This is a genomic window from Salipaludibacillus aurantiacus, from assembly GCF_900111295.1.
GTDB classification, from domain to species: domain Bacteria; phylum Bacillota; class Bacilli; order Bacillales; family Salisediminibacteriaceae; genus Salipaludibacillus; species Salipaludibacillus aurantiacus.
This window is the reverse complement of record NZ_FOGT01000008.1, coordinates 57,672-115,342: the sequence shown is the minus strand read 5'-3', so window position 1 is coordinate 115,342 and position 57,671 is coordinate 57,672. Positions and strand designations below refer to the sequence as shown.

The 57,671-nt window shown below is 43.9% G+C and carries 59 protein-coding genes and 1 riboswitch (1 of these 60 only partly in view); of the genes, 22 read left to right on the top strand and 37 right to left on the bottom strand.

What is annotated here, in order from left to right:
* The 10 genes from BMW59_RS11455 to BMW59_RS11410 form a co-directional block, all read left to right on the top strand.
* Window positions 1-4, top strand: the 3' end of a protein-coding gene (locus BMW59_RS11455; RefSeq protein WP_093051981.1) for a glucose-6-phosphate isomerase family protein. It extends 551 nt beyond the left edge of the window; only the last 4 of its 555 coding nucleotides appear in the window; its start codon lies beyond the left edge, outside the window; its stop codon occupies window positions 2-4.
* Window positions 5-66: 62 nt separating this feature from the next.
* Window positions 67-801 carry a GntR family transcriptional regulator gene (locus tag BMW59_RS11450; RefSeq protein ID WP_093051978.1) on the top strand — a complete coding sequence of 245 codons (735 nt, stop codon included), beginning with the start codon at window positions 67-69 and terminating at the stop codon, window positions 799-801.
* A gap of 278 nt (window positions 802-1,079) precedes the next feature.
* On the top strand, window positions 1,080-2,366 hold the full coding sequence (locus tag BMW59_RS11445; RefSeq protein WP_093051975.1) for an ABC transporter substrate-binding protein: 1,287 nt from the start codon (window positions 1,080-1,082) through the stop codon (window positions 2,364-2,366).
* A gap of 89 nt (window positions 2,367-2,455) precedes the next feature.
* Window positions 2,456-3,319, top strand: a complete 864-nt coding sequence (locus tag BMW59_RS11440; protein ID WP_177174323.1) for a carbohydrate ABC transporter permease — start codon at window positions 2,456-2,458, stop codon at window positions 3,317-3,319.
* 18 nt (window positions 3,320-3,337) lie between these two features.
* Window positions 3,338-4,174 carry a carbohydrate ABC transporter permease gene (locus BMW59_RS11435; protein WP_093051970.1) on the top strand — a complete coding sequence of 279 codons (837 nt, stop codon included), beginning with the start codon at window positions 3,338-3,340 and terminating at the stop codon, window positions 4,172-4,174.
* Between the two features lie 30 nt (window positions 4,175-4,204).
* Window positions 4,205-5,188, top strand: a complete 984-nt coding sequence (locus BMW59_RS11430) for an aldo/keto reductase family protein (protein ID WP_093051967.1) — start codon at window positions 4,205-4,207, stop codon at window positions 5,186-5,188.
* A gap of 23 nt (window positions 5,189-5,211) precedes the next feature.
* Window positions 5,212-7,488 (top strand): alpha-amylase family glycosyl hydrolase, encoded by a 2,277-nt coding sequence (locus BMW59_RS11425; protein WP_093051964.1) that lies wholly within the window; start codon window positions 5,212-5,214, stop codon window positions 7,486-7,488.
* Between the two features lie 154 nt (window positions 7,489-7,642).
* Window positions 7,643-9,187 (top strand): response regulator transcription factor, encoded by a 1,545-nt coding sequence (locus BMW59_RS11420; protein WP_093051960.1) that lies wholly within the window; start codon window positions 7,643-7,645, stop codon window positions 9,185-9,187.
* A complete protein-coding gene (locus tag BMW59_RS11415) occupies window positions 9,174-11,066 on the top strand; it encodes a sensor histidine kinase (protein ID WP_177174322.1) in 1,893 nt (630 codons plus the stop codon). The genes BMW59_RS11420 and BMW59_RS11415 overlap by 14 nt, the downstream gene beginning before the upstream one ends.
* 91 nt (window positions 11,067-11,157) lie before the next feature.
* A complete protein-coding gene (locus BMW59_RS11410) occupies window positions 11,158-13,236 on the top strand; it encodes a hypothetical protein (RefSeq protein WP_093051955.1) in 2,079 nt (692 codons plus the stop codon).
* A 411-nt stretch (window positions 13,237-13,647) separates the two neighbouring features.
* Here the strand turns inward: BMW59_RS11410 and BMW59_RS11405 are convergent, their stop codons facing one another.
* From BMW59_RS11405 to BMW59_RS11360, 10 genes are all read right to left on the bottom strand, one after another.
* Window positions 13,648-14,466: a creatininase family protein gene (locus BMW59_RS11405; RefSeq protein ID WP_177174321.1), complete on the bottom strand. Its 819-nt coding sequence runs from the start codon at window positions 14,464-14,466 to the stop codon at window positions 13,648-13,650.
* A 182-nt stretch (window positions 14,467-14,648) separates the two neighbouring features.
* Window positions 14,649-16,154, bottom strand: coding sequence for a M81 family metallopeptidase (locus BMW59_RS11400; RefSeq protein ID WP_093051949.1), 1,506 nt, complete (start codon window positions 16,152-16,154; stop codon window positions 14,649-14,651).
* Window positions 16,155-16,193: 39 nt separating this feature from the next.
* Window positions 16,194-17,681, bottom strand: coding sequence for a tripartite tricarboxylate transporter permease (locus BMW59_RS11395; RefSeq protein ID WP_093051946.1), 1,488 nt, complete (start codon window positions 17,679-17,681; stop codon window positions 16,194-16,196).
* A gap of 24 nt (window positions 17,682-17,705) precedes the next feature.
* Window positions 17,706-18,176, bottom strand: coding sequence for a tripartite tricarboxylate transporter TctB family protein (locus BMW59_RS11390; RefSeq protein WP_093051943.1), 471 nt, complete (start codon window positions 18,174-18,176; stop codon window positions 17,706-17,708).
* 30 nt (window positions 18,177-18,206) lie between these two features.
* The gene (locus tag BMW59_RS11385) at window positions 18,207-19,280 is read right to left on the bottom strand and encodes a tripartite tricarboxylate transporter substrate binding protein (RefSeq protein WP_143051226.1); all 1,074 of its coding nucleotides are present in this window, start codon (window positions 19,278-19,280) and stop codon (window positions 18,207-18,209) included.
* A gap of 102 nt (window positions 19,281-19,382) precedes the next feature.
* Complete coding sequence (locus BMW59_RS11380) at window positions 19,383-20,798, bottom strand: aminotransferase family protein (RefSeq protein WP_245733084.1); 1,416 nt, start codon at window positions 20,796-20,798, stop codon at window positions 19,383-19,385.
* Window positions 20,758-21,945 carry a thiolase family protein gene (locus BMW59_RS11375; RefSeq protein WP_093051934.1) on the bottom strand — a complete coding sequence of 396 codons (1,188 nt, stop codon included), beginning with the start codon at window positions 21,943-21,945 and terminating at the stop codon, window positions 20,758-20,760. Before BMW59_RS11375 ends, BMW59_RS11380 begins: the two co-directional genes overlap by 41 nt.
* 24 nt (window positions 21,946-21,969) lie before the next feature.
* Window positions 21,970-22,620 carry a 3-oxoacid CoA-transferase subunit B gene (locus BMW59_RS11370; RefSeq protein WP_093051932.1) on the bottom strand — a complete coding sequence of 217 codons (651 nt, stop codon included), beginning with the start codon at window positions 22,618-22,620 and terminating at the stop codon, window positions 21,970-21,972.
* The gene (locus BMW59_RS11365) at window positions 22,610-23,278 is read right to left on the bottom strand and encodes a CoA transferase subunit A (protein WP_093051930.1); all 669 of its coding nucleotides are present in this window, start codon (window positions 23,276-23,278) and stop codon (window positions 22,610-22,612) included. Before BMW59_RS11365 ends, BMW59_RS11370 begins: the two co-directional genes overlap by 11 nt.
* A gap of 151 nt (window positions 23,279-23,429) precedes the next feature.
* Window positions 23,430-23,753 (bottom strand): DUF3870 domain-containing protein, encoded by a 324-nt coding sequence (locus BMW59_RS11360; protein WP_093051927.1) that lies wholly within the window; start codon window positions 23,751-23,753, stop codon window positions 23,430-23,432.
* Between the two features lie 409 nt (window positions 23,754-24,162).
* Between BMW59_RS11360 and BMW59_RS11355 the strand changes: the two genes are divergently transcribed.
* On the top strand, window positions 24,163-25,017 hold the full coding sequence (locus BMW59_RS11355) for a GAF domain-containing protein (RefSeq protein ID WP_093051924.1): 855 nt from the start codon (window positions 24,163-24,165) through the stop codon (window positions 25,015-25,017).
* A gap of 118 nt (window positions 25,018-25,135) precedes the next feature.
* Here the strand turns inward: BMW59_RS11355 and BMW59_RS11350 are convergent, their stop codons facing one another.
* From BMW59_RS11350 to BMW59_RS11340, 3 genes are all read right to left on the bottom strand, one after another.
* Window positions 25,136-25,354, bottom strand: coding sequence for a YdbC family protein (locus tag BMW59_RS11350; RefSeq protein ID WP_093052196.1), 219 nt, complete (start codon window positions 25,352-25,354; stop codon window positions 25,136-25,138).
* A gap of 117 nt (window positions 25,355-25,471) precedes the next feature.
* Window positions 25,472-26,800 (bottom strand): TrkH family potassium uptake protein, encoded by a 1,329-nt coding sequence (locus BMW59_RS11345; RefSeq protein WP_093051921.1) that lies wholly within the window; start codon window positions 26,798-26,800, stop codon window positions 25,472-25,474.
* A gap of 2 nt (window positions 26,801-26,802) precedes the next feature.
* The gene (locus BMW59_RS11340) at window positions 26,803-27,468 is read right to left on the bottom strand and encodes a potassium channel family protein (RefSeq protein WP_093051918.1); all 666 of its coding nucleotides are present in this window, start codon (window positions 27,466-27,468) and stop codon (window positions 26,803-26,805) included.
* A 64-nt stretch (window positions 27,469-27,532) separates the two neighbouring features.
* A riboswitch (cyclic di-AMP (ydaO/yuaA leader) is annotated at window positions 27,533-27,684 on the bottom strand.
* Window positions 27,685-27,873: 189 nt separating this feature from the next.
* Between BMW59_RS11340 and BMW59_RS11335 the strand changes: the two genes are divergently transcribed.
* The gene (locus BMW59_RS11335; RefSeq protein WP_093051915.1) at window positions 27,874-28,371 is read left to right on the top strand and encodes a hypothetical protein; all 498 of its coding nucleotides are present in this window, start codon (window positions 27,874-27,876) and stop codon (window positions 28,369-28,371) included.
* Window positions 28,372-28,733: 362 nt separating this feature from the next.
* On the opposite strand, the gene BMW59_RS11330 is transcribed toward BMW59_RS11335, so the two are convergent.
* The 3 genes from BMW59_RS11330 to BMW59_RS11320 form a co-directional block, all read right to left on the bottom strand.
* On the bottom strand, window positions 28,734-29,429 hold the full coding sequence (locus BMW59_RS11330; RefSeq protein ID WP_093051912.1) for an OmpA family protein: 696 nt from the start codon (window positions 29,427-29,429) through the stop codon (window positions 28,734-28,736).
* Entirely contained in the window at window positions 29,422-31,248 is a 1,827-nt protein-coding gene (locus BMW59_RS11325) for a MotA/TolQ/ExbB proton channel family protein (RefSeq protein ID WP_093051909.1), read from the bottom strand. The genes BMW59_RS11330 and BMW59_RS11325 overlap by 8 nt, the downstream gene beginning before the upstream one ends.
* A 158-nt stretch (window positions 31,249-31,406) precedes the next feature.
* Window positions 31,407-31,766, bottom strand: a complete 360-nt coding sequence (locus BMW59_RS11320; protein WP_093051907.1) for a DUF4363 family protein — start codon at window positions 31,764-31,766, stop codon at window positions 31,407-31,409.
* Window positions 31,767-31,874: 108 nt separating this feature from the next.
* Between BMW59_RS11320 and BMW59_RS11315 the strand changes: the two genes are divergently transcribed.
* The gene (locus BMW59_RS11315) at window positions 31,875-32,738 is read left to right on the top strand and encodes a DUF421 domain-containing protein (RefSeq protein ID WP_093051905.1); all 864 of its coding nucleotides are present in this window, start codon (window positions 31,875-31,877) and stop codon (window positions 32,736-32,738) included.
* A gap of 151 nt (window positions 32,739-32,889) precedes the next feature.
* On the opposite strand, the gene BMW59_RS11310 is transcribed toward BMW59_RS11315, so the two are convergent.
* The 14 genes from BMW59_RS11310 to BMW59_RS11245 form a co-directional block, all read right to left on the bottom strand.
* On the bottom strand, window positions 32,890-34,029 hold the full coding sequence (locus BMW59_RS11310) for a baeRF3 domain-containing protein (RefSeq protein ID WP_093051903.1): 1,140 nt from the start codon (window positions 34,027-34,029) through the stop codon (window positions 32,890-32,892).
* Between the two features lie 356 nt (window positions 34,030-34,385).
* Window positions 34,386-34,946 (bottom strand): maltose acetyltransferase domain-containing protein, encoded by a 561-nt coding sequence (locus BMW59_RS11305; RefSeq protein WP_093051900.1) that lies wholly within the window; start codon window positions 34,944-34,946, stop codon window positions 34,386-34,388.
* A gap of 84 nt (window positions 34,947-35,030) precedes the next feature.
* Window positions 35,031-35,792, bottom strand: coding sequence for a hypothetical protein (locus tag BMW59_RS11300; protein ID WP_093051897.1), 762 nt, complete (start codon window positions 35,790-35,792; stop codon window positions 35,031-35,033).
* A 57-nt stretch (window positions 35,793-35,849) separates the two neighbouring features.
* Window positions 35,850-36,161 (bottom strand): hypothetical protein, encoded by a 312-nt coding sequence (locus BMW59_RS11295; protein WP_093051894.1) that lies wholly within the window; start codon window positions 36,159-36,161, stop codon window positions 35,850-35,852.
* Between the two features lie 211 nt (window positions 36,162-36,372).
* On the bottom strand, window positions 36,373-36,840 hold the full coding sequence (locus BMW59_RS11290) for a nucleoside deaminase (protein ID WP_093051891.1): 468 nt from the start codon (window positions 36,838-36,840) through the stop codon (window positions 36,373-36,375).
* Window positions 36,841-37,004: 164 nt separating this feature from the next.
* A complete protein-coding gene (locus BMW59_RS11285) occupies window positions 37,005-37,352 on the bottom strand; it encodes a four-helix bundle copper-binding protein (RefSeq protein WP_093051888.1) in 348 nt (115 codons plus the stop codon).
* Between the two features lie 196 nt (window positions 37,353-37,548).
* On the bottom strand, window positions 37,549-38,475 hold the full coding sequence (locus BMW59_RS11280) for a ferritin family protein (protein WP_093052193.1): 927 nt from the start codon (window positions 38,473-38,475) through the stop codon (window positions 37,549-37,551).
* Between the two features lie 195 nt (window positions 38,476-38,670).
* Window positions 38,671-39,240 (bottom strand): manganese catalase family protein, encoded by a 570-nt coding sequence (locus BMW59_RS11275; RefSeq protein ID WP_093051885.1) that lies wholly within the window; start codon window positions 39,238-39,240, stop codon window positions 38,671-38,673.
* Window positions 39,241-39,261: 21 nt separating this feature from the next.
* The gene (locus BMW59_RS11270) at window positions 39,262-39,528 is read right to left on the bottom strand and encodes a spore coat protein CotJB (RefSeq protein ID WP_093051882.1); all 267 of its coding nucleotides are present in this window, start codon (window positions 39,526-39,528) and stop codon (window positions 39,262-39,264) included.
* A complete protein-coding gene (locus tag BMW59_RS11265; protein WP_093051879.1) occupies window positions 39,525-39,758 on the bottom strand; it encodes a spore coat associated protein CotJA in 234 nt (77 codons plus the stop codon). Before BMW59_RS11265 ends, BMW59_RS11270 begins: the two co-directional genes overlap by 4 nt.
* Before the next feature lie 125 nt (window positions 39,759-39,883).
* Window positions 39,884-41,071, bottom strand: a complete 1,188-nt coding sequence (locus tag BMW59_RS11260) for a cation:proton antiporter (protein ID WP_093051876.1) — start codon at window positions 41,069-41,071, stop codon at window positions 39,884-39,886.
* Window positions 41,072-41,222: 151 nt separating this feature from the next.
* Window positions 41,223-42,038 carry a MerR family transcriptional regulator gene (locus BMW59_RS11255; RefSeq protein WP_093051873.1) on the bottom strand — a complete coding sequence of 272 codons (816 nt, stop codon included), beginning with the start codon at window positions 42,036-42,038 and terminating at the stop codon, window positions 41,223-41,225.
* A gap of 166 nt (window positions 42,039-42,204) precedes the next feature.
* Window positions 42,205-43,173: an SDR family oxidoreductase gene (locus BMW59_RS11250; protein ID WP_093051870.1), complete on the bottom strand. Its 969-nt coding sequence runs from the start codon at window positions 43,171-43,173 to the stop codon at window positions 42,205-42,207.
* 21 nt (window positions 43,174-43,194) lie between these two features.
* The gene (locus tag BMW59_RS11245; protein WP_093051867.1) at window positions 43,195-43,779 is read right to left on the bottom strand and encodes a TetR/AcrR family transcriptional regulator; all 585 of its coding nucleotides are present in this window, start codon (window positions 43,777-43,779) and stop codon (window positions 43,195-43,197) included.
* A gap of 184 nt (window positions 43,780-43,963) precedes the next feature.
* Here BMW59_RS11245 and BMW59_RS11240 point away from each other — a divergent pair, with 184 nt between their 5' ends.
* Window positions 43,964-44,716 (top strand): VCBS repeat-containing protein, encoded by a 753-nt coding sequence (locus BMW59_RS11240; protein WP_218141987.1) that lies wholly within the window; start codon window positions 43,964-43,966, stop codon window positions 44,714-44,716.
* A gap of 142 nt (window positions 44,717-44,858) precedes the next feature.
* Complete coding sequence (locus BMW59_RS11235) at window positions 44,859-45,779, top strand: cation diffusion facilitator family transporter (protein ID WP_093051861.1); 921 nt, start codon at window positions 44,859-44,861, stop codon at window positions 45,777-45,779.
* A 45-nt stretch (window positions 45,780-45,824) separates the two neighbouring features.
* On the opposite strand, the gene BMW59_RS11230 is transcribed toward BMW59_RS11235, so the two are convergent.
* On the bottom strand, window positions 45,825-46,019 hold the full coding sequence (locus BMW59_RS11230; RefSeq protein ID WP_093051858.1) for a hypothetical protein: 195 nt from the start codon (window positions 46,017-46,019) through the stop codon (window positions 45,825-45,827).
* A 209-nt stretch (window positions 46,020-46,228) separates the two neighbouring features.
* Between BMW59_RS11230 and BMW59_RS11225 the strand changes: the two genes are divergently transcribed.
* Window positions 46,229-46,723: a L,D-transpeptidase family protein gene (locus BMW59_RS11225; protein ID WP_093051855.1), complete on the top strand. Its 495-nt coding sequence runs from the start codon at window positions 46,229-46,231 to the stop codon at window positions 46,721-46,723.
* A 78-nt stretch (window positions 46,724-46,801) separates the two neighbouring features.
* On the opposite strand, the gene hpt is transcribed toward BMW59_RS11225, so the two are convergent.
* Window positions 46,802-47,305, bottom strand: coding sequence for a hypoxanthine phosphoribosyltransferase (gene hpt, locus BMW59_RS11220; RefSeq protein WP_425441271.1), 504 nt, complete (start codon window positions 47,303-47,305; stop codon window positions 46,802-46,804).
* A 259-nt stretch (window positions 47,306-47,564) separates the two neighbouring features.
* Here hpt and BMW59_RS11215 point away from each other — a divergent pair, with 259 nt between their 5' ends.
* On the top strand, window positions 47,565-47,954 hold the full coding sequence (locus BMW59_RS11215) for an alpha-helical endospore appendage domain-containing protein (protein ID WP_177174319.1): 390 nt from the start codon (window positions 47,565-47,567) through the stop codon (window positions 47,952-47,954).
* A gap of 4 nt (window positions 47,955-47,958) precedes the next feature.
* The gene (locus tag BMW59_RS11210) at window positions 47,959-48,498 is read left to right on the top strand and encodes a hypothetical protein (RefSeq protein WP_093051852.1); all 540 of its coding nucleotides are present in this window, start codon (window positions 47,959-47,961) and stop codon (window positions 48,496-48,498) included.
* 147 nt (window positions 48,499-48,645) lie between these two features.
* On the opposite strand, the gene BMW59_RS11205 is transcribed toward BMW59_RS11210, so the two are convergent.
* Window positions 48,646-48,948: an alpha-helical endospore appendage domain-containing protein gene (locus BMW59_RS11205; RefSeq protein ID WP_093051849.1), complete on the bottom strand. Its 303-nt coding sequence runs from the start codon at window positions 48,946-48,948 to the stop codon at window positions 48,646-48,648.
* Between the two features lie 172 nt (window positions 48,949-49,120).
* Between BMW59_RS11205 and BMW59_RS11200 the strand changes: the two genes are divergently transcribed.
* Complete coding sequence (locus tag BMW59_RS11200; RefSeq protein WP_093051846.1) at window positions 49,121-50,254, top strand: YheC/YheD family endospore coat-associated protein; 1,134 nt, start codon at window positions 49,121-49,123, stop codon at window positions 50,252-50,254.
* 19 nt (window positions 50,255-50,273) lie between these two features.
* Here the strand turns inward: BMW59_RS11200 and BMW59_RS11195 are convergent, their stop codons facing one another.
* The 4 genes from BMW59_RS11195 to BMW59_RS11180 form a co-directional block, all read right to left on the bottom strand.
* Window positions 50,274-51,359: a YheC/YheD family protein gene (locus BMW59_RS11195; RefSeq protein WP_093051844.1), complete on the bottom strand. Its 1,086-nt coding sequence runs from the start codon at window positions 51,357-51,359 to the stop codon at window positions 50,274-50,276.
* Window positions 51,360-51,452: 93 nt separating this feature from the next.
* Window positions 51,453-52,190 (bottom strand): YheC/YheD family protein, encoded by a 738-nt coding sequence (locus tag BMW59_RS11190; protein WP_342740114.1) that lies wholly within the window; start codon window positions 52,188-52,190, stop codon window positions 51,453-51,455.
* A 12-nt stretch (window positions 52,191-52,202) separates the two neighbouring features.
* Entirely contained in the window at window positions 52,203-54,035 is a 1,833-nt protein-coding gene (locus BMW59_RS11185) for a YheC/YheD family endospore coat-associated protein (RefSeq protein WP_093051839.1), read from the bottom strand.
* 199 nt (window positions 54,036-54,234) lie between these two features.
* Window positions 54,235-55,566, bottom strand: coding sequence for a YheC/YheD family endospore coat-associated protein (locus BMW59_RS11180; RefSeq protein WP_093051836.1), 1,332 nt, complete (start codon window positions 55,564-55,566; stop codon window positions 54,235-54,237).
* A 276-nt stretch (window positions 55,567-55,842) separates the two neighbouring features.
* Between BMW59_RS11180 and BMW59_RS21760 the strand changes: the two genes are divergently transcribed.
* From BMW59_RS21760 to BMW59_RS21755, 3 genes are all read left to right on the top strand, one after another.
* Window positions 55,843-56,001 (top strand): hypothetical protein, encoded by a 159-nt coding sequence (locus tag BMW59_RS21760; protein ID WP_177174317.1) that lies wholly within the window; start codon window positions 55,843-55,845, stop codon window positions 55,999-56,001.
* Window positions 56,002-56,237: 236 nt separating this feature from the next.
* Entirely contained in the window at window positions 56,238-56,993 is a 756-nt protein-coding gene (locus tag BMW59_RS11175) for a tryptophan-rich sensory protein (protein WP_093051833.1), read from the top strand.
* 371 nt (window positions 56,994-57,364) lie between these two features.
* Window positions 57,365-57,592: a hypothetical protein gene (locus tag BMW59_RS21755; protein WP_177174316.1), complete on the top strand. Its 228-nt coding sequence runs from the start codon at window positions 57,365-57,367 to the stop codon at window positions 57,590-57,592.
* Window positions 57,593-57,671 lie beyond the last annotated feature (79 nt).

Here is a 57,671-nt window from a genome sequence, read left to right as displayed (position 1 = left end):
ATAGCTTTCCTCTTTTTCACCTCAATGTCATAATGATATGTACAAGTACTGAGGAGTGATGATCACATGTCATTGTTAAACCATAATAAAGGGGCCGTGCCGTTATACCAGCAGCTGAAGGAGATCATCAAAGACAAAATTGAGAACGGCGTTTATGAAGTCGGCGAGAAAATCGAAACAGAAAAGGAACTGCAGGAAATTTATGAGTTAAGCCGGATTACCGTCCGCCAGGCGTTGAACGAACTGGTGAATGAAGGCTACCTTCACAGGCAGCGCGGGAAAGGGACCGTCGTTCTGGGACAGAAACTGTTCCATGAACAGGTGCTGCAAGTCAAAAGTTTCACTGAAGAAATGAATGAACGGGGCTATAAAACTGGAACATCGTATATCGATGTGTCTCAAGTGAAAGCCAGTGCGGAAGTGGCACGGAACCTGGCTCTTGACGAAGGCGATGATGTGATTCAGCTCATCAGGGTGCGTACAGCGAACGGCATTCCTATCGTCGTTTTTGACACTTACCTGTCTATGAAAACCGGTATCAAAATGGCAGACCTGGAAACGATCAGTTCCCTCTATGATTTTTTGACCGCTAAAGGCATTAACATTCATTACGTAGATGAATGCTTTGAGGTGGTGACAGCGGATAAACGGCTCGCTTCATTTCTGGATGTGAAATCAGGCTTTCCGCTCATGCTGAGGACACGGCAGACCTACAGCACTGATCACTTCCCTATTGAATATACGAAAGCTTATTATCATTCAAAACTGTATCGGTTTAACTTAAGAACGGAAGGGAAATGACGCGGTATTCGCACGGTCATTTCCCTATATGACCAAACCATTATTTGTCATATCATTATATCTAATTCTCACAATTTATATAATGGATAAATGAGGCAGTATAACGTTTCCCAAGTGGTTAACTGATATAGATAGTAAATCACTAAAGTTTATAGACATTTTTACCTTATAATAAGTCAGCCTTAAAATATTATAGGTTAAACCATAAAATAGTGCATGTTAAATTATCTTTATTTTCTGTATATTTTAGAAGAACACCATTACAAAGGAGGATTCAAATGAAGAACATTGTTATTGCAGGTCTTATGTTATTTCTGTTATTAATTGTAACCGCTTGCAGTCAAGGGGATGAGGGTGAAACGGAAGCTTCTCAGGAAGAAGAGTACGAGTTAACGTTCCATACGCATTATGTGGGTAATGAAGGACGTGCAGAGACCATTCAGGCCATCGTGGACGAGTTCAATGAAGAACATGAAGGCAGAGCAAGAGTGGTAATCGACGGAACGCCGGATCCGCAGACACTCTACGATAGAAACCGGACAAGCCTGGCGACGGATACTGTGCCTGACATCTTCTACTTCCAGCACAACCCGGTCGACGCTGACAGATATTACGGGTCTGACAAACTGATTGACCTTACCCCGCATTTAGATGATGGCTGGGGAGACAGTTTCTCAGAAGAGGGACTCGAACACGGAAGATATGAAGACAAGATTATGGCAGTTCCATTTGAATCCATGATGGTGCCGATTTACTACAATACTGAATTGTTTGCTGAGGCAGGCATCGATGAATTTCCTAAAACGTGGGACGACTTTTTTGAAGCCAGTGAGAAACTGATGGACAACGGGATCATTCCAATCGCCACAGGGACTGGTGAAAACGCATGGTCTACCCAGCTGATGTATTCCTATATTGTCTCAAGTATTGCAGGGGCAGACTTCTGGGAGCTTGACCTTGATGACGAAGCTTTTCTGGAAGGGGCAAGGGTTCTGGAAAAATTGTTTGAGTATTCACCTTCAGACGCGGTTGGCCTTCCTTATTCGTCTTATGCCAGCTACTTTGTTAATGAAAATGCCGCTATGATCGTTAACGGGCCGTGGATGATCAGTCAATTTTATGAACAGGGCGGAGATGAATTTGCTGACAAGGTAGGCGCGGGAACAATGCCGGCTTATGACGGAGGCGAAGGTGAACAAGGCGCAGTTATTGCCGGAGTAAACTTCGTATTAACAGGCAAACAGCATACAGACCCTGCCAAAGAAGAATATGCTGTCGCCTTCATGAAGTACCTGACTGACCCGGATAACGCCAAGAGACTGTTCCTCGACAGCGGGGCGTTAATGGAAGCAGCAAGCTTTGAAATTAATGAAGATGACGACGCAGACCGCATTTCAATGGATATTCTCAGCCACTTGCAGGAAGCACCTTACGAATTTAAACACTTAATCAATGCGAAGAGTACGGAAGTCGCTAATGAATTTCCGTCAGCAGTCTCCGCTCTTGCTCTTGGTGAAGTGACACCGGAAGAGTTTGTTGAGCAGTTAGCTAATGTCGATGAATAATCTTTAACATCATAATGTTATATCATTCTATCATAATGGTTCAATCGCGAGATTGAACCATTATGATGAACTTAGTGGAGTTGATAAGGATGAAAAATAAAAAGAAACTAGGTGTTTTTCTTTTTATTCTGCCTGCCGTCATTGTCTTTTTTATTTACTTTGTCTATCCGATCGGATTTTTGCTGTATACGAGTTTTATGGCTTGGGATGGTGTAGGGTCCATGTCGTTTACAGGGCTCAGCAACTATGAACGGCTGATTGACGATCACGTCTTCCATAAATCATTAATGAATACCCTGATTTGGGGTGCTGCAGCCGTGTTTATCCATATTCCCCTGGCCCTTTTGCTTGCGATCATTTTATCATATAAAGTTCCTGGCTGGAAATTTTTCAGGACAGTGTTCTTTTTCCCGAACCTCATTTCCACCCTGGCATTGTCAATGATGTGGCTGTTTATATACAACGGGCAATTCGGCCTGCTGAACGCCGCGTTGGAGCTTATAGGGTTAGAGGGCCTTCAGCGAAACTGGCTCGGGGAAATCAGTACGGCCTTTCCCGCATTGATTGCGCATTGGCTCTTTTACGTAGGAATCTTTATGGTCATCTTTATGGCCTTTATTGCAACGATCGATAAGTCGATTTACGAAGCGGCGGAAATTGACGGCGCAAATATTTTTCAAAGAGAATTGTTCATTACCCTCCCTTTATTAAAACCAGGGATTGCAGCGGGTGTTTTACTGGCCATTACGAACACACTGAAAAACTTCGAAGCCCCGTTTGTTATGACTAACGGCGGTCCTGTAAATGAAACGATGGTAATGGCTCTCCACATTTACAGACAAATGGTTAATTTCAACTATGGCTATGCCAATACTCTCGCAATCATGCTTATACTTGCCGGCGGGATGATGATCCTTGTCGTCCAACTCGTATTCCGGGAGAAAAATGCTTAAAGAAGGAGGTTCCATAGAATGAGTGCATCAAAGAAATCTGCTAAGTTAGGCTACATTCCTGTTTATCTGATTCTATTATTCTTTTTAATCGTAACGACCTTTCCATTCATCTGGATTTTAATATCTTCATTGAAAGGCAATGCGGAGTTAATGCGATCCCCCTTCTCACTCCCGGAAACCTGGCAATTCGCAAATTATGTGGAAGCTTTCAGTGTGGGCAACCTGGGAAGATTGTTCTGGAATTCCTTATTTGTAAGTACGGTCAGTACAGCGGTCTGTATTCTTTTTGCCACAATGGCCGCCTATGCGGTTCGAAAGGGCGGTAAATGGTCAAAAATTATTTATTTTACTATCATTATTGGAATCTTTTTACCTACCAATTCATTATTAGTTCCTTATTATTTGATTGCTGCCCAGTTCAATCTGATTAACACGCCGTGGGCGCTGATTACGACCTATATGGCCATGGGCCTCCCATTGACGCTGTTAATCATCTACGGATTTGTCAGAGGGGTGCCGCAGGAAATCTTTGAATCGGCAGAGATCGACGGCTGTAATATGTTCCAGACTTACTACCGGATTCTTCTCCCTCTCGTACGGCCGGGGATTGCAACAGCGGCTATCTTCCAGTTTTTGTTCGCCTGGAACGAGTTTATCTTCGCCCTGCTGTTAACGACAGATCAGAGCGTCCGGACGCTGCAAGTGGGGATCAGCCTGTTCAAGTCCGTTTACCAGAACGACTTTACAACGATGTTTGCTGCGATTTTCAGCAGCTTAATTCCAATCATTATCATTTATATTTTCCTTCAAAAACACATTATTGACGGACTGACAAGCGGCTCAGTCAAAGGATAACAGCACATTACCAGGTCAGGAGTGAAACATATGAAATACAGGCGTTTAGGAAACAGCGGACTGCAGGTGAGTGAAATCAGCCTGGGCACGTGGCTGACTTTTGATGGCACGTCCACGGATTATGATAAAAATGATGCCATTACTACGATCAAATTTGCTTATGAAAACGGGATCAACTATTTTGATACGGCTAATTTCTACGGTCTCGGCAATGCGGAGAAAGTACTGGGGGAAGCACTTGCGGAATTTGACCGCACCTCCTATGTCATCGGTTCAAAAGTTTATTTTCCGATGGGCAGCAAACCGAACCAGCGCGGCCTGTCAAGAAAACACATTATGGATCAGTGCGACCAGAGCCTGAAGCGGCTGAATGTGGATTATATCGACATTTACCAGTGCCACCGGTATGATCCGAGTACCCCTGTGGAAGAAACATTAACAGCGATGAACGATCTCGTAGCCCAGGGGAAAATTTTATACTACGGCATCAGCGAATGGAGTTCGGGCCAGATTAAAGAAGGACTGGACACAGTTAAACAGCTCGGATTAAGAAAGATGGTTTCAAATCAGCCGATCTATAACATGCTCGTCAGGCAAATTGAGAAAGATATCATTCCCGCTTCAAAAGAAGGCGGACTCGGGCAGCTTGTCTTCTCTCCTTTAGCACAGGGCGTGTTAACCGGAGCTTATACATCACCTGATAAACTGCCGGAAAACAGCCGCCTCCATAAAACAGACAATGACTCGGCATCTTTGTATTTTAAAGACGAGATTTTTGAAGCGATCAGTAAACTGAAAATCATCGCTGAGCGGGAAAGGTGTTCTCTTACACAGCTCGCCCTCTCCTGGATTTTACTTGAAAAGAATGTTTCCTCAGTCATTATGGGAGCTGAGAATACAGAACAGGTGGCCGAGAACATTAAAGCGTCAGACATGGTATGGAGAGAGGACCTCATCAAAGAAGTAAACGGAATTTTAGACCAAATTGACTTTACCTGGCCGTTGTTCGATTAAGCCGGATCAAGGAGGCAGTAAACGTGAGACAGGCAACGATCACAGAAAAAGAGAAAGACCTTTATTTTGAAACTGGAAAACTGTTAATAACGGTGGATAAGCAGAGCGGTCTGCTGAAAAGTATAGAAGTGAAAAACCGCAGTAAAATTGACCATATATCGGCCGACGGCTTTATTGACATTGTGCTGAACGGGCAGGAAAAGCGGCCGCTTCCAAGAAGGATGCCTTATTATGTTGAGACGGAATTAATCTGCCGAGAGCTTAAGCTGGATGGGTATGAAAGCTGTGGGACAGTAGCACATCCTGCCCTGAAATTATACTGTTCTCAAGGCAAATGGGAAGTGATCTGGAAACTTAAAGCAGATGATGAGCTGGAGACTGTTGAAATTGGCTTTGACCTTGTCAACCGGACCGGCCAGGAACAGACTGTCCGTAAAGCAGTGTTTCATCAGACGATTCAAACACCTGCCAGTGACCCAGGACAGACTGATGTTTTTCTTCCAGGTGTACAAGGATCCCTCCCCTATTACGGACTAAATGACCATGCCGGAAAGATGTGGAACTTTGGAGAGTATTCAATCGGTGCCGCCGGTTTAATTAACAGGGAGTCAGACGATGTCTGGCTTGGCTGGGGACTTTCTTTCGAAGAACGCGCCGACCAGCATGTTATTAACCATGGCACCCATATAGATTTTGTTCAGGACTTTCAGTTTGCCGGCTATGTCCCTGACGGCGGTTCGCTCAGTTTTAAAGGTGTCTATTATATGCATGCTGACTATGAAAAGCTGGCTTCAGAAAGAATGCAGACTTGGTTTAAAAGGCATGGCGTGACGCCCCCCGATGACCGTCCGGACTGGCTCGATACGCTTGTTATATTTGAGACGCATATCGGATCGGCTGTTTTTAAGGACAACTATTCTTACACCCCTTATGAAGAGGTGTCTGAGCTGACTGCTGATTTGGACCGGATCTCGGCTATGGGATTTAATGCGATTCAGATTATGCCTAAACAGCCCTACCCCTGCTATGCCGTACATGATTATTTCGATTTAAGCATCTCTTACGGGAATAAAGACGAGCTTATGACACTTGTCAAAGAAGCACACCGTCTCGGCATCAAAGTCATCCTTGATGTCCTCCTGCACGGGGTAATGGACCAGCAAATTATAGAAAAGGCCGAATTTGAAGCCAGGACGAGCGGTGACACGCACCGCCCTGAGCTGAACCAGACGGTCATTGATTTCGCCCCTTACTGGAAAGCCGGCTCCCCTCCTGTCCATGACCTGGTCCAAAAGCATCCGGACTGGTTTGTGAAAGATGAAACAGGAGCCATTACCGGTATTTACACGAATGCGTTTGATGCGGCAAACGACGAGTGGCAAGATTATTTTTTAAGTGCCCTGACGTTTATGATTAAAGAACTGGATATAGACGGATTCCGCTATGATGCGCCCCATTGGAATTCCATCCCGAACTGGGACAGGCAGATCCCTTATAAAGCAGGCCAGTCTGCTGTCGGACCGATCAGCTTTTTCGAAAAAGCCCGCACGGAGCTCCGTAAGCTTAAAGAAGATTTATTATTTTACACAGAACCGAGCACCCCGCTTTACCGCAAAAATATGGATCTAAACTATAATTATGATGAACACTGGATTATTCAGGCGTTAATGTACGACTCCTCGACGATCACCATCGGCAGGGAGAAACCGAGTGATAAAATCACAGCGGAGGAAATGAGTGAATGGTTCGATGTCCGCCAGCGCTGGCTTCCCGAAAATTACCGGACAGCCCACCACGTGGATTCCCATGATTCTTTCTGGTGGTATCCGCCGGGTAAGAAATGGCGGAGGGAACAGTTTGGTATTGAAGAGACCGTTCTCCTCACCTATTTGTATTTATTTATCGAAGGACCGTTCATGATGTACGTGGGCGGTGAACACGGAATTGAAAACGAATTAACTAAGGGAATTGAGCTTAAAAAGACCCATCCTCCCTTCATTTCCGGAACGTGCGATTTTAAGGGAGGGACAAGCAGCAACCCGAACATCTTCCTTCCCGTCAGAAAAACCCGTGATCATGTCACGGCCTGCATCGCTAACTGTTCCAGCGAGACACAGACAGTCACCATCTCTTGGAAAGACAGCGGTTTGATTGAGAAGCAGTATCCGGACGGGTTTCACCTTAAAGATCTCATCACAGGCAGCCTTATATCCGATAACCTTTTCAATCTCACCGCTCTGGATGAAAAAGAATGGCATCTCGACCCTTTCCAAGTGATCTGGCTTGACTTCCAATTATAAATCGACAAAAAATGACACGTTCCCTTTAAAATAAGTTAAAATAGAATCAACTTGTATACGTTTACATGACTCTGTTGATGCTATTTTTGGAGGGGGCTGTGATTAGTATTAAGAGACTGCAGTCCTTGTTTCCGCCTAAAAGGGGGCGTATAGGATGGACAGGAAATTAAGCATTTTAATTGTTGATGATGAAGCGGTTATTCGCCGCGGAATGAAAAAAGCCGTGGAAAGTCTGGATGACCACTACGAGGTCGTCGGGCTTGCAAATGACGGCGAAACGGCTCTCGAACTGATTCACGAGCAGAAAGTGGTCCCGGATGTCGTTATTACGGATATTTACATGAACTTCGTGGACGGCATTGAACTGATAAGAGAACTGTCCTCTTCCCACCCTGCTATCAAAACAATCATTCTTTCCGGACATGAGGAGTTCCAGCTCGCTAAACAGGCCATTGACCTGAATGTCCAGTCTTACCTCTTAAAACCAGTCAGCATTAACGATCTGTCTGCCATTTTATTAAAGATGAGGTCGGAAATTGAAGCCAACGAACAGGAACAGGAGGATCAGGCCACTTACCTGGAGATGAAAAAGAACGTCGAACCTTACGTGAGGGACCGGCTCATTCTTGATCTTCTGGAAGGCCGTCTCGTGTCAGATGAGCACTTATCTTTACTGGCCCCCTTCCTCCCTTTCACTGAGCGGGATCCTGTAACGATTGGGACCGTCCGGCTGATCAATATAGAGTCTATTAAGAACCCTGAACATATCATGCAGACTTACGCGATTAAAGAACTTCTGTGGAAACGGATGTTTAAGGACCGGGAAGGGTTTGCTGTTATTAAAGATTCACAGACGATTTATTTTGGCATGACCGGAGAAGTCACTGAGGATGTACGGGAAAACCTTAATCGTTTAACGCTCGAAGTCGAAAAAAACTATCAAATTACGATTAAGTATGGCATTGGGAGCCAGGCCGGAAGCTATGAGGAGCTCCCCCGCGCTGTTGGACAGTCATTGGATATCATTGAATCTGAAACGGTGGACTATTACGAATACCCTTTTGAAGATGAATCAGAGCTGCAGCTCGCTTTCAGTGTCGGCAATGAGGAGCAGATTGATTTTTCCCTAAAAGAAATCATGAAAAAAATCACAAGGGTCAATCCTTCACAGGAATGGACCGCCCAGACATTAAATGAATTGATGTACCGGCTGGAACTCATCCTTAGTGAAATTGGCTCTCCCTACCCGCAAATCCCTTTTTTAGGTGCCTATTCAAAAGAAGAAATGCTCAGCCGGTTTGAAAAATGGATAAGAACATGTGCTGAAGAAAGAAAAGCGCTGAGCCACCAGAAAACGACGAGTGTGTTAATTGAAAAAGTCAGAATGTACCTTAAAGAGCATTATGCCGATCAGGATCTGAGCCTCCAGAAAATCAGTGATGTGGCCGGTGTCACCCCAAATTATCTAACCCAGGAATTCAGAAAGGTCACAGGTTCTTCCTGCATGCAGTACGTGACGGAGATACGGATGGACAAAGCTAAAAAACTTCTTCGGGAAACCGATAAAAAGATCTATGAAATAGCTGAGCGTGTCGGCTACGATAATCCTTATTATTTCAGCAATGCTTTCAAGAAAAATGTCGGTAAAAACCCGTCTAAATATAAATCAGAAAGCAGCGGCTATAATGAACCTTTTTAGAAGGCTGCAAACGTATTTCCGACAGAAGAAAGACACGTTCACTTTAAAAGTGTTTTATAAACTGCTGATCCTGGTGATCATTCCCAACCTTCTCCTGCTTGGAGTAGTTTCATTTTTCATCGTTCTTCAGACAAACAGAATGGAAGAAGAAAGGTTCAGCGCCCTTCTCGCATTGAAACAATCTTTAGACAATGAAATCATCAGTTTATTCGATGAGACCAACCAAATGGTGAATAACGTTATTATCGACGAGCAGATTCAGGAAACACTTGAAAGAGTCAACCCTTTATCAACTGTCAATCAGGAGTCAGCTATTTTTGGCGAAGAACAGTATGTGACCAATGATTATACGGTACTGACCAATATGAGAACGGCCCTGTCAAGTTACAGGCTGAGCCGCGGCAATATCCATTCGATTGCAGTCGTTGATTTAGAGGAAACCATCTTCCTCTCCTCCACCTCTGCTGAAAGTTATGTGATTACCCGAGGCGATCTTGAAAACTCCCGTGTGTACGGGACGGCGCAATCAAGGGACGGCGGATTATTCTGGAGCGTCAATGACGCGTTAACTAAAAACAGGGACATTATCACCTTCGCACGGCAAATTCCGAGCGTGGACCAGCCTCAGAATATTATCGGATACGCTTTAGTGAATGTGTACCTGGAGTCATTACAAGGTAGGTTAAGAACTTCTATTGATGACCCCCACGTGCTTTTCGGACTCACAGATACAGTTAACGGAGAGTCGATCATCTTTCAGGATGGGGAGATTGTCCAGGAGAAGGCTGATATCGGTCTGGAAATCAGCAGGCAGCTGGCTTATCAGCCGGCTGACGAACCTTTTATTCCCGTCATTACATCTGCCGGCGACTGGTATGTGTCGGCAAGCAGCCTGTCTAACGGAAATGAACTGGTTATCGGTTATGACAAGGCAGTAATGAACAGGGAGTTAAACGCCACGAAGACCCTGCTTTATTCCGGAATGGTTATTCTTGTTATCATCTCGCTTGCTGCGTCTTTTAAAGGAGCTAAAATCATTGCTGCCAGGCTTCACATGTTAAGTGATGCCATCATGAAATTCGGAAAAGGCTCACTTGATGAACGGGTAAAACTGAAAGGCCAGGATGAAATTTCGGATATTGGCGACCAGTTTAATGATATGGCGGTGCAGATCCGCCAGCTGTTAACAAATCTTGAAGAAGAGCAGAAACATAAACAGCTGTTTGAGCTTCGGGTCCTTGAATATCAGCTGAACCCCCATTTTTTATATAACACGCTCGATTCGATTAACTGGCTTGCGATTGAACAGGGGCAGAAAGAAATTAGTGAAATGGTCTACGGGCTGTCACGCCTGTTCCAGTTAATCTTAAGCAAAGGAAAAGAAATGATTACAGTTGAAGATGAAGTCCAAATGGCCCGCTATTATTTGAATATCCAGAAAATCCGCTACGAAGATAGATTTAAATATGATATTCATATTGATCCGGCAATTAAGGAGTATAAAATCAGCAAGCTGATCCTCCAGCCAATTATTGAGAACGCCATCCATCACGGCGTCAGGAAACTTCGAACAGAAGGGCGGATTCTCATCACAGGGACAATTGAACAGGACGATGTCGTCCTCGAAGTGGCCGATAATGGGGTTGGCATGACAGAAGACAGAAAGAATGAGCTGCTTAGCTTTCTTGATACGGAAGAATGGCAGGAAGAGAAACCGGAGCATCTTGGCTACGGCCTTAAAAATATCGACTCCAGACTTAAAATTGTGTTTGGAGACAGCTATAAACTGAGGATTATTAATGAGGGACATGAGCCGTTTACAACACGCATTCAAATTCGGATTAAGGAAGAGACTCTCAAACAGGATCCTACCTCTTAAATCACAGGCCGGTCATCGTTTTGTATGATCGGGCCTGATTACCGATTTATAAAGTCATGACATTATATCATTTTTAATGGAGGGGAATTATATGACGCGGAGGAAGTATGCGGATATCGATTTCCGGTATTCACCAGAGATTATCCAGACATGCATCGGTTTAGTCGACGATCCTTATAAGACGGTTGTCCGGGAAGACGGCAGCCTGAATTATCATTTTGAAGAAGAGATTTTTGACATAAACGCTTTTAATATACCGGATGAGCAGGACATGTCCAGATACAGTGAGGTGATCGATGATAACCTCGGGTTTAAACACCGATTGAAACCAGTGTTTACTCACCGGGATACGTTCGTTGAACGGAAACAAAGCTACAGTGAAGCCTCCCTTCCATTCGTTTTTACAGAAGAAGTGTATGACCATACGACATTTAAATGGCGCACATTCGCCTATAGGAATGCGTCAGGATTCCGGGCGGATCTCATCATCTGGGAATTGACGGCTTCTGATGATTTCGGCCGGGCTCCTTCCAAGGTGGCTTTAAAGCTTGACGGCCCAAAAGACGGTCTGCCTGCCATTATGGAATCGAAAGGAACGACAGCTTACTGGACGCAAGACGGCTTTAATATCCGAGGCATTACGCATTATGACTTCCTTAACGCGGGAGAAACAAGGAAAGGCGTCTTTGCTGTGGTTCTGGATGGTGAAGCGTCCCCTGAAGATCTCACTGTGGAGTGGGCTGAAAAAGCTGAAGAGGACATGCGAGCATACTGGAAATCGGTCCGCTTATTCGAACACCGTTTTACCATTCCTGACGAAGACCTTATGGAAATGCTCCGGTCCTGTGCGAGAAATATTCTCCAGGCGCGGGAAGTGAAAGACGGTATACCGGAGTTCCAGGTTGGACCGACTGTCTACCGCGGGTTATGGGTCATTGACGGCCACTTTCTCCTTGAGGCCGCCCACATGATGGGACAGCGCGATGAAGCCTATCTGGGGGTTGATGCCGTGCTGCGGCGGGCTGAAGAAGACGGATCAATTCAGATTATCCCTGATCATTACAAAGAAACCGGCATTGCTTTAGCTACCTTTGTCCGTCAGTGCGAGCTGATGAATGATGATGAACGGCTGCGAGAACTTTGGCCCGTCATGTGCAAGGCCCTTGATTATATTCTCGATATGCGACAGCAGGCTTTGGAAATTGAAAATTATAAAGGGATTTTTCCGCCCGCCTTTTTAGATGGCGGAATTGCCGGGCCTTTTCCAGAGTATACAACCCCTTTATGGATCGTCATCGGCTTAAAACGTGCCTATGAAGAAGGCGAGCGCCTGGAGCTTGAAAGGTTTGAGCAGTTTAAGGCAGCTTATACGGATATTTACAAGGCGATTCAACGCGCCTTTGAACGGGACATGCAAACGACGGAAGAAGGCGTTCCTTTTGTCAAAATGAATATGGTTGAGCGGGAATATGACCGGCCCCAGTCTGCCACGTGGGCGTTGGCCCATGCTATCTACCCAGGTGAAATTTTCCCAGACGATGATGCCGAGGTCACAAATTTCCTTGCCCTTCTCGACAGCATTGATAACACTCAGGGAATTCCTGAAGAAACCGGCTGGGTGCACGATCAGGCAGTATGGGGATACTCCTCCATGTTTTACGCTCAGACCTGGCTTTACGCCGGCTATCCAGAGAAAGCGCTCGACTACCTGTACAGTTTCGCCAACCATGCAGCACCGAGCCGGGTGTGGCGGGAAGAGCAAAGCCTGACTTCGTCTCCGGCAGCCGAATATTGCGGGGACATGCCGCACAACTGGGGATCTGCAGAATTTATACGCCTCGTCAGGCACCTTCTCGTCTTTGAAAAAGGCAGCACGCTTGAACTGCTTCCGGGGGTTCCTGATGAATGGCTGCCATCAGAGGGAGAAACTCTCGCGGTAGAACGGACTCCGACAAAGTATGGAGAGGTGACCGTTCAGCTTGATTTTATTGGAAATGATTATTACGAGCTGACTTATCAACGGGCACCCGGGAACAAAGAGCCTCAAGACGTCATTTTACACTGGAAAGGCAAAGTGGAGCGAAGCGCTTCAGGCCTTGAACAGGCTGGGAAAAATATGTGGCGGATTCCGGCCGGAACAGGGACTGTTACACTGAATCTTAGAAAATAAATGTTTGTGGCGGGGTTCATTCAGGAGTTGAAACACCTGCACATTCTAAGAAGGTTCGTTAGTTGTGCGCTTCTTCGATTACGGAAGTCAACATATTAACAGTGGTAGTTTCTTTTCAAATAGATCGATAAAATAAGCCCCTATTGAGAGCTTACTCAATAACGGGGCTTATTTTTTATAGGCGGGGAGCGGTGATAAGGGACTGAGACAAAACTAAATCAGGTTAAGATAGAGTCAGATAATAATTATTCTAAGTTGGATAGAAGGGCGAATTTCGCTGATTGAACCCCAATTCCCCTGATTAAATTCAATTTTAACGTACAAAAACCAAATCCCAAACAAATTACACTAAATTTATCAGAATTTCTTTACAATTATTATTCCCCAGTCTCTTCCTTAACTTATTTCATCTTACTCCCTAGGATACACCGGACCGATTGGCTGGCGCGGTTTTCTTTCCCTGAATTCCTCTAAAAGGTCGGCCAGTTCGTCCGCTGCTGCTTCAAACAGGATTTTTCCTTTTTCAGCTGTGGAGGAACGCGGGTCTCCACGCACTCCTGACTCAGTCATCGTATGCCAGATCTCCATCATTTTAGCTGGATTAGCATAGCCTTCAGGGCGCCTGCCAAGAAGGTCGTTCCAGAAATGCGGAGTAATATTATCGAGTCCGTCGGCACGTGCTTTACTCATATCCACTCGGTCCGGGTGTAAATACATATACACTGAGGTTTCCAAATCACAGCCATGGCTTGTCGGTTCTTCGGAAAGGATTCCTCTCGCTGCCTCACGCACCTTCTGGAATTCCCACCACGAAATAGACGCGCATAACGTCTCCGGATAATCAACGATCGTGTTTCTGGCAATTAAATCAATGACCGGCCGGTTGCTTCCGTGGCCGTTCACAAGTAAAATGTGCTGAAATCCATGCTGGGCCAGACTACCTGTGACAGCCCTTCCGAATTCAATTAATGTGGCCGAAGGAATATCAATCGTCCCGGGAAACCCCATATGGTGGGATTCGAAACCGAAAGGGATGGGAGGCAGAACGACATCTTTGCTAGACTTTTTTGCTGCCTCTCTGCAAATATTAACGGCGATCTCGGTATCAACGTCCATCGGTAAATGGTGGCCGTGTTCCTCTGTGGCTCCCAATGGCAGGATAGCGACACTTCTTTGATTTACTAACTTCGGTACTTCCTGCCATTTATAATGTGAATAATCAACAGTCATAAGCATTCCTCTCCTTTTTTATTTTAAAAGAATGGGCAGCGTTTTTTTAACGGCCAGCTTGAAAGTGTTCAGAGGGAGGAAACGCGCTCGCTTTTCCACAGACCCTTGTTGATAACCACCCACCTTATCCATTTCCGCAAAAAAACAGGTATCTAATGTATCTATCAGTCCACGGCTCAAAGTCACGAATTCGTCAGCTCGTAATCAAAAGGGATACTCTTATCCAGCGGCCAAACAGGAGCGGGAATGTGCTTAAAGTCGAATACCGTGAGATCATTTGAGGCAAGGCCCGGGGCATCCACATAGACCACTTTCCCCACAAGATTTTCAAAGGACGAGCGGAAATGGTTTTTAACTTTCATGCCGAGAATGTCTTTGTCTGTCGGCTCTATGCCGATATGCCTGAAAATTTCCGGATCGTTAGCGGAGAGCGCCCTGCCGGTGATCAGAATATCCAGCTTATTTACGCGGATATGGGCGGCTCCGTTCGTATTGACGAGCATGCCGGTATTCATCGGGCCTTTATTCCGGAACGTCCCTTCTGACACCCGGACCACTTCCGCGCGGACAGGGACAGGGGCTCCAAATTCAGGAGAAGCCTTTCCGCCGAGCTGCAATTTCACTTCCGCCCCTTCCCCAGCCTCCCGGCAAACTTTTAACGTTTCCTCATCATCCAAAGCTCCGAACAGGGAGTTTGGCAAATCCAGCTCAATCATTTTTCTCAACAACTCTGTGGTATCTCCTGTTCCGCCGCTTAACGGGTTATCTGAAATGTCGGCGAGGACAATGGGCTTGCTGCCTTTATAAGCGAGCGCTTCTTTCAGCCCTTCCTCCACCGTCGGAAGGCGAACGAGGAACTTTTCTTTAGCTGCCCACACCTCGTCAGCAAGCTGCCTGGCCACCGCCTCTGTTTTCTGTGAATCTGTCCCGGCAACGAGAATGCTTACGCCCTGTTCCGGAATATCCGAATATGGAAATCCTCCAAATACAGAGGCAGCTGTAATAGCCGGGTCTTTCTCCTTCTGTTTGGCTGATTCCACAAGATTATGCATCGGTCCTTCAGCTGTTCGCATGTTAATGCTCGGCAGGAGGACTGGCATTTTGACAAATGACGCTGTATAGTTCTCACCGGTTTTCAACAAGTGGACCATCGTTTCTGCTGCATTAACTCCCTGCTCATACATATCCACATGTGGATATGTTTTAAATCCAAAATGAAGAGGGGTGTAACTTATCATTTCCGAACTCAGGTTGGCGTGCATATCAAGAGTTGTTGCAATCGGAAGGTCGTTTCCGATCACTGCCCTGATTTCTTTCAGCATCTCAGTTTCCGGGTCTGAGAGCCCGTCCACTACCATCGCTCCGTGCAGAGCAAGAAGCAGTCCGTCACATTCATCGGCGCGCTCAATAGCAGCGAGCATCTCTTTTTTAATTGTTTCATAAGCCTCTTTTGTTACCTGGCCGGATGGAATGGCCGCCGCACACACTAATGGAATGATTGAGACGTCTTCACGGCGGAGAATATCGATAAATCCGCCTACTTCCGTTTTTGTTCCTTCATAAGCTCCGATAATGTCTTCTCCAATATGAAAGCCTTCTTTTTTAAAATCCTCTATCCCGGTCAGACTCGGGCTGAAGGTGTGGGATTCATGGTAAAAAAAAGCTATACCTACTTTTAAAGAACTCATAAGTGCCTCCTGTTTATAGAAATCTCCTTCTTCTTTTCATCAGGCTGACTTTTTAGCTGCTCTCTTAGATTTATAAATAGGATACAGAATGGATAGAACCGCCACTGTGAGAAGCAGCACAGAAACCGGCCGGGTAACAAACGGCAGGTAATCGCCATTCGTTGCCATTAATCCGAGCCGCCAGTTCTTCTCAATAATTGGCCCTAAAATATAGCCAAGGATAAGCGGAGCCAGGTCAAACTTATTTTTAATGAGAATGTAGCCTATAAAACCGAAAATAATTAATACCCACAAATCAAAAATGCGGTTGTTGGCTGAAAAGGTTCCGACCATAGACATAACAATAATAACTGGGAGTAAAATATGCTTAGGGACTTTAATAATTTTTGCGAAATATCTCATGAGTCCGCTCTGAATAATAAACATCAGAATAGTAGCGAAGAGCAGTCCGATAAAAATCGATCCGACGATTTCCGCGTTGTTGCTGAACAGCATTGGCCCCGGCTGGAGTCCGTGGATCAGAAGTCCGCCGAGAATAACGGCTGTCACCATATCCCCCGGAATTCCTAACGTCATAAGAGGAATGAGTGCCCCCCCTGTCACAGAGTTGTTGGACGATTCTGAGGCGATGACGCCTTCTGAATGGCCGGTTCCAAACTTTTCAGGCGTTTTAGAGGCTTTACGCGCCCGGTCATAAGCTAAGAACGATGCGATACTGCCCCCTGCCCCAGGGAGGATTCCTATCCACGTGCCTATGAAAGAAGAACGGACTAAGTTTCTAATCGATTTTTTTATGTCGCCTAACGGCGGAAAGACCTTGTATTTGTTATCAAGCGTGATTGCTGGTGCCAGTTTATCCGTTGTGCTCACGTCCATAAAGAAGCGTGAAATGGCGAAAAAACCAAGCAGTGTCGGCAGGAGGCTGAATCCGCCCTCAAGCTGGCCGAAGCCGAACGTAAAACGCGGCGTCGCTACGACCGGGTCCTGGCCGATCATCGTAATAAAGACACCGAGACAGGCGGCAATCAGCCCTTTAAGCATGTTGTTGCTGGACACACTGACAACAATCGTCAGCCCGAATATGCCAAGTGCGAAATATTCCCACGGACCGAACATAAGAGCGACCCTCGCCAGCAGCGGTGCAATAAACGTTAACAGAATCATACTGATAACACCGCCGACGAGAGATGCGAATACACCGAGTGACAGTGCCCGGTTTGCTTTCCCCTGCTGTGCCATCGGGTAGCCGTCAAAGGTAGTAACAATGGACGCGCCCGTCCCCGGGATCCCGATAAGCGTCGCTGAAATCATGCCTCCCGAGGTCGCACCGACATACATGCCAAGTAAAGCTGCCAGTCCGTTGACCGGTCCAAGCCCAAACGTAAAGGGCAGCAATAAGGCAATCCCTAATGAGGCGGTGAGGCCCGGGATCGCGCCGAAGAAAATGCCGAGGAAGACGCTTCCTGCAATAATTAGAATAGTTGTGATGTTTAACGTTTCTTCCAAGCCTACCAATAGAAATTCCATTACTTCCCCCTTTCTGTTGACCGTCTAAAAAATCCGTCCGGCTGGCAAAAAGACATTTAATACGTGCTGGAATATGACATATGTGGAAAACGTAATAGCCGCAGCAATGAACAGAATTTTAAGTTTGTTTACTTTTGCCTCTGCCGCTAATACAGGAATGGTCACAATCAGAAATAAAAGTGTGGTTATAATGTAGCCAAGAATGCCCAGCAGAAAAATATAGGCTAACGATGCTGAAAGCATGTAAATGACTTTTTTATACTCACGAAGGGACTGGATGAGCCCCTTGTGAGTGTATTCACTGTCTTCAGGGGCACTTTTAATAAACATAAGAATGCTCAACACAGCTAAAATAACAGCCCATATTTGCGGAAAGAAGGAGGGGCCGGCTGTCCCGGTCCCCAGTGTGCCAGGCGGTATGGAGAAGCTCATAACAAACATAAAGACACTGAACAGAAACAGGACAACCGCTAGTATTCTATCCGAGTTCATCATCACGCTTCCCCCCTTCGTTAATTTATAAATCTATTCTTCATTTCTGATAAGTTCGCCTACAGGTTCGATCATGGCATCCAGTTCCTCAAGCTCTTCTTTAAATTCATCCGCGGACAGGAACGCCGACTCTGTAACAAGCCCGTCCATTAACGTGATAAATTCCTCGTTTTGAGTCACTTCCTCAAGACGCTCGTTTAATTTATCAATGACTGCTTCAGGAGTTCCCTGCGGGGCAAAAATACCGTTTCTGTGGTTCAGAACAAAGTCGATATCCATCTCCGTAAAGGTCGGTACGTCAGGAAGCTGCGGTGATCTTTCAGAACCTGTAGAAGCCAGCATTCTGAATTCCCCTTCCTGGATAAAGTCATAGAACTCAGATACAAACCCGGCCATGACGTCGATATGTCCTCCGGCTAATGCAGCACGGGAATCAGCTGATCCGTCAAACGGCACATAGTTCACTTCAATATCTGCCGCATCTGCAAAAATGGCACTGATAATATGAGCGCCTCCGCCGATGCCCGGTAATCCGACTGACAGTTCCTGAGGATTAGCCTGAGCGTATTCCACAAGATCTTCTACTGTTTCCCAGTCAGAATCTTCCCTGACTACGATGCCTCCGCTTTGTGTAACCATCGAGGCGACCGGTTCTAAGTCCTGCCAGATTTTCGTATCGAAAAGGCCTGTATGGTACCCTGAAACTGCTGCGGTTACGGAGTGCATCAGAAGCGTATGGCCGTCAGGATCCGCATTGACTACTTCCATTGTTCCGATCGCTCCACCGCTTCCCTCAATGTTTGAAACGACAAGTGACTCTTCGAAATCGATAAATTCACTGATCGCTCTAGCAACTGTATCTGTTCCTCCTCCGGCTGAATAAGGAACAACCATCTGTACCGATTTATCAGGATAATCAGCCGCATCATCTGCAGGTTCGTCATTGGCCTCATTTGCTTCATTTGTGTCATTATTATTTGTCTCGTTTTCTTCAGGCTGATTATTCTCTCCGCTTGCTTCATCGTTTCCACCATTACAAGCAACCATCAGCATTCCGAACAATCCGGCAATCATCACGACTAATACCAGCTTTTTAATATGAAACATGCTCTCATCCCCTTTTGTTTGGTTAAAGTAGATTTGCAGTCTTTCCAACGCCTTCTGCTTACCTTTTCAGGATCTGTACTCCCTCCTTTCTGAAATCACTTGTCAAACTGTCGATTTGATAAGTTCAGAAAATTCCGAACAATTTTGTTCCAATATAGTTATAAGCTTGTCAATTTCCTGTGTCGTTATCGTTAAAGGCGGCCCCAGTAAGATATGGTCAAATTTTTCGCCCTTCACTTGTCCCTGGCCGGGGTAAAGGACAGCCCCGTTTTTGAGTGACAACGCATTAAATTTCTCCGCTGCCTGGAATTCGGATTCAAAGGCCATATTACTCATCTGATCTTTCACCATTTCAAAGCCGGCAAGGAGCCCTTTGCCTCTGACTTCGCCTGTAAATGACCATGTTTCTGCTAACTTCCTCAACTGGCCGTTTAAATACTCGCCTTGCCTTTTCGCCTTTTTAACCAGATCGTGTTTTAAGATGTACTCGATGTTTGCCTTAGCTGCCGCAAGTGACAGCGGATGGCCGCTGAATGTAAATCCGTGGGCAAACTTCCCGTCCCACTCCTCTTTTATCACCTTCACAATCCCGTCGCTGACAATCATTCCTCCTAAAGGAAGATAAGCACTCGAGACCCCTTTGGCGAATGTTATAATGTCCGGAACTACCTGCCAGTGGTCCACGGCAAACATCTCACCCGTTCGGCCAAACCCTGTCATCACTTCATCAGCAATCATGAGAATGTCGTATGTCTGGCAGAGTTTCCTGATCCCTTTCAGATAATTATCGGGAGGTACGAGGGCTGCGATCTGGCTTCCGGTAATTGGTTCGACGATAAATGCACTGATCGTTTCAGGATCTTCACGAATTATCGTCTCTTCGATCTCTTTCAGGCATGCCTCCCCAAACTCTTCAGGTGTCATGCCTTCTGAGCTGGGACGCCCTCTCCGGTAAGGAGGCAGCACATGAACGGTGCCTTCATGAAGTTCAGCTTCATACAAGCTTCTCCGATTGTTGTCCCCCCCGGCTGAAAGGGTCCACATCGTGTTGCCATGATAGCTGTTCCAGTGGCTCATAATTTTAGTTTTTTTCTGTTTTCCGTGCCCTATATGGTATTGCCGGGCAAGTTTAAACGCACTCTCGTTTGCTTCTGCCCCGCCTGATGTAAAATACACCGTATCGAGCGTATCGGGCGCTATAGATGCGATCAGCCTGGACAAGTGGTGCTGGATTTCCGTTTCAAACCGGAGTGTGTGGACAAACGCCACTTTTTCGGCCTGTTTGGCTACAGCTTCAATAATTTCCTTATTCCCGTGCCCGACACTCACCGCGACAGCCCCAGAACTGGCGTCCATATACTGTTGGCCTGACTCGTCATATAAATAAATCCCTTCAGCCTTTTCGATTAACGGGTAGTTATAATGAAAATTCCTGTGAAAAACATGGTCTTTTTCCACTGTCAATTCATCACCTTCTCTATGAATACTTTTCCACGATAGTTGAAATGCCTTGTCCACCAGCAACACAAAGGGTACCGAGGCCGTATTGGCAGTCTCTCTTCTCCATGGCGTGGATTAACGTGACAAGAATCCTCGCTCCGGAACAGCCGAGAGGATGGCCTAACGCAATCGCTCCTCCATTCACATTGACGTGCTTAGTATGCGGCAGATTCCATTCCTTTAATACGGCCAAGCTCTGTGCCGCAAATGCTTCATTTAACTCAATAACATCCATGTCATTTAACGTGAGACCCGCTTTTTTCAAGGCTTTGGCGGTAGCCGGCACCGGTCCTGTGCCCATTACTTTCGGATGAACCCCGGCGCTTGCGATCGCCTTGATTTTGGCAAGCGGTTCTAAGCCCAGTTCCTTTGCTTTCTCTTCTTTCATCAAAAGCAGTGTCGCCGCCCCGTCGTTCCGTCCGGATGAATTGCCGGCAGTCACTGTGCCGTTCTTTTTAAAAGCGGGTGGCAGTTTATTCAGTTTTTCAACCGTGACCTCCCGAGGGTGTTCATCTACAGCAACTAATGACGTGTTCTTCTTTCCCCTCACTTCAACGGGAATGATCTCATCAGAGAACTGCTCTTGTTCTATCGCTTGTTTCGCTTTTAACTGGCTGTTGTATGCAAATTCATCCTGTTCCTGACGGCTGATGTTGTATTTTTCAGCTAAAACTTCAGCGGTCTCTCCCATATTGAAAGTGCCGAACAGCGCTTCCGGCTGAGATTTAGGCTGGCTTTCGGTGTTGCTGTCATAAAGGACCCGGTTTCCTGTGGGAGGGAGAAACCGGTTCTCCGCCAGGTAAAAGGGCGCTTGGGACATACTTTCGACGCCTCCTGCGAGCATAATTTCCGACTGGCCTGTTACGATTGACAGCCAGGCATTATAGACAGCCTGCATGCCGGAGCCGCACTGCATCTGAACGGTATGGGCCGGCGTCTCAATCGGAAGGCCCGCCGCCAGTCCCGCCACTCTCGCAATATTAGAGGCATGGGCGCTTTGTTTCGTTTGCCCTATGACGACTTCATCCACGATATTTGGAGGCAGGCCGGAGTGGGCAAAATGATTATTAAATAAGTGCTCGAGCAGTTCTTCCGGTTTTTTGCCTGCAAGGCTCCCCCCGTATTTGCCGATTGGCGTACGAAACGCATTTACAACTACTACCATCTCTTCACCTCTGTTTCTAATAATCTAGTTAGTTTGTTTTAATGACGGGTCGATCGTGAAAGCTCCCTCTGTCTTCTGCTCCACCTCCTGTAAACTGCTGTGTGCAAAAATTTCAGTGAGTACGAGCCCTTTACTGGTGACTTTAAATACAGCCAGGTCTGTAATGATCAGGTCTGCCTTTCTTTCCGATGTGACTGGGTAGTGGTTCTCTTTCACTATTTTCGGCTTACCATCTTTGGTGGTATGGGTAATCGTAATAAATATTTTTTTGGCGCCTTCAAGGAGATCCATGGCGCCTCCCACCCCGAGAACCGGTTTCCCCGGGACCGCCCAGTTAGCGATCCGGCCCGTTTCATCAATTTCAAGCGCCCCAAGAATCGCGACATCAATATGACCCCCGCGGATCATGCCGAAGGAAGAAGCACTATCAAAATAAGAAGCCCCTTCTTTAACAGTGACCGGTTTTTTTCCGGCGTTAATAATATTCTCATCGATGTTACCTTCTTCCGGGAACGGGCCGACGCCTAAAATACCGTTCTCAGAATGGAGAAATACTTCGACACCATCGGGAATAAAGTCGGGCACGAGAGTCGGGATTCCTATCCCTGCATTCACGATATCGCCGTCCTTCAGTTCCCGGGCCACACGTGATGCAATTCGCTGTTTATGATTCATTTCCATCACCTCCTCGTACGACGAGGTAGTCCACATACAGATGCGGTGTGACGATTTCTTCAGGAGACAAGTCATCAGGCTCGACAATCTCATCTACTTCGGCAATCACAAGGCTCGCTGCTGTAGCCATTACCGGATTAAAATTCCTTGCCGACTTTAAGTAAACGAGGTTTCCATAGCGGTCGGCTTTCTTTGCTTTAATCAGAGCCACATCCGCTTGGAGTGCTTCCTGGAATAAATATGTTTCACCTTTGATCTCTCTCACTTCTTTTCCTTCGCTCATTTTCGTTCCGGCCCCGGTCTTTACATAAAAACCGCCGATTCCGGCTCCGCCAGCCCGAATAGACTCAGCGAGTGTGCCCTGCGGCATGAGGTCAATTTCCAGCTCGTTCTGCTGGTAGGCATTTACCACATCGGGATTGGACGTGAAATACGATCCGATCCCTTTCTTAACTTTCTTTTGAAGCACGAGTTTCCCAAGACCCTTGCCCGGTTCCCCTAAATTATTGCTGATCACAGTGAGGTGTTTTAAGTCCGCCTCCTCCATTTTTTCCAGCAGGCTGAGCGGGCATCCTACAAGCCCGAAACCGCCGACCATGAGTGTATCGCCTGATTTTATAAGCGACACAGCCTTTTCGATGTCAATTATTTTCGTCAATTTTTTCACCTCCAAAAACAGTAAAAAAACCTAGCTAAATCAGAAGATTTACCCAGAAAATCCCTTTTCTGAATGCATCTTGCTAATCAGCTAGGTTCCAATGAGACAATAGAGAGAGGTCGTCTCCCTACTTCACTTTAACCTGACTCACTTATTTTTCCTGCACGTAATCCCAATAGCGCTGCACGGCTGATTGCAAAGCCACGATCATCGCCTGCTGGGACGGTGCAAAATAATGTTTTTTAATTCTTTCAATCAGCGGATCCAACCCGTCTTGCAAATCGTATCCTTCCAGCAATTTTTTGAAGAAATCACTGGTTAAATCTGCAATGAAGGTAAAATCCACCCGTTCAATCGTATGGTTATGATAATTGATTTCCAGCACAATGCCGGCATGTTTGTAAATTTCGTACATCGATGTTCCCTGAGGTGCGCGCGCATATCCTGTCACCAGGACCGTGTTTAAATGTCTCATGTCTTTATTCCTACTTTTCCGTCTTTCTAGTTATTAATATAAACTCGGGTATGGCAAAAAGTCAAGAGTTGTTTTCAGAAAAATTTAATTTTTCTGTTAATATAAGGCTGTTTTTATGGTGAAAAATACTGCCGTATTAATGTAATTACTTAGTTATTTTGAGTTAATTCCTCATTTTTATGTGTTTTTATGTCTGTTCACTGGGAAGAATACTTCAAATCTCTTGGGACGAAATTATTCTACACCCGTTTCTAATCACATTTTCCATAATTGACTGCCTAATTTAACGTTAACACTACACATAGATTGTTAATGGTGATAAAATTGGCACATACTTCCACGCAAAATGACACAATTTTATTAGATAACTAGTCGTGACTAAAATTTAATGTGAAAAAGGGGGCAGATCATGTCCGATAGCTATCCATTGTCTACTTCAGACTTTCAATTGTTGAAAAATGCCGCAAATAAAATATTTGAAGTAATAACTAATAGATTAAATGTAAATACTGCGTATGTGACAAGAAAAGGAGAAACAGCGATGACCGTGCTGAGCTCCTTTAATAAAGAGGAAGAAATTATTCCTGAAGGCTACTCGGTCGAATACGGCGGAACGTATTGCAGGCTAATCATTTCAAATCCCAGCGATACCATCCGTACGAGTAATTTAGCAAATTTTGACCTTACAAAAGAACTGGCTGTGACAGGCCAGTTGAAAACAAAAGGATTTATAGGCGTGACCTTGAGAAACCTTGACGGAGAAGTGTTTGGCACACTGTGTGTCATGGACAGGGAAGAAAAGGACTTCTCAGACCACGACCGGGACTTTCTTTATTCCATGGCCGACATCTTTTCCCATCTCATTGAACTCGATGAAACCAAGTATAATATGGGGTTATTAAATGTTCCTATTATCCCTATAACGAAAGGCGTAGCAATCCTTACGATACAAGGGATCATTGATGACAAACGAGCGGAACACATTATGAATACAGTGCTCCGTTACGCGGCTGAAAATAATAATGAGCATTTCATCTTTGATGTCTCAGGGCTGGTCATATTAGATAATAAGTTTCCAGAAGTGGTCACGGAGGTTGTCAATTGTCTTAATGTTATGGGTGTTCAGGCGATTGTGACAGGAATTTCCCCAGACTTTGCCCTTCAAAATACCATTCATTCGAGCCTTAAGGGTCTGGAAGTTAAGACAGCCATGGATTTAGAAACAGCTTTAGAGCACATCGGCTTTCAGTTAACAGAAAAATAGATTGTTTATCGACCTAATAAGGGAACCTGTGTCATGCAGGTCCCCTTTGTTGTGACTTTTGTCCGGCATTGACGTTTTGAACGTTTCTAAGCGCCCCCCTTAGTTTCTCAAAAGACAGTTACTCCATTCCTTCAATGACTTTCTTCAAGTTGGTGACTTCTTCTTCAGTTAAGGTCACACCTTTACCCATTTTTTCATGATCAGGTGCCCAGTCGCGAATGTCATACTTCGGTTCTCTCCCGTTCCAGCTGATCAGATTCAGCTCTTTCGTCCATCCTTTCGGTGACTCTGACAATACACCGACTGTTTTAATGATCTCATATTTTAATTCTTTCAATTTAATTCCTCCATTAAAGCATTGTTTTGTTAATGTGCGGGCTTTCCCCGTCTGGCTCAGCTCCACAATACCTCAATTTCTCCATTGCGTCTAATTAAGATTTTTACCTCTGGGTAGCTAACCAGTAAAAACATCTCCTTTAGGATAACGAATTTTGCTTGGTTCCGTTTTTGACAAGGCAAAAGCTAGGGTTACTGGCCCGATACGCCCGATTACCATTAATACAATAATCACTTGTTTTCCAAGCGGTGATAATTCATCCGTCAATCCCATCGACAATCCAACCGTTCCAAAGGCAGAAAAAGCTTCAAAAACGATAAGTAAATAAGGAGCATTCTCAGTTACTGATAGAATAAAAATGCTAAATGTAACGGCCATGAGACTAATTACTACAATAGAAAGTGCCCGCATAACTGTATGATCAGGAATCGTACGTTCAAAAGCCACAGATTCTTTTCTTCCTTTTAAATAAGTAACCACCGCTAAAACAATAACAAGGAAGGTTGTTAGTTTGATACCACTGCCCGTAGAGGCACTTCCTGCCCCAATAAACATGAGAATAAGAATAAATGTAATCGTACTCGGTTCCATACTGCCAATATCAATCGTATTAAAACCAGCAGTACGAGGTGTGACTGCCTGAAAGTAGGAAGCCCAAATCTTTTCATACCATAGGAGTTGTCCGATGGTTGCCGGATTAGCGTATTCCAGGACAAATATAATAAACATCGCAATGACGTTGACTGCAAAAGTTCCTATAATCATAAGCTTTGAATGCAGCGATAAGTGATTAAACTTTTTAGTTTTAATTAGATCGTATACTACAGTAAAGCCAATCCCCCCAGTAATAAACAGAAAAGTAATGATTAAATTTACAGACGGATCCCCCACATAGGCAGATAAACTGTCTGACCATAAAGAAAACCCAGCATTATTAAACGCTGAAATAGCATGAAAAAGGCTCGTAAACAATCCAAATCCCCATCCATACTCAGGCACCCACCTCAACGCCAGAAACAGGGTAGCCAACAATTCTGAAGCGAATGCAAATATAAGCAACATTTTTACAAGTCTGACCATCCCGCCAAGTGTTGGCTGATTAAATGATTCCTGTACTAAAAGTCTCTCTTTAAGGCCTATCTTCTTACCTAACGCTAACACTATTAAGATCGCGAAGGTCATGAGACCCAATCCGCCGATCTTTATTAAAATCATAATTACTGTTTGGCCAAAAATTGTGAAATCTGATCCAGTGTCCAAGACCACTAGTCCAGTTACAGTTGTAGCCGATGTGGCTGTAAACAAAGCGTCTATAAAACTGATTGGTTTTTCGGTTGAAAAAGGCATGAGCAATAAAATTGTCCCAATAATAATAGCACTTAAAAAACCAGTTGCCAGAAATTGAGGGGGTGATAATTGTGAGATTCTCGTCCTAAGGTGTTTCATTTTTACAACCCCTCGTCTTCAAAACGATCAAGATCGTTTGTATGCCCCATCACAATAAGAATATCTCCTTCCCGTATCTTATCATCCGGATCAGGCGCAATATTCATCTCTTTTCCGCTTTTAAACGCGAGGATCGTCACGCCGTAATTTGCACGCACATCTAGCTCTATTAATGTCATGTTATGGACTTTTGATGTAGCAAGCAGTTCAACAATACTATAGTCATCAGCTAAATCAATAAAGTCAATAATCTTCTCTGAAGACATATTATGGGCAATACGCTTTCCCATATCAAACTCAGGATGAACAACGAGGTCAGCGCCTATTTTATCGAGTACTTTTTGGTGATAAGCGTTCTGCGCTTTTACCCATACAGTCTTTACTCCTATTTCTTTAAGAACAAGAGTCGTTAAGATGCTAGCCTGGATGTTGTCCCCAATAGCCACCACCACATGCTCAAAGTTACGGATTCCCATACTTATTAAAGATTTTTCGTCGGTACTGTCCAGTTGTACGGCATGCGTAGCAAATTTAGCATATTCATTTACTTTATCTTCATCTTTGTCGACGGCCAATACTTCGTGTCCCATCTTGAATAGCTCTTTACAGACGCTGCCTCCAAACCTTCCCAATCCAATTACTGCAAATTGTTTTTTAACTTTTGACATTTGATCCACTCCTTTGACATTAAAAAAACCATTACAAAGAAATGGTCTAATAGAAATAGACCTTTCTCTCTTGAAATGACGCTTACGAGGTTAGCTGTCGGATTAGGGATCGAGAGTATCCCTTCTTATGGAAAAAAGATTCACCCCAAGACAATTACAAATTGCCAAAATTGGTTCCCCCGCACTGTCTAACAACAGTTTCAGCGAACAAAAGGCGTCATATTCGGTTTTTATAAATTAGAATCTACTCCTGGCGGGGTTAGTTGTCAATACAGAAATTAAAACATTAATAAATCAGAACATTCCAATATTTACATCTTAATTATATTGTTATAGGTAGGGTCTTTATGTTTTTTTAAAGCATATAATTCACTAAAAAAACCGTTTTAAAATGGGGGGATCAGGATGGTGGATTTTGGTTTTTTTAGAGGGTTTGTGACAAGCATTAATGACTTTTTGACGGGGCAAAATGCTGAAAATGAAGGTTGTTTTAAATTAATGACGGTCGAGGACGGCACCGGTGCTATAGTCAATTTCGTGGTCGCTCCCGAGACGTATGTTGTAGACCAGGAAATTATTGGCGTCGGGGACCGGGTCACCGGCTACTATGACCGAAATGCACCCGTGCCCTTAATCTTCCCGCCGCAATACCGCGCCCTTGTTATGGTTAAGGAAATACCTGGTGTAAACGTTAAAGCAGACTTTTTTAAATCACAGCTAGTGAGCAGCGACGGCATGCTCCAAGTAAATTTAACACCCTACACACCGATCCTTCTGGCAAACGGCCAGCCTTTTACCGGAAATCCTGCCAACCGCAACCTCATTATCATTTATGGTCCGTCCACGCGAAGCATCCCTGCCCAAACCGTCCCTTACAGAATAATTGTCTGGTGTTCTGAGTAATGTTAGTGGTTTTTAGTAGAGGGATAGGTGCAAGTTGAGGATTGGGGAGTAAATGTAGGGGTTGTCTGGGGATTTGGGTGGTCTGGCAGTGAATGAAGTGGTCAATATCGGAAATGAGTTGTGCTCTCAGCGAAATTTGCACTCTTTATCGGCGAAAAATGAATTCTATCGGCGATTTTGCACCCTCTATCAGCGAAAAACGGATTCAATCGGCGAAAACTCCCTCTCTATCAGCGAATTAGATTTATTCTAATTATCCCTACCAACATATCCTACCCTCCACAACCTACAATCAACCTAAAAACTCCCACCCCTCTCCTTCCATCCAAAAGGGGCCTTCTTCCAAGAGCCCCTTTCACATCCTATTTCCCCTCAAGCAGTTCCCGCGTTTTATCTAGAATCTCTTCGTCCTTCAGGCGGAATTTGAATTCTACACGGCGCGACGCTTTGGCGCTGTAGTTCCCGTCTTCATCGGTGCGTCCGACCGAATGAGACTTTCCGTTGACTGTCAACTTTTCTTTTAAAGCTGGCTGAATATTTTTATAAGGAAAGTCATCGCTCAGCACATATTCGGCCACGCTGAATGCCCGCTCCTGCGAGAGGTTCAGATTATATAAATAGCCGCCGTCCCGGTCTGCGTGCCCTTCAATAATAATCTCGGAAATATAGTTTTCATAGCCTTTTTCAAGCAGAACGTCTAAATAAGCAGGGACAAATTCATCGAGAAACTGAAACGCCTCCGGTTTGAGAACCGTGTCGTCGTATTCGAACAGGATATCGGTATTAAAAATGATTGCGCCTGTCTTTCCATCCACCTCTATCCCAAGGCTGGAGTCTCCGAATTCTTCGTTTAAGTCCTCGACAATGTTGACTCTTACCCCCATAATCTGGTCGATGGTCCGCTTCATCTCTTCAATCTGGAAAGATTTAATGACCATCATAATGATAAAAATTAACACAAAACACAGTAAAATAATTGTTAACAAATCAGTGAATGCCGGCCAGAAATGCCCTTCCTCCTCCTCGCCTTTAAACAGCCGCCGGTACTTACTAATCATTGGTGCCCACTCTTATCCGCTGGGGCTGCCTGGCCGGTTCCTGGGAAAAGGAGTGAAGCAGGCGGTTCAAGGTCTGGAATTCCTGCTGCAGATCCTGGATGGCCTGCTGCATCACCCGGATATTTCTCTGCTGGCTTTCTTCAGAGATGTCGCTTATTTGCTTAAATTCTTTCTTGATCGCCCCGTTCATATCCATCACGTAGTCGCCAATGTTTCTGCTCACTTTATCTAACCGGTCCCCGAGTGTTCCTTCGAGACTGGACACATATCTGGAAAGCGTCTCTTTAAGTACCTCGACACTCGCTTCGAGCTGATTTTCCCGCTGCATAAACTGGTCGGTCATTTGACTGACGGTCCGGTTAATTTCCCTGATCATCTGATTGTTTTTACTGCCGATATCCTCAAAAGTGGATGACGCTTCATGAAGCTGTTTTTCAAATTCAGCGGAATCTCTCGCATGGGCTTTTATATGCTGGTTGAACTCCTGGTTAAACTGCTTTAGGTCGTCGAACCGGTCTGTCAGAAGATGCTTATATTCTGCCTGGGTCGTATTAATCGTTTCCAGTGCCTCAGGCAAGTGGCCAATGGCGTTTCCGAGCTTATCAAAATCCCGGGTCAGCTCCCTCAGCGACGTTTGAATGCCGGAAAGCTTTGAACTCACATCTGTACCGAAGATTCCTTTAAACTGTGTATTATTTTCTTTCATGAGCGTGACCAGTTCGCCGCTTTGTGCATTCATTCTTTCAAAAGATCCGTGGGCGGCTTCCTGCCTGTCTGCCATGGTTGAAATGAACGTTTTCCAGTCTTCCACCGACTCTTCAAAATGATTGAGTGCTTTGATCTGGGAGGTGGAAAGTTTCTCTATCTGCTGGTACGTATACTGGAACGCCTGCGACATGCGCTCGTTTCTCTTATCCATTTTTGAAAAATAGGCAAATAACTGATCAAAGTTGTTGTTCAGCTTTGTGACCGCCGTCCCGAAGCCGTCGGTCACTTTTTTTATATTTTTAAAAAGAACAGTAAATTCCTTAAGGTTCTCGGAAAGCCCCTTATTAAACTTTGCCAGATCCTCAGCTGATTTTTGCAGGCCGACCGTGTACTCCTGAAAACCGTGAAAAGCCTTTTCAATGTTTTGAAGCGACTGCTGGTTTGTCTCCCTGAGCTCGACGATGGATGAATTAATTGTTTCTGACACCTCAATCAGGCGGGACATCGGGTCCTGCTCATTCTCTTCGAGGTGGGACTCCGTTTTTAACATAATGTCTGTGAGCAAATATTCCGTGTTGGCGACACGAAGCAGAATAGTCATGATGAGCGAGAAACCCATCCCGGTAATACTTGTGTAGAACGCCACGTCAATTCCCGCAAGGACAGCCGCCACGTTTTCGACGAGCTGGTCCCCTGTGGAGTCGATGCTTCCCAAGGACATGGTCAGCCCGATAAATGTCCCTAATACGCCAATTAAGATGAACATGGATACGGTCATTTGAATCATCTTAATAAGGCTCACGACAGGTACGTTGAACACCCGCCAGCTGGAGAATTTCTGCTCGACGAACGTGTCCACTTTCACCGGTTCTTCCTGTTGTTTCTTATCAAATTCGAGTTTAAAGGTGCGGAGCGGGTCAATGTCCAATGAGTCTGACATGTGTAAAAAATGCCGGATTCTTTTCAACCTGCTGAACAGGGTGAGGTGAACGAGACACGCTATAGCAAATGACACAAACAGCACCATGAAAATAAATTCGATGACCTGATTAGACAGTATCGCCTGTGCCTGCTGTTCACTCGTAAACAGTTTTAAAACAGCTTCCACCACAAAGACTTCCCCCTTTGGACTTCCGGCCTGATTGATGCCGGCTAATTTGCCCCTCTTGTCTTAATTAATGTTATTCGCCGGGGGGACAAATCATGTTTCCGAAATGGGGGAAGCTTTTTTGAACTAGGGCCAATGGGGCTGATGCACCTTATAAGCCTTTATAAATTATAAATAGAATAAAGCTGGCGTTTTATTTTCTTTATCCCCAGCTTACTCTCTGAATCATCCTCTTCATTTATATTTTCGATGAGTAATTCAAACTCCAATTCAATATCATGTATTTGGCTCAACTGCCCTAACATAAATAATTTCCACTTCCGCTGTTCAAATATTTTTTCAATATTAGTCATCTTTGATTTGGCGTCCTCCCATTTCCTCTCATCAATCTCCTCGTATAGCGCTCTGATCTCCGTAAACAGGAGCTCATCCTTCTCTGTTATAAAAATATCAGATGTACTGCAGCCGGATATCAGGATGACGAAAATAATTAAGGCTGGTATCATCAACGTTTTATACACAATTATTCCTCCTTCAACTCACAATCGGCACCTTTATGTATGTTTCCATTTAGTTTGCCCGATAATGGAAAAATAGTACGTCAATGAAGTAATTGGGGTGTTAAGGTAATGACTGAATTAGGAACGGTTGTGATCAGAGGGGTTATAGGCTTTTTTCTCTTATTTTTACTGGCACGGATTATGGGGAAAAAACATATAACCGATATGACCTTTTACGAGTATATCGTCGGGATTGCCATAGGGAGCATCGCGGCGGAAATGACGTTTGGAACCGAAGTCAGAATATCCAATTTCGTTGTTGGAATGGTTCTTTGGGCGTTATTTCCAATGTTTATTTCCCATATAGAGTTAAAGTCCTTTCGTTTTCGTACGCTTACTGAGGGAAAGCCTGCGGTTTTAATTGAGAATGGCGTTATTTATGAAGACCGGTTGAGGAAGGAAAGTCTGACGGTCGATGAACTAATGATTCACCTCCGTCAAAAAGACGTGTTCAAACTGGACGACGTGGAGTCAGCTGTGATGGAGAAAAACGGCCAGATAAGTGTCTTGAAAAAAAGCAATGCCCAGCCGGTCACATCTAAGGATATGGGATTGACGGCGGAGCCGGAACACCAGCCTCGAATCGTCATCGTGGACGGCAATGTGATGGAGAAAAGCTTAACCGACTTTGGATACGACAAAGAGTGGCTGAAAGACGAACTCGGAAAGCAGGGTGTAACCAGTTTTTCAAATGTTTTCCTCGGCCAGATCGATTCCAGCGGGAACGTGTATATCGATTTATTCAATGATAGGAAGAAAATGCCACAGGTCAAACAAAAGCTTTTAGTCGCGGCAGATATTAAAAAGCTTCAGGAAAGTTTAAGAGCCTTTTCCATACAAACAGAAAACCAGCAGGCCAAACAGACATATTTGAAGCAGGCAGACCAGCTGGATGTGTTATTAGATAACTTAAGTACTTATATAAAAGAGTAAAAGCATCTGCGCGTGTGGGGAGGCGGCACATGGAAGGAACAAGAACATTTACAGCTCTCAGGCAGGTATACCTGCCTGAGAGCTGTTTTGGTGAGGAGCGTTATATTAGGGTTGGCGAGGAAACCGCCAGCCCTTTTTCAGACGTTATTTCTTACCTCAGCACCGCCGCTACACCTGTCTTGCTCGGCATTCTTTCTTTTGGCAGGACGACAACATTGGCTTTTTTCTTAAAGGCCATTTCAGTCAAATCACCGAGAATGTCGCCATATTGATCCTCGTTCGTATCGGTCACTGTGATTTCTCCTGTGGCCTGGTCGACGCGTCCGGGAATGGTCCGGCCGTCTTCTATTAGAATGGCAGCGATCCGGTTTTCGACAGCTGCCTGGGCGACTTCTTCCAGGTGCGGGGAGCCCGATCCGTTAGCTTTAGCTGAGGCATAGGTCTCTGTCAGCTTTTTTGTTTTTTCCAGGTAAATGGGCTCGATGATTGCCCAGACTTTCTCTCTCAATTGTTTTTCTGCAAGAGAATCAAACGCACTGCCTATGCCTTCCTCCATTAAATAAGGGTTACTGCTCAATTTTTTAAAAATACCGTGGTGTTCTTTTAAGGCTGTGAGAATGAGCGGCTTGCCGGAAGGTTTGGAATAATTCTCATACACGTATTTATCTACATATCTGAAAAACTTTTCTGTGTCTTTATCAATTTCATCTTTTTTCGCACCTTGCCCGAAAAACTTTGCGGAAGAGCCAGTGTTCCCTGACTTGGACAAGTAGGCTTCCGTCCGGTGGTCGCCTAATACTTCTTCTTTCGTAAGTGGCACATCTGAAGGCAATACAACTTTCTCGAATCCGTATCTGTTGCCTTCATAAAGGCGGAAAGTGTTTTTGTTCAGGCCAAGGACCTGATACTGGTCAGCTGACTGATATACCCGGATGAGGGGATTAATATGAAGCCTCTCCGCAGCCACAGCCAGCTCTTTTACAGGGCGCGGGATTTTGTAGACGACGCATTGGGTGGCGGAAGCCAGTATGGCAAGGCCTTCTGAGGTCGTGCGCCAAAATTCTTTATCTTTTTCAATCTCTTGAAGAGGTTTAAGAAGTGTGTCTCGGTCGGTCTCTGAATAGGCCTCTTTCAGTGCCCCTTGGAGCTGGCGCAGAAGTCTTTTAAATACAATCGGGTCTTGCTTGTTTTCCGGTGAATGCCGGTGTGTCGGCTGGTAAAGAGAGATAAACGGTGCCTCTGACTCATAAATGATGTGATGTGGAAATTCGTTAACGATTTCGTACCTCATTAGACGCCACCACCCTTTAGTCTTTTAAATATTTGCCGCTGTCAGGCGTGACGTTTTGCGAGCGGCCCGCCCGGTTAATCTGAAAAAACGCGGGATCATTGGTGAAGATTGAGGGGGCGTTCGCATAGCTTTTTACTGTCACTCTGAACAGCTTATATACGCTTTCATTATACTACAGAAGCCTGTTACCGTCGGCGTTCAGTCGGAAAATTATTGTTTTTGTCATAACTAAAGAGCATGTATTTTTCGCACATGCTCCTTGGCTGATGGGCAGCTCGTTTGTTAATGATGGCTGAGTGTTTTGGGAGAGTGGTTAATTTAGTGATATACACTAATCGATTCGGTCCAGGGCGTAATCAGTTTTCAATTGTTTTAATTGGTTTTGCCGGGTTTCCGCCGACGACGGTGTTGGGCGAGACATCTTTAGTGACAACGGCACCTGAAGCAATCACCGCATTATCTCCTATAGTGACACCAGGGTTTATGATCGCTCTTCCGCCGATCCATACGTTATGTCCGATTGTCACAGGCTTTCCGAACTCACGGCCTGAATTTCGCTCTTCGGATTTAAGAGGATGCGTGGCGGTATAAATATGGACGCCTGGTGCGAGAAAACAATTATTTCCCATTCTCACTTCGCATACATCAAGAATGACACAGTCGAAATTGGCGTAAAAATTTTCTCCTGTGTGAATGTTATAGCCGTAATCACAGCGGAATGGCGGCTCGATATGCATGCTTTTAGCCGCCGAGCCGAACAGCCTTTTTAAAAGAGCTGTGCGCCTGGCCTCATCTGATTCATTCGTTCCGTTATAGATACGCGTTTGCCGCCTCGCATGCTTCCTGTCCTCCACGAGTTCCGGGTCTTCCGGGTTATACATCTCCCCGGCAAGCATTTTTTCTTTTTCTGTTTGCATTCTGCACGCACCTCCAAAGTAAATTTTAACGTCCTTTAACTATACCAAATACTGGGGGGTCTGACCCCCCAGTAATTTCCATAATCAAAAGAGGAATCCGCCCGCTCCCCTGGCTATCACTTCGGTTGTCGTTTTGAAGCCCCCTTTTTTGTAAGTATATTCATCGATATGCCTGTAAATAGCTTGTTCACCCATCTCGCTGAATGAATAAAACTTAACTGTGATTTTATTTATTCCTTTAGTGACTGAAGGAGTAAATGAGCAGGGCTTTTGCTTATCCCATGTTAATTCTGCAGCCCAGGGTGCTTCCGAAACCCACTCTCCTTCATTTTTTTCTGTTTCCCAATTCAGGCAGCTACTGTCTATAATTTCGTGTGTGCTCCAATTTAGCCCGTGCCACAGCGCGCCATATTCAAGGCACTCACGTTCAAGAAGCGAAGCTGTTATATAAGATTTTGCCGTGCCGTCAAGCATCAATGCCTCCACAATATGCCGTTCTGTCCCTGGCTGCTGTTTATATGGGTAGGATGTACCCGGGTAGGTGTTCCACTCCGGCAATTCGGCCTTCATTCCCTTTTTCTCCGCACGAATGAGGCCATTGCCATTCAGTCCTGCCCGATACAGATAAGCTTTCAGAGTGTACTCCGGCTTTAACGAGATATCAGATAAACTGTTTATTAAGGCCTCTGGGTTATAAGGGGCCCGGCTCCAGCCATCAGGTGGATTGGATGGCACTTTTATTTTGCGGCGGATTCGGTTACGGAGGCGGGTGACCTGGGCGGCAGTAAAATAGGTCACGATCGGCCGATTGCACCTCTTATTATCACTGTTTTGGCAGCTCATCATTTTCAGTTCCTCCTTTTAAGTCACTTTGAGGGAGAGAATGGGTGCTCTTGAAGCAGGTCATTTGCCGGAAAGCATGGCAATAAAAAGAATGCCTCCGACCATGAGACCTGTAACTAATCCCATCAGCCCGAACAGGGCAAATCCAACAATGGGGAAGGTTAAAAGGAACGTAAGGGCACAGCCAGCCCTCTGAATTTTTCGGCCCGCCATTTCTAGACGATTTTTCTGATTCTCCTGCTTTTGCCGCTCATTTTGCCATTGCTGGTGAATGTCTTTCCAGTTATTAAGTTCCTTCCCTGTAAAAAGGTTTTCTTTAGTCCAGAAAGCTCTTTTAAAAGGATTCCAAACTGTGTTTTTAGACTTACCCATGATGGAAGCCCCCTCCTTCTTTCATTCACTAACTTTAGTTTACTTGGATCAGTGACACCCTCTGTCAGTGAATGAATGTTCGGAAGAAAAACTTTGGGAAATGGATTTGTCGTAAAGGGGTGGTTCACAAAGTGGATTTTCACTTAGGAATTTTTCACATAGGGGTCAGACCCCCCAGTAATTTCCAATATTAATTCCTGGGGGGTCCTGGTTAAGATTGGGGCTGCGAAGCTTGGTTGGCCCATAAGGTTATCGGGTTGTCTTTTCCTGCTTCCAGCGGTATTTGTTTCATTACAATCTGCCGCTCTTCGTTTGGTTTGGCAAGATCTTCATAAATAATTTGAGGTTTTGTAAAGCCCGCCTGAACGCCTTCCTCGATAGACGAACAGTAATATATATTATTTATTCCCGCAAAATACATTGCTGCCAGGCACATTGGACAAGGTTCTGCACTTGCATATAAGGTAGTGCCCGCCAGGTTATTAGTCTGTTCTTTTTCCTGGAGCCGCCTTATCGCAACAATCTCTGCATGGCTCGTCACGTCATAGACCTTATGATTTTCATTAACAGATTCTGATACTATTTGCCCGTTTCTAGTCATCACTGCCCCGAAAGGAGCCCCTCCCTGTTTGACATTCCGGACTGCCAGATCCACCGCTCGCTTCATGAATTCATTCATAAAAAACGCCTCCTTATCTTGACTGCCTTAATTAGTATGTCTTTTATACTTAAATTCACAAAGCGCGTTTTCACATAGGGGTCCACATAGGGGTCAGACCCCCCAGTAATTACCAAAAAGGCAGATAACAATTTGTTATCTGCCTTTTTATCTGCCTTTTCGTATTACATTGCTGCCATTTTACGGCATTCCTCTGCGCATTGGCGACAGATGTTAGCACATTCCTGACAATGGGAATCTTTGAATTTCGCACATTCTGCAGCACATTCTTCACAAATAGTGGCACAAAGCTGGCAAAACTGTTTTGCATATATGCTTCCGCGTGACATCCATTGTGAGGCCATAGAACAAATATCAGCACAATCCCTTAAAATATTGATACAGTGGATTCTTGCCTGTACGTCAGGCTCCTTGAGGCAAGATGTTAAACACTCCTCACATGCTTGCGAACATTTATTGCAGGCATTAATACATGTTTGAAATTGCTGGACTGAAGAATCAATAACTGGCATAAATAACTCCTCCTCTTCTTTGATTTGAATTCATTTTATTTTTTTCTAAATATCCTTATTTATGTTGGAAAAACAGGCCAATTTAATTTAAAAGTTAATTACATTTGGGAGTGAGCAACAGCGAAAAACACCAGAATCATCTTCCTGGCGTCAGTGTGAAGAGGTGATTCCCTTTTCCCGTGTTTCCATCTATCCCTTATCCCCTTGCCAACCCTCTCTCAAAGGCAACCAGGTGGTTTCGCGAAGCGTTCCGAAGCTGCGTAAACACAGTTCTCAAATCTGGCGGTAAGTCATAGGATAAAAACTTTTCATACATCGCAATGTTGTCTATTTCTCCTTGAACCCCAGCAGCATAGGCGTCTTTTAATGTACCAGGAGTAGAGACGAATAGTGAGGCGTTATTTTCAGGAACCGGCACCTGATAGCGTTCAAAGAGTGTCAGCAGGGCATTTATATGCCTCATTTCTGCTTCTTTAATTTGAGCGAACGTGCGCACATAGCCGAAATTCCCGAGTACATCATCGTATCTTGCTTGTGCCAGATATTCGTCTTGGATTGCATAGGTCAATATCTCAGGCAAGGTTAGTTCGGCGGCATTTAAGGCACCTAAAGCCCCATAAGTTTCAATGTCCTGCCGTTTAGAATGGCGTTGAGGTTCCACTTCCTTCTGTTTTCCTGAAAAATATAAAAACCATACAGCATGATTTTGCTCATCAGCCGCAGCGCGGCGGAATATTTCCCTAATAGAAGAGTCATGAACCTTATCTGCGATATCTAAATAAAAATCCACCGTTTCCTGTTCATCTTTAAATGCAACATCCAGCCCCTCTCTGTAAGTATCCGGACATTCTTCAGTGATTTTAGCAGTGGGCTGCCTTCCTGTTAAGCTGGTATAAATTTTAACAAATTCTTCATAATGCCTTATTTCATCCTGGCGAATTTCCATGATCTTGTTTCTTATATTCTGTTCTGGCGCCATTTCTGCTATCTGTTCATAACACGCTACAGCACTGTATTCGCCATTTATTGCTTTCTGAATATCGTTTACTAATTGGTCGTTATTTGCCGTCCGAAAATGGTCTTTTTCATATGGCAGGCCATTATAATAATAACTAAAATCCATGGTTAATTGTCCTCCTGTTTCAATTCTCACCTTATCATATGTATAGTAAACAGGCGGCTGTGCATGGTCCATCACCTTTTGATGCCGGTTCATCTAAACTGGAAGGACTATTTTAATGCTCCCTAAAAACCACGAGTGAAAAATAAAGACTCGTGGTTTTTAATCACATATACTTTCAAAGGGGGGGGAGCGGCATTAGAATATTTTCTTTCTATCCCTGTCTTCTTTTAAAATTTCAACAGCTTCACGAAAACGTTGTGAATGAATAATTTCTCTTTCCCTCAAAAATTTAAGGCTGTCATTAATATCCGGATCGTCGGATTGATCAATGATCCACTGGTACGTTGCTCTGGCTTTTTCTTCCGCAGCAATATCCTCATAAAGGTCAGCAATCGGATCGCCCTTCGCCTGAATATAGGTGGCTGTAAAAGGATTTCCCGCCGCATCAGTGTAAAATAAGGCCCGGTCATGGTTTACATAGTGTTCTCCAATGCCGGCTTCTTTTAATTGTTCAGGAGTAGCATCCTTTGTTAATTTGTAAATCATTGTAGCGATCATTTCAAGGTGGGCAAATTCCTCGGTACCAATATCAGTTAAAAGCCCAACAACTTTGTCAGGGATGGTGTACCGCTGATTTAAGTAACGAAGGGCTGCAGCTAATTCTCCGTCTGCTCCCCCGTATTGTTCAATAAGAAATTTCGCAAGCATTGGATTACATTTAGATACTTTAACTGGATATTGGAGTTTTTTCTCATACACCCACAAATGTACATCCCCCTTTTTTCACTATATTTGCCAAGGCCAAGGTGGATCATCCCAATTCCACGGGTAGCCGCTGTAGCTGTTCCCATATTGCTGAAGCGGGCCAAACTGCTGTTCAAACTTCTGCTTCAGTATTTGTCTTGCATGGGCGTTTTCATTAAATTGTTCAATAGCCTCAAAGTCATCAGGATGAGTATCCAGATAAAGGGTTAATTCGACTAATACAAAATCAATTGCCTGAAGTTCTTCCATCATTTCATAAAACTCTTTAGGTAATTCCTTTTGACTCATTGGCCGCCCCCCTTCTCCTTTTCTTCCGAACCATAATAAGGATCATAAAACACTTTCCAGAGGGTACCTGCAAACAAGGCTTGTTTCGCGTTAAACTGCGGCAATTTTTCCGGCTGAAAACCGACGTATAAATTCGGCGGTGTAACATAAGTTTTAACTCGTATGGAAGGACACGGATCAAACGGACTGACGTAAGGCCGGTATTGTTTTCGCAGCGTAAATTTGGCCACTCTTCACTCCTCCTTCATTTACCAAAACCACTATCACCTTATTCTTCTTACAGTTTGTCTGATGACAAAAAAACTGACCAAATAAATTGATCAGTTTTTCCATAAGAATATCTTTAAATATTTAATCAGCCAAGCAGCTTTTTTGACAGCGGATGAACGCCAATACTTTGCACGACTAGTGAAATAAGCACGACAGCGAATGTTAGGGAAATAATTAAATCAATGCCATCGGCGCCAGTTGCTTTTAGAGATAAAATCAGGAATATAGACACAGACCCTTTCAAACCGGACCAGCTGACCAGCACACATTCGCTCATACTCATTTTTTTATGCCAGACAGGCAGAAGCTGTGTGGCGCCTGCGATCACTAGCAGCCTGACAATAAGTGAACCTGCGAATACGAGAACAGCAAGTCCCCAATAGTTGAATATTAGATAATCGGCAGCCAAAATTCCTATTAACAAGAATAAAAGTGAGAGGATAGAGATTTCAATTACTCCCCAAAACCCGTCCAACGCTTCACGAAAATGCGCTTCCCGGATTGCCCGTCCAAACTCGAATGAGAGCATAATTCCGGCAAAAACTGTTGCGAGAACGCCAGATACTCCAAGAAATTCTGCGAGGTTAAACGACCCGTATGCCAGAATGATACTCAGCATGACCTGGTATTCCTTATTATGAGTGTAGTGTATGGCCTGGCTGAATAACCAGCCAAACACCCCACCTAAGGCAATACCGCCTAATGAGACATACAAAAACTCTCCGATAAACGCCATAGGAGAAATACTTTGAGTCTGCAAGTATATCCCCGAAATAAACGTAAACAACACGATGCTTGTGCCATCATTCAGCAGGGATTCCCCTTCAACCACATCTGCAATTAAATCATCATCTGCTGATTTTTTTAATACACTTACGACTGAAACGGGGTCTGTCGGAGTGAGAATGGCTGCCATTAATAAAGCACCAATAAAGGGTATTTCTATAAATGGCAGACTGACCGCGTAGATTAAAGTTCCCAGTAATAACACAGTTAAAAGGATGCCTGCCGTTGACAGAAATGTAATAATACCGGCATATCTTTTAAAATCAGAAAAAGGAAACTGATAAGCAGATACAAACAGCAGCCCCGGTAAAAAGACGTGGTAAATGATTTCTTTTGTGACACTTATTTGTGAAAAATAAGGGACAAAGAACAGCCCTATACCAATAATTACTAATATAGGAGGTACCGGAAAATTCTCCTTTTTCTTATCAATAGAGAAAATGATATAACCTATAAACAGTAAAAAAACCGTAATCGAAACTGACATAGCTGCCCTCCATGTTATCTGGCTCGCTTTTCGCAAATTTTATTTTACTATAAAGTTATACCGCTTGGGAGAAGTTATTAAACGTTTGGGGGTCAGACCCCCCATTAATTACCAAAAACCCCTTTCATCTGAGAAAGGGGTGACACTTAGTTTACTTGCTGGGTTTCTCTACGGGCACTTGTAGTTCTGTGAGCCAGTCTTCTTTGCTGTCTTTGTTCCAGATACCGTCAATGTAACTTTCGCGCGGATGGCCGGTAGCAGTATAACCGTTGTCTTCGATCCATTTGAAGACGTAGGCGTAGGCTTCACCCAAGTGATTGTAAGGACCTTTATGCAGGACAGTGACCGCCTGGACGCTGTCAATTTTCTTAAAAGTAATAGTATCTGTGTCTGTCCCGAAGCTTTCTACGGCTTCGCAAAACTCCACCTCAAAATCCTTTTCTTTGTACTCGCCGTCCAGGTATACAATGAATGAGTACTCCGGTTGTGCCAGCTTCAATGATGGATTGGCTGCTGTGACTTCCTCCCCGATCTTTGGCACCAGCTCAAAGTACGCGTCATAATTCGGCACGCGCATTTTCTTTGAATACACAATACATTCCGGCAACTCCTTAATTACTGCCTGATAACTCATACTAAAACCCCTCTCCTGCTGATTTTTAAAATTTTTGATACGAGAGAGCTTGTCGGCTGCGGCTTTGATTTCTGCTTCTAATTCGGCTTCTTTCCTGGCGAGTATTTGTCCCAGTTTATCTCCGTCCTTCACATGCAAAATGTCCTCGATGGAAAAGCCCATCTGCCTCAGAGCCACGATGTGGTGAAGCTGAACCAGCTGGTCGGTCGTATAAAACCTGTACCCGTTTGTCTCATCGGTATAAGCCGGCTGCAGCAGCCCGATATCATCGTAATATCTGAGAGTCTTAACAGTCGTTTTCGATATTTTTGAAAATAGCCCGATTCTGTACACTCGCCTTCCCCCGCTTTCTCTCGTTCACATTAACAATAAATTCTCCCCTAACAGGAGAGTCAACAGCAGAATATTACCTTTCCCGAAAAAATCCCGTGCAAATAAAAATACGCAGAGAAAATGCCTCTCCTCTGCGTATCAAAGTCGCGGCCAGTTTAAGCCCGCCTTACCCTTTACCGGCCGGCTCTGCACCGATCCGTTCAGCAGTCACTTCTTTGCAAAGCTCCCACAGTTTCTCCCTGATTTCCATGTTTTCCGCATAAGCTGGATAGTGGGCCGTGCCGACTGTCTGTTTAATATCTTTAAAAATACCGAGCTTTTGACCGGAAGCCGGCTGCATGATTTCCAGTTTGTCATTAAATAACTGTCCTGTTATGTCTTTATATTTTTCCGAGGTGCAAATTTCAAAGTAGTTATTTGCCATATATTCCGCCGGCCGGAAAAATAAATTCTGGACGCGCGCAACCATTCTGTAGCCTGGAGTCACTTTTTTAAGAGTTTCTTTGGACATCACAGCTCCGTTAATCTGCAAAGTGTTAACTTTAATGCCCGCGCCCTTGTATTCTTCTGCCATTTTAAACCCGAGCATCAGCAGTGCCATCTTAGACTGGCAGTACATTTTATACACGCTGAATTTAGGGTCCTTCTTTTTCCCCATCACATATTCAAACTGTATTTTTTTCTTAGGATCAAAAAAATGTTTAATAATATTGCTGCCTGCATGCAGAATTCTTGGATCTTCCGATTTCGAAAGGCAGCCGAGAAGCAATGAGGTCATTAAATAAGGCCCGAACACGTTTGTCGCAAATGTTAATTCAAGTCCGTCAGCGCTTAGACGGTGTTTTGAGCCGTGGTTAAAATACGCGGCATTATGAATTAAAATGTCCAGTTTTTCATACCGGTTTTTAAATTCCCTGCAAAAATCACTTATGGAGGCAAAGGAAGCAACATCTAATGTCATCAGATCGATCCGGTCATTTCCAGTGGCTTCTACCATCTCTTTTTGGACGTTTTGGCTTTTTTCCAGGTTCCTGCAAGCCATCACGACCGTGTATCCTTCTGAAGCAAATCTGTACGCCGCGGCTTTCCCGATTCCTGAATTCGCCCCTGTAATCACGACTGTACGATCTTTCATCTTCCTTCATCCTCCTTTAAATTATCGCGCAAATTTTCCTTCTTTCCTGAGTCGGGCACCGGCAATGATGTCTTCTGCGGCGCTGTCCAGCATGTCCACCATCCGCTCTTCGCTTATATCTTCTCCCAGCAGCCTGTTCGCAGCCATGACTGAAAGACCTGTTTGAAACACTCTCATTTTTGTTAAAATCCCGCTTAATTCGTCATCTGTGAAATCCTGAAGATCAGGGGATTGTTTCATTTGACCGATCAACTCTTCACCCATATTTTCATCATAATTTTTTATTTCATCCCTCGGATTCAGGAGAATATCTCTGAAAAGTACGGGATACTCTCTGGCAAACTGGATGCTCGCCACTCCGATGTCACGAAACGGATCACCTGACTGCTCATCGAGAATCATCTGCCGGCTGACATCCGTGACTTTTTGGATGAGGGCCTCTTTCAATTCGTCTGCATCATTGAAATTTACGTAAATTGGCGCAATCGAACTTCCGAGCCTGTCAGCAACCTTTCGGATCGTGAGGTTCTCTGTTCCTTCTTTTTGCGCAATATCAAATGCGGCATCAATGATTTGTTCTCTGGAAAACTTCTTTTTAGGCGGCAAAGCACTTTCCCCTCCTTCACAAAAACATCTGCATACCTTTATAAAATATCACTTGTTATATATCAAATGTTATATTAATATTCTCATATTGTCAATGGCATTTGCTTACCATGTAAATGTCCCTGCAGAAGTATGGATACTCCCCTCTCCCCTTTTTCATGAAAAAATCTCTCTTGTCTCACATATGATTAATAAACAAATAACGGGAGATGATGTGATGACTTATCACTCTGCTTATCCAAGACAGACGCAAGCATATGTAATTGACTATAAACAAAGCGATGTGACCGGCGACGGGGTGCCTGACCACCTTTACCTGGTTGGAGAACGGCCTTACGGAATGGAAAGCGCCTATACGGTGAACATTTCTTTGTACATTCAGGACGGCAGGACAGGGCGATGGCACCAGATTATTCCTAAAGAAAATGCCGGTTATCAGCCGACGATTTTTCTCGGCGACTTTACCGGCAATGGGGTGAATGAGATTATGCTCAGTATTTTCAGCGGAGGAAGCGGCGGATACACGTTTTACTACATTTACTCTTATCTTAATAATACGTCCACTGTGGTTTTTGACCATGAGGTGTTCAATCAGGAAGTCACTTACACAGTCACCTATAAAGACAATTATCAGGTGGAAGTGGCCGGGAGCAATACTAACACTTACACGATCGACCTTAAATATAAAGGAGAAGAGTATCTCTCGGAAATTTACAACCCGGACGGCACTTTAAAAGAGCCGATCCAAGGCTGGGTCAATCCGCTCGGCGGGCTGTATCCGGTCGACTTTCAGAGGAACGGCGTTTACGGCTTGTATGCCACACAAAGAATCGCCGGCAGATATAATGCCGACGCCATCGGGGAGGTTCAGACCGCCCTTGATTGGAACGGGGAACGTTTTGCTCCGCTGTTCCAGACAGTGGGGATTTTCGGATGACCTAAGCGTTCCCGTAAAAAGTCTCAGTTAATGCCCAGCATCAGCTAACCGTGCCCTCCCCCGGAGGGTATGGTTTAGTCCCGCGCAAAAAAGTGAATAAATGAGCGTAGAAGACTAAATTGAGACAAGGATGTTATAAGGCATGACACACTCAGAAATGTATGAACAAAATTTATTGAAAGGCTCGGCGTATGCCGCAGTCGCTTTTGCTGTGATTTCATTTATTCTCGGGCTGCTGCTTCGCTCGCAGGTCATCTTGTTTGACGGCCTTTATTCCATTATCAGCGTTATTTTATCTTTTCTCACTTTATCGGCCTTTAAGTTTATGAATAAAGCTGATTTTCGGCGATTTCCGTTCGGTAAAGAGACGATCGAACCGCTCATTATCATTATTAAATATTTTTCTATGATTGCGCTGATTACCGGGTCATTTATTGCCGCAGTAATCGCGCTGTTTCAAGGTGGACGTCCGGTTCCTGTGGGAGCGGGTCTTGCTTATGCGGCATTCGCTTCGCTGTTTTGCTTTGCTGTCTACCGCTATTTTGTGGCCAGAGGGAAAAAAATTAATTCGAATTTGCTGCGGGCAGAGGCAAATGAATGGTATTTGGACACGATGGTCAGCCTCGGTGTCCTCATAGGCTTTCTTATTGCCTTCTTTCTTCAGTTCATTCCTGCCCTGGAAGCCTTCATCGTTTATGTGGATCCAGTGATGATGATGGTTATTTCCTTTTACTTTATTAAGTGGCCGCTTATCGAAATCCGCCATTCTATGCGGGAACTGTTGGAAATGCGTCCGGCTGACGGGACTAGCGAGGTTGTGGAAAAAACTGCGAAAGCAATCGAGGAGCGGGAGAAACTTGAAGAATCATTTATACGAGTAACGAAGGTTGCCAAGACGTTATGGGTGGAAATTGATTTTGTAGTCGGTCCGGATGGAAGTGTTCAGACGATCGATGACCAGGACCGAATTCGTGAAGAATTGGAGGAGCGCCTCAAGGATCTGCCTCTCGAAAAAAGATGGCTGACCGTTTCCTTTACTAATAACCGTAAATGGGCGCTTTAACGACCGGCCGCCTTACCTATATTTCACTGCCACAAGGCTCTCTCCTCATGATCGGCTGCCTGAACGGCCCTCTTTCAGTGTGCTCTTGAATGCCCAGCCTGCGTAGACCAGGGCAGCTATATTTAAGACAAGCATGATAATGTTATAGACAGAAAATGCTCCTCCAAGTGTATAAGTGAGATATCTGAGCGTATTAAAGATGAGAATGGTAAACAGAAAGATATATAAATACTTTTTCACTACTTCTCCCCCCTCACATGGCCTCAGTTTTCAATTGCCCATTATACCACGTTATTTTTCACAACCGCCTGCTTTTTCATAAAGCCCACCGCAGCCTGTTCAGTCTGCCTGCCCTGGCCCTCCTGCCTCTCTCTTTTCCGCTATATCGAATGTATACTTCCCGTGAAGCATAAAATGTACCGGTGCCTTAAAATACAGGAGGTGGTGGTGTGCTTCATACCGTTAAGCCCGGTGAGACACTCAGTCAAATTGCAAGAGATTACCGCGTGCCTATTCAAACGATCATTCAGGCGAATCCTAACATAGATCCAAACATTATTTTTCACGGTCAGTTAATAGAAATCCCTGGTTTCCCCCGCCCAGAAACTCTTCCGTACCGGATTGAAGTCTCAGTTAATAACCTTTTGCTTGAGCTTTATCGCAACGGCGTGATGGAAAGACAATATCCAATAGCAGTCGGCCGTATGCTTTATGATACGCCACTCGGCGATTATATTATTATTAATAAAGCGCCCAACCCGGGAGGCCCGTTCGGAACGATGTGGATGAGCCTGTCAAAGCAAGGTTACGGCATTCACGGGACTAATGATCCGGCTTCCATCGGCCAGGCTGTCTCCCGCGGGTGCATCCGAATGTACAACAGAGATGTGGAGGAGCTGGCAAGCATTATCCCGATTGGAACCCATGTTTCAATCAGAGATTAAAGCAGTGCTTCCCCATCCGACTCTTTATATAAAAGGCCAGGACAGCGTAAACTATCCTGACCGATTAAGATCCACCTCTTAATATTCTTCCACAGAAGCAATATACGGCAAGTTTCTGTATTTTTGTGCAAAATCGATACCGTAGCCGACGATAAATTCGTCAGGAATAACAAAGCCCACATAATCAATAGGCAGGTCGACACGTCTGCGTTCAGGTTTATCCAGCAGCGTGCAGACTTTAATCTGTTTCGGCTTATGCATATGTAAATGATCGCGCAGAAAATGAAGCGTCAAGCCGCTGTCCACAATATCTTCCACCACTACAACATTTTCATTCGTAATGTTGCTGTCGAGATCTTTAAGAAGCCTTACTTTTCCTGTGGTTTCCGTCTGATTCCCATAACTTGAAACCGAAATAAAATCGACTTGTACGTTGCCTTTCATTTCACGCATAAGATCAGCCGCAAAAACAAACGAGCCTTTCAGGACAGCTATTAGTACGACAGGTTCGTTATTGAAATCTTTTTCAATTTCCTCTGCCAGTTCCTTCACTTTTTGCTTGATTTCCGATTCTGAGATCATCGTTTCTTTAATTCTGTACGCCACGTCGTGCACCTGCTTTCCAATAGTTATTTCAAAAAAAGCCTGTCTCCGTTTCATATTTTATAAAAAATTGAACTAAAATGATACCTGCATCCTCGCTTTTCTTATATTTTCATAACCCTCCCGCTCCTATTCCCTCTTTCACCAGACTCCTTTGCCGCCACTGCCTAAAAAAATTTCTAAAACTAATCACAAATTAGGTAAAACGCCCATAAGATACCGTGGAGGTGGATTAATAATGAGTATGCCAATCGTCCCTAAACAGCCTTATCGCCCGGATCTGGATGAGACAGTCATTGATTTGCTGGAATCTATTGCCCTTGAAGAAGTCGCCTTATCACACTTGCTTAATGCAGAAGCTGAAAAAATCCAGGCTTTTTTATGTAAATTTCATAAATGTGATAAAGCAGACTATAAAGAACTGATCTCTTTTAACAGAACTGTTAACAGTACGTTAAGCTCCATTGTAATGAAAGAATTCCTACTTCTCCGGAAATTGGAAACAACCTTGCAGATTACTGATGAAAAGGATTGTCCTAAAAAAGATAAAAAAGATAAACATAAGAAAAAATGTCCGCCGCCACCTTGTCCGCCGGGCTGCACATGTAAACACTGCCGAAAGGAATAACCTTATGACTGTTTCACAGCCTAAACCTAACACAGACGACCTGTTATTACAGGCCTTCAATGATATGGAAGAATCGATCGTTGATTTTTTCAGAATTTCCGAAAAACTGATTCAGGGCTCTCAGTTATCAGGGATCGAAAAGGACGGGGAATATGAAAATCAGTTAGGCAAACTGATTTTCTGTTTTAATTCTTTCTTTAGCCAGTTAATCGAAATTGAAAAAATGGTTTTTAAAAAAAGAGCTGTTATTTTACACAGAAACGCAGGCGAAGCTGACAGCCGCGGCTATCATAATAAATATATTCATAACCGAAAAGTTCTGAAAACCCATATAGAGAGAATAACCGATATTCTCTCTAATTGCGTTTTCTATAAAGAAACCCGTCTCATCAGGCATCAGCTTAAGGAATTCAGCCAATATTGCCAGACGGCAGACCGCCTGTTTGAAGACATTGAAGACGATGTCAGTGCTGAATCTTTCCCTGAGCCTGCACCTCCATTAATAAAAATAATGACTGGAAAAAGGACTGGAAGCAAACGATGAAAAAAGAGTATATTACTTTTCCCGCATGCCCGGCATGAAGAGGAAAGACTCTTTTCCCCCTTCATGCACCGGCGGCGGCTTAAAGCAGCTGCCCATTTGTTTTTTCACCCTTAGTGCTTCAATTGTATGAACACAGAATTATCCCAGCTACATTTCATCCTTGTCATCGTCGTCAATTAAATCAATTGTATCTTCAAGTTTGAACTGAAGCAGCATTTCTTTCTTAATGACATTTCTTAATGTTCTTTCAACACTCCTGTTTATATCGAACAAGTCATCAATGGTCGCATGTTTGTTGCCAACAACCTTCTGGATCTTTTCACCTTCCGCATTCATGATGTGCGCTAATGATAATTCTTCCAAAGCAATAGATGCGAGCAGCAGATTAATGACGTCCTCACGGTCCAGATCAATTTTCGGCTTAAAATCAGGAATTTCAGGCATACCCATGTTTAATATCCCCCTCAAATTAAAGTCAATTACAGCGTATGTGGGCCATTAACATTTGGCATAGGCAAATACCCGATCCTCTAAAATTATTTTTTTCCGTTACATAACTTAACTGCTGGGCATATGGTAATTGAAAGGAGCGACCGATTGTAAGCAAAAAGGGGGAAAATAAGTGACTATTTACCAACGAAGCGACTGCAAGCCGCTTGTCGGGGTTTTTATTTCTAAAAAACAGGCCAACAGACTGTTAAAACAACTGCCGCATCCAAGGCTCGCAAATTTGGCTGAAGCTAATGACATTGCGGGCACTAACCTGTATTTTTTCTCCCTTAAAGAAGTGATGATCAGCGAACAGACCATATATGGAATCTTTTATGATAAAGACGATCATTATTGGAAAAGAAAACCCTTCCCTTATCCGTCTGTTCTTTATAAATTATGGACTGAAAACAAACTGACCGAAGATAAATATTTAACCTTTATAAACAAGTTAACGGAGGAAAATGTTCAGTATATAAACTACCCGCACCCCTTAAACAAATGGAAGCTTTATAATCACTTGCAAGCCTGTAACGAACTGAAAGACCATTTACCTGATACAAGGCTGCTTTGTTCTGCCGATGTTCTTAACGGTATGCTGGCTGAATACGGGACTCTTTATGTGAAGGCGGCTGAAGGAAGCCGCGGCGAACAAGTTGTTAAAATAACTGACCTTGAGGATGGGCACTGCCTCTACAGTTACTGCAAAAATGGAGAAGTTATTAATCGAAGCGGGACCCCGGAAAGTGTTTTTCACTATGTTAAAAGACTTTTTAAAACAGAGGAGATTATAAGTCAATCAGCGATTAACCTCATCGAAGTTAATGGCTCAATTAGCGATTTTCGCGCAGAAGTTCAGCGGGATGGAAATGGAAAACTGCAAGTGACGGCCCTTCCAGTCCGCCTGTCACGGCAGCACGCCCCTATAACCACCCACGCGAAGAGTTATACGTTTGAAGACTTTCATCAAGCCTGCATGCGTCATACGCCTGAAGAAATTGCTGCTTTAAAAGAAAGAACTGAGGACTTTGCAAAAGAAATTTATGAATGTGTGGAAAAAAAATACGGACCGGTGGGTGAACTTGGAATAGATCTGGCTATAGATAAGAGCGGGAAGCTTTGGTATATTGAAACAAATTCACAGTCAGCCAAAGTGTCGTTATATAAAGCATACAGAGGTGACATCATTGCCAGGGCTTCTTTAAACCCTTTGCAATATGCGAATTATTTACACACGAGCAAAAATAAAATCCCCCGCTGCACTTAATCAGTGAAGGGGGGAAGCCTTAAGTTTCTGAAGTTGTAATCCTGGCGTCAGCCGTCTGGTGTTCCATGTTCTGCTTGCAGCACCAAACAGCATGTTCAAAGAGAACCTTATAATGCTTACTGTCAAACTTGCTTCTGTAAGGCCTGAAGTTTGCTTCGATGAGCCAGATTTCATTATTTTTGTCTATAGCGACATCAAGTCCAAGATCCACGATATGCGGATTCTTTGCTTCAAGAGCTTTAGCCGTTTTAATACACGCTTTTTTGACCTGCTTCTTCATAGCCGGTTCAAGAACCGGGTTTACATTGAATTTCAGACGGCCGCCCTGGTCAGCATTGGAAACGAAAGGACATTGGTCCGCAATTCTCACATATATTTTAGTCACCTGCCACTTGCCTGATTTATTTTTTTGAGTGAACACTCTTAGATCAAACTTTTGGTTCTTATATTTTCTGCTGGAAATCCCTTCCTGAACGATAAACCTGCCTGGGGTTTTAAAAGTCGAAGAGTAATAATTCCGCAGCTCGGTATCCGGGATCTGTTTGACTGTCTGATTGGCGCTTTTAATATGGGACATCGTGAAGCCGGAGCCTGATTTCTCCAGCATATAAATATTGTTTCCTTTGCAGCTGTGTTTCGGTTTAATATAAACTTTATCGTAACGGTCGGCCATATCCTTCATTTTTGAAAATGATAAGGTCGACGTCTCAGGCAAACTCGGTCCCAGGTCATCTACAGTTTCCAAATATTTATGAACACTGTATTTGCCTCGTTCTTCATTCGTCAGGACATTTAAGAACACCTTAGTGTGGTTTTTGATAAAATATCTTACTTTATCAATGCTTTCTTTGTTTTTTAAATAGGAATATCCCCTGTATAAATTAACTTTTGGCACCGGAACGGTCTTTCTTGCCCGCTCACCGTTCCTATGCTCATACACAAGCCCGTTAACTGTTCGGGTTTTAAGTGACAGACGTTTAAAACTGTAGAAGCAAAGGTCTACGTTGTTTTTATTCGCGAGTTCCTCATAAAATTGCACCACCGGACTCCCTGTTCCTGACAATGAATCTTTAATGACAGCGGGCGATAAGATTATTCCTATCATTCTTCCTGCTCCTTTCGCATGGCCGGTGCCGTGGACAGGGCCTTGGCCAAAGGGTAAATGCTTTTACAAACACCCTCACCCAGGGGAGTTGCTTTAGTTTTCAGCGGCCTTTTTATAAGCCATTATGCGCTTAATTTGTGTTCGGTCTTCGAGACTCCGGAATCCTCCCAAAAGCGGCCAGAGGTTTAATTCAAAAATATATAAGTTCCCCTTATGATCCATCCCGATATCCACCCCAAAAATTGTCTGCTTGGGATAAGACTGCCCTAATGTTTCTGCCGCTAAGAGTGAAAGCTCTTTAATGTTATTTACTAACCGTTTCTTTAAATGTTCTGGAATACCCAGTTTATTCAGAGCCTCTTCTAAGGCCAGCGCTGTTCCATGGTGACGCCGGTTGGTTACCTTGTATCCGCTCCCTCCTTTTCTGGCGAGAATACCAGTGACTTCCCACGGGCTTTTTAAACTTAACCTCTGGACAATAATCCTAAAATCAAAACGGCGGTTGTCTATTTTAGCGAGGTTAATTTCTCTCTGAATAATAAATTCTTTATCTCCAATTGCTTCCGTTAAATAAGAGTACACTTGGTACCTTCTCTTAAACTCTTTCGTTTCTTTATTAATAGACAACGTATAAATTGATTGGCCTTTCTCAATAAAGTAAATATTTTTTCCTTGTTTTCCGTTATTTGGCTTCACAACAATTGACTGATAGTCTTTTAACATTTTGTAGAAGTTTTTTTTGGTCCATTTCTTTGTGTCAGGGAGATGCGGCTGTAAAACCAGGTTATTATTCATTGCCAGGTGCATTTTATACTTATCTCTTCCCTTCAATCTCAATTTTTTTCACCCTTTCTTCTCCGTGTTGTACCACACCAGCCTGCACCACCTGGAAAATGAGTTCCAACATTTATAATACGTGTCCTGCGTCCACTCGATTAGCCCCGGCTCCTCTTCTGCTTCCGCCAATTCTTCCTGCAGCTCTTGTTTGAGCTGATCTGCCTCCCTGGTTTCCGATGAATGGTTTGCTGCTTTTACAGCAACCGGTTTTTTTTGTTTTTCCGTTTCTTTAAAAGTCTTGCCTTGATCCTCGGAATTAAATGATTTCTCTGCTTTCTGAGGCTGGCTGCCTTGCGTCAGTGCCGATGGTTCTGCTATTTTTTGTTTCTCCTCAACCGGAGCAGTTTGTTGAATGAACTCTTCCTCAATGTCTTCCTGTTCCGGTTCTTTAAAAGCATTGCCTTCGTCCCAGTAAGCAGATGAGCCCTCTGCTTCCTTAATTTTTTCCTTTTCCGGTTCAATAATGGAAGATGCTGCTGTTTCAAGTCCAGCCGGTTCAATTGCCGAATCAGGTAATGAAGGTTCACTATCCTTTTTGGAGGCTAATGTTTCATCTGTCGAATCTGTTTCTTTTCCCGAAACTTCTTCTTCATTTTCAAAAACAGACTCTTCTTTTTTCTCCGCAGTCTGCTTTTCTTTCCCCGATGTCTGGTCCTCACCCTTTATATCCGGAAAAGTATCCTGCTGCTCCTCTATTGTTTCTGCCGCTTCAGTAAGGCCTTTTTCTTCCAGTTTTTCATTTAGGAGATACCTCGCATAAAAGAGAATATTGGATAACGCGCGGTTTAACGTCTTTTCTCCATATGCTTTAATCAACGAGACTTTTGCACTTTGTGAATTGCATTCTATAAATTTTATTTGAAGATTTTTTGTTAAAGCAAAATCTATGCCTATTTCTGCAAATTTACCGTATTTTTTCTCGGTATCTTCATAGACAACAATTAAAAATCTGTCAATTTCCTTTTTTATTTCCGACTTTCTCTTTAATGAGATATCGAGCATTTCCAGCAGCTTATTTAAAGGAAAGGCTTGAGAGTGGATCGTAATTGGTGAGTTTTTCTGGCTCATTCGTGCGCTGATTCCGCTTATTTCAATTTCTCCTTTTCTGTTTCTTTGAAGCTCTGCCCGTAAATCGAGACGTCTCCCTTTCACTTCGAGGAGGTCGATTGCCTCCTGCACCATGAACTCTTTACCTTTATAAAACGACTGAATGAATGGGAGCATGTCATCCATCGTTTCATAGGTTGTTAAATTGACGCTGTTTTTAATATGGTCGAAGAACTTACAGGCATACTGATAATCCGGAAGGGTTTCCACTCTTACGACCTGCTGCCCTTTTCTTCCTGTGACTCCCTTCAGGTAGATCGTTTTATGCTTTTCGAGCATTCGAAATAAATCTTCCGGCTCTTTGTACAGGAGAGTTTCCATTAAATAAGGCTGAAGCCTTTCTACCGTACCGAAATAGTTGTATATCTCCCAATTTCCTAAGGTAGAAGGGTTTAGATATAACGTTTGCCTTTTTTCGCATTGATTCAGGAAAGTAGTATAGTCGTGTTTGTATCTCTTAGGCGGACCGCCGCGCCGGTACAGCACGTCAGGGTAAGGAAACATATCAATTTTCCATAAGCCATCTTTAGTATCAAAATAGTATCCAATAATTGTTTGAGTTTTTAAGTCAACCTGTTTAATGGAGAAAAGATACATTTTGAGATTTACCCTCTTATTGGCTTCTGCTAATTGCTGCAGCCGGTAATGAGGTTTTTCTTTAATAATGGCTCTCCAAGCTCTGTTGGATATTAAAACCCCCAGATAACCGTGTGATTTGTCCTGTGAGGCCAATATTTTTCACCCTTTCTCGTCTATTTTACTGATAGTGTATTAAGAAAGGGCTGGTGAGTAACGGCTTAATACCCGGTTTTACCTCTCCATTGCAAAAAATAGAGCATGTATCACGGTTTTTAAAATGGACTCGTTTTCACAGGAAAGCCCACGAGAAATGCCCCCTGAAAAACAGGAGGCAGTGACTATTAAAAGCAATCTAGTTTTTCTTAACCTTTTTTCTCTTAACAGGAAATCCGTCTAAACTCATCGCATACAAAAAAGGCGTTCCTTTCACGGCTGCTTCGAGAGCCGGGTCTTCAACCGGATATACATTTCTCATATTCATTTCAAGAATCCAGAAGTGAAGGTCTTCATCTACTACAAAGTCTATAGCAATATCTCCGTATGTTCCTTTTCTGCCTGCCCGCCGGCAGGCACGGCTGCATATTTTAACGATCTTTCTTTCCAGCAGGGCAGCTTTCTTCTTATCCAGATTATAAATCTGCCGGAAAGCTTCGTGCCCTGGCAGCCAGTAATCCATGCATCTGACGTTCGTAATGATGCTCCCTTTTTGCGAGATACGGGCCGTTATGCCGGAAGATCTCCATCTTTTAGATGCTCCTTTTTGCATATAGATACGAAAATCCACGTGGCTTGAGTCATAATTAACCGGCAGCCCTTGCTGCACAAGATATTCCTTTGAACTATTTAATCTCTTTTCAATTAAGGGATGTGTTTCCAAATGTTGTGTAAACGTTTTTTGCTGTTTATCGTCTGTTATAAGAAAACCGTTTTTGTCTCTTTCCATTTTAATGATTGACCTGCCTTCCGACCCTCTTGCCGGCTTTACATACACACACGGATAGTTGGACAGCATCTCCTTTATATGTTTTATTTCGTCTGCCTTTTTTGTATAAGGCAAATATTTACGTAAGATCGAGTCAGGAGAAAGCCATTGCCACATTTCCCACTTGTTAAAAAAATAAGAGTTAAACATTTTTCCATTGGTCAGTTTAATTAAATGGTTATTAATGTCTTCGGATAAACGCACTCTTTTAAACACAGCGCCGGGCGAGAAAAAATTAGCTTCTTTCCATTTTAATTCTCCGGTTTCAGCTTGAGGGCAATAATAATATCCTTTGATTTCCTTTTTTTCCGGATCAATCCCGTCTTCAGCACATAGGCAAATCATACCTTTTTCGGGGACAAACTGCTCAATGCGTGTTTGTAAATGCGGTAATCTTCTAGCGAGCCTACCACCTGTATTTGACGCAATCCATAAGATTACAGGACCCAATTGAAGGGTATTATTTGTGATTTTGAAGTTGAACGTGAGGTCTTCCGGAATAAACAAATCTTCCTTGAGATCAGAGGCCAATTTAATTACGTCTTTTGGAAGTTCTTCCAGAAATTTAACTGCCAGTTTCCTTTTCCATGAGCCAAACCGAAAATATATCTTATTAGAGGTAAGTTTATCCTTACTCTTCATGCTCTTAGGCAAATAAATGTCCGTATCGCCTTGTCGAGGTATCCACTTTACCTTAAGCATATAAACCTCCCGCTTCTGTTTTTGATATCTTATGAAGCAAGCGGGAAATTTGCCTTACATTACTTTTTATTTAGCCTGCCCCAATTTCCCCTCATTGTTCCAAACCAAATTTTGATACTTCAAAGTGCGGTTATTTTCGACGTAATGAAAGATAATAATGAATGTTTGAAATGGCCATGCTTATTTCAAACGTTTTATTTAAGCGCTCTGTTGACGGAATAACTTAATCGCTCAGTTTTTCTTCGTTGGCACAACCACACTAAAGGAGATGTTAGTATGTTCAGAATGGGTCGAAACAACAACAATAACGGAAACACCCTTATGTTATCTCTCATTGGTCTGGGTATAGGAGCAACAGCAGTTGGCCTTATGAGCAGACGAAACCGGAATATGCTTCAGCCGGTCCAAAATGCCTTTAATCAACTGAAGGATTAGTTATATCTTAAGAGTGCAGAGGGGTTTGCCACAGAAGTCTAACTTTTGGGGGCAACCCCTTTTCTTAATTCATAAAATGGAGATATCGCCTTCTCAGCACGTGCCGGCGAGCGGACCATAAATAAAGCACTCTCCCCCCCCCTTTAAACAGTTTCTAAAAAAACTGATATATACGCCCTGCTTTTTGCGGACATACTTCGCGGCTCTGTACATATGTTTGAAAAGGGGGTGTCCACATGGAAAAACGACTGGCTATTTTATTGACTGCTTTAAATTTGGCTGGATTTGCAGCACTGGTGACAATAAATTACCTTGCCAACTCTCTTCCAATTGGGGGAAGGACAACAGGCGAGGTGTCCGCTATGTTCCCTGTACTCGTTACACCTGCTTCTTACGCCTTTTCTATCTGGGGACTCATTTATTTACTCCTTGCCGGCTTTATAGTCATTCAGCTGATTCCCGGCAGAAGGAATGCTTCGCTCATTACTATGATCGGTCCCTGGTTCTTTGTCAGCTGTTTGTTTAACATTTCCTGGATTTTTCTTTGGCATTATTTATATATTGTGTCTGCTATGTTTATAATGATCGGACTCTTAATCACCCTCAGTGTCATTTATCAAAGGATTCGTTTTTATGATATGCGCATAGAACTGTTAAACAAAGTCGAGCGGCTAGGTTATCTGCTCCCTTTCAGTGTTTACCTTGCCTGGATCTCAGTCGCTTCCATTGTCAATATCAGTATCGGGCTGGAAGTACTTAACTGGAATAGATGGGGATTAAGTGATGAGTTTTGGGCGGTAGCCGGGCTTGCCCTGTACTTTGGCTCCCATTATACCGACATAGCCTTTATGCTTGTTATCATCTGGGCTTTAACCGCGATCGGGGGGCAGCAATCCGGTATTGTCTCCCGAACGGCCTACCTCCTTTCTGCCATGCTTCTGGTTTCGGCCTTTATTTTCCTTTATTGCAGCCACCGCGTTCGGCTTTCCTAGCCGGACATTTTTTTAAAGAAAGGATGTCAATTGGAAAGTAATAGGTTATTATTGAGCTAAGAGGGCCTTTTTAAAATTAAAATAGTTATACGTAACGGCGAAAGGGGAAAAGACATGAGTATTGCATTTATACTTGTTTCAGCTGTTTGGAGCTATTTGATAGCAGCCTCACTCCAAAAGAAACATAAAAAAACCTGGTTTTTCATCCTCCTATCTTTTAGCAATTTAGCAGCCGGGGTCGCTCTCACTCATTCTCTATTATTTATCTTCGGCATGGCTGCTTTCATCCCCTTAATTCTGCATCTCTTTTCTGCCTATTATATGTTTATTAGAAGCAGAATTTATTAATCCCCCCGTGCCCGGGAATTGGAGTGATCACAATAAGAAAAGTAAACTTCTCTATACTTATCATTTCAGTGATCGCTGCCCTGTCAGCTATAGCTTCGGGAAATTTCTGGCTGTACGTCTTATGGGCATTATCAGCTGTCATTGGCGCCCTTCACTTGGCTTCTTATGACAAACATTCCGTGAAAGTCTATTTTTGGTTAGCCTTTTTCCTCGTATCTTTAGGTTTACTCTACCAGTTATTTTTAAGTTAAATGGTTAATGCTCTGTCCTCTCTCATTTCTTCACTTTCTTCCCCTACCAACACTTATCTCCTTTTATTTCCAAAATACT

What these genes read in the sequence shown, in the direction of transcription:
- BMW59_RS11450 (WP_093051978.1), top strand. Translation starts at nt 67, where the DNA reads ATGTCATTGTTAAACCATAATAAAGGGGCCGTGCCGTTATACCAGCAG.
- BMW59_RS11445 (WP_093051975.1), top strand. Translation starts at nt 1,080, where the DNA reads ATGAAGAACATTGTTATTGCAGGTCTTATGTTATTTCTGTTATTAATT.
- BMW59_RS11440 (WP_177174323.1), top strand. Translation starts at nt 2,456, where the DNA reads ATGAAAAATAAAAAGAAACTAGGTGTTTTTCTTTTTATTCTGCCTGCC.
- BMW59_RS11435 (WP_093051970.1), top strand. Translation starts at nt 3,338, where the DNA reads ATGAGTGCATCAAAGAAATCTGCTAAGTTAGGCTACATTCCTGTTTAT.
- BMW59_RS11430 (WP_093051967.1), top strand. Translation starts at nt 4,205, where the DNA reads ATGAAATACAGGCGTTTAGGAAACAGCGGACTGCAGGTGAGTGAAATC.
- BMW59_RS11420 (WP_093051960.1), top strand. Translation starts at nt 7,643, where the DNA reads ATGGACAGGAAATTAAGCATTTTAATTGTTGATGATGAAGCGGTTATT.
- BMW59_RS11415 (WP_177174322.1), top strand. Translation starts at nt 9,174, where the DNA reads ATGAACCTTTTTAGAAGGCTGCAAACGTATTTCCGACAGAAGAAAGAC.
- BMW59_RS11410 (WP_093051955.1), top strand. Translation starts at nt 11,158, where the DNA reads ATGACGCGGAGGAAGTATGCGGATATCGATTTCCGGTATTCACCAGAG.
- BMW59_RS11405 (WP_177174321.1), bottom strand. Translation starts at nt 14,466, where the DNA reads ATGACTGTTGATTATTCACATTATAAATGGCAGGAAGTACCGAAGTTA.
- BMW59_RS11400 (WP_093051949.1), bottom strand. Translation starts at nt 16,154, where the DNA reads ATGAGTTCTTTAAAAGTAGGTATAGCTTTTTTTTACCATGAATCCCAC.
- BMW59_RS11395 (WP_093051946.1), bottom strand. Translation starts at nt 17,681, where the DNA reads ATGGAATTTCTATTGGTAGGCTTGGAAGAAACGTTAAACATCACAACT.
- BMW59_RS11390 (WP_093051943.1), bottom strand. Translation starts at nt 18,176, where the DNA reads ATGATGAACTCGGATAGAATACTAGCGGTTGTCCTGTTTCTGTTCAGT.
- BMW59_RS11385 (WP_143051226.1), bottom strand. Translation starts at nt 19,280, where the DNA reads ATGTTTCATATTAAAAAGCTGGTATTAGTCGTGATGATTGCCGGATTG.
- BMW59_RS11375 (WP_093051934.1), bottom strand. Translation starts at nt 21,945, where the DNA reads ATGGTAGTAGTTGTAAATGCGTTTCGTACGCCAATCGGCAAATACGGG.
- BMW59_RS11370 (WP_093051932.1), bottom strand. Translation starts at nt 22,620, where the DNA reads ATGAATCATAAACAGCGAATTGCATCACGTGTGGCCCGGGAACTGAAG.
- BMW59_RS11360 (WP_093051927.1), bottom strand. Translation starts at nt 23,753, where the DNA reads ATGAGACATTTAAACACGGTCCTGGTGACAGGATATGCGCGCGCACCT.
- BMW59_RS11355 (WP_093051924.1), top strand. Translation starts at nt 24,163, where the DNA reads ATGTCCGATAGCTATCCATTGTCTACTTCAGACTTTCAATTGTTGAAA.
- BMW59_RS11345 (WP_093051921.1), bottom strand. Translation starts at nt 26,800, where the DNA reads ATGAAACACCTTAGGACGAGAATCTCACAATTATCACCCCCTCAATTT.
- BMW59_RS11340 (WP_093051918.1), bottom strand. Translation starts at nt 27,468, where the DNA reads ATGTCAAAAGTTAAAAAACAATTTGCAGTAATTGGATTGGGAAGGTTT.
- BMW59_RS11335 (WP_093051915.1), top strand. Translation starts at nt 27,874, where the DNA reads ATGGTGGATTTTGGTTTTTTTAGAGGGTTTGTGACAAGCATTAATGAC.
- BMW59_RS11330 (WP_093051912.1), bottom strand. Translation starts at nt 29,429, where the DNA reads ATGATTAGTAAGTACCGGCGGCTGTTTAAAGGCGAGGAGGAGGAAGGG.
- BMW59_RS11315 (WP_093051905.1), top strand. Translation starts at nt 31,875, where the DNA reads ATGACTGAATTAGGAACGGTTGTGATCAGAGGGGTTATAGGCTTTTTT.
- BMW59_RS11310 (WP_093051903.1), bottom strand. Translation starts at nt 34,029, where the DNA reads ATGAGGTACGAAATCGTTAACGAATTTCCACATCACATCATTTATGAG.
- BMW59_RS11305 (WP_093051900.1), bottom strand. Translation starts at nt 34,946, where the DNA reads ATGCAAACAGAAAAAGAAAAAATGCTTGCCGGGGAGATGTATAACCCG.
- BMW59_RS11300 (WP_093051897.1), bottom strand. Translation starts at nt 35,792, where the DNA reads ATGATGAGCTGCCAAAACAGTGATAATAAGAGGTGCAATCGGCCGATC.
- BMW59_RS11295 (WP_093051894.1), bottom strand. Translation starts at nt 36,161, where the DNA reads ATGGGTAAGTCTAAAAACACAGTTTGGAATCCTTTTAAAAGAGCTTTC.
- BMW59_RS11290 (WP_093051891.1), bottom strand. Translation starts at nt 36,840, where the DNA reads ATGAATGAATTCATGAAGCGAGCGGTGGATCTGGCAGTCCGGAATGTC.
- BMW59_RS11285 (WP_093051888.1), bottom strand. Translation starts at nt 37,352, where the DNA reads ATGCCAGTTATTGATTCTTCAGTCCAGCAATTTCAAACATGTATTAAT.
- BMW59_RS11280 (WP_093052193.1), bottom strand. Translation starts at nt 38,475, where the DNA reads ATGGATTTTAGTTATTATTATAATGGCCTGCCATATGAAAAAGACCAT.
- BMW59_RS11270 (WP_093051882.1), bottom strand. Translation starts at nt 39,528, where the DNA reads ATGAGTCAAAAGGAATTACCTAAAGAGTTTTATGAAATGATGGAAGAA.
- BMW59_RS11260 (WP_093051876.1), bottom strand. Translation starts at nt 41,071, where the DNA reads ATGTCAGTTTCGATTACGGTTTTTTTACTGTTTATAGGTTATATCATT.
- BMW59_RS11250 (WP_093051870.1), bottom strand. Translation starts at nt 43,173, where the DNA reads ATGAAAGATCGTACAGTCGTGATTACAGGGGCGAATTCAGGAATCGGG.
- BMW59_RS11240 (WP_218141987.1), top strand. Translation starts at nt 43,964, where the DNA reads ATGATTAATAAACAAATAACGGGAGATGATGTGATGACTTATCACTCT.
- BMW59_RS11235 (WP_093051861.1), top strand. Translation starts at nt 44,859, where the DNA reads ATGACACACTCAGAAATGTATGAACAAAATTTATTGAAAGGCTCGGCG.
- hpt (WP_425441271.1), bottom strand. Translation starts at nt 47,305, where the DNA reads ATGATCTCAGAATCGGAAATCAAGCAAAAAGTGAAGGAACTGGCAGAG.
- BMW59_RS11215 (WP_177174319.1), top strand. Translation starts at nt 47,565, where the DNA reads ATGAGTATGCCAATCGTCCCTAAACAGCCTTATCGCCCGGATCTGGAT.
- BMW59_RS11210 (WP_093051852.1), top strand. Translation starts at nt 47,959, where the DNA reads ATGACTGTTTCACAGCCTAAACCTAACACAGACGACCTGTTATTACAG.
- BMW59_RS11205 (WP_093051849.1), bottom strand. Translation starts at nt 48,948, where the DNA reads ATGGGTATGCCTGAAATTCCTGATTTTAAGCCGAAAATTGATCTGGAC.
- BMW59_RS11195 (WP_093051844.1), bottom strand. Translation starts at nt 51,359, where the DNA reads ATGATAGGAATAATCTTATCGCCCGCTGTCATTAAAGATTCATTGTCA.
- BMW59_RS11180 (WP_093051836.1), bottom strand. Translation starts at nt 55,566, where the DNA reads ATGCTTAAGGTAAAGTGGATACCTCGACAAGGCGATACGGACATTTAT.
- BMW59_RS21760 (WP_177174317.1), top strand. Translation starts at nt 55,843, where the DNA reads ATGTTCAGAATGGGTCGAAACAACAACAATAACGGAAACACCCTTATG.
- BMW59_RS11175 (WP_093051833.1), top strand. Translation starts at nt 56,238, where the DNA reads ATGGAAAAACGACTGGCTATTTTATTGACTGCTTTAAATTTGGCTGGA.